Source organism: Aeromonas sp. 102P (assembly GCF_051920345.1).
GTDB classification, from domain to species: Bacteria; Pseudomonadota; Gammaproteobacteria; order Enterobacterales; family Aeromonadaceae; genus Aeromonas; species Aeromonas veronii.
The window spans coordinates 2413844-2471514 of the sequence record NZ_JBQBCZ010000001.1 but is presented as its reverse complement, the minus strand read 5'-3'; the positions used below and the strand labels follow the sequence as shown (position 1 = coordinate 2471514).

Genomic DNA, 57671 nt, shown 5'->3' with positions numbered 1-57671 from the left:
TCCGTCTGCAATGGCCAATGACAATATTCTTGCCCTGCAGCTGGGCAAGGCGTTCAGCAATGAAAAGCTCGACATCAAGATCGCCGATGCCAAGTTTCACCATATGTTCTGGCGCTGGGGAGACTCGGTCTGTCAATTTGGATTGGGAGCACGTGGCGGTACGCTCAAGGTAGAAGATGAAGAGACCGCCAGACTGGGGGGCGGCGCCCGTATCGAATGCCAATGGGGTAACTGGGTGACCTGGCTCCCCGGCGAAATGGTCTGGCTCGATCAGTACCAATTTGGCACTCGCGGCCACGGCTACAAGGATTACGGCGGCCCCTTCCAGTTCGCTCTGGGGATCGGCCTCGGCTACGCCATCACCAAGAATTGGCTGATCGGTTATCAGTATGAGCACATGTCCAACGCCCATATGTATGACAAGAATCCGGGGCTGGACAGCCATACCCTCCATATCGAGTACCGTTTTTGACTACAAACCCATTCCTTAGACTGCAGACTGCGCTGCTGGATACAAGCAGGTGTACATTGCTCAAAACGACATGCCCATAGCCTCGTTGACCAATTGTGATATACACAAAATAGGCGTCATAGCCGACTGGCCAGCAATGCAGCCACCGAGAAAAAAAGTATCGCCGTGCAGCTAGAAGAACTACCGGAGTGGCATCTGGATGCGAGAAGGGAGTGATCTGCTGAGACGACTATCTGGCTCGCAGGAGAGTGATTAACCGTAAGCGCATGCAACTGCGGCGGTTGTTCACAGCGAGCCAGAGCTCAGCAGGCCGCAACCCCTTGATGTCGGTGATGCGGATGTTGTGGGTATCAGCTTGGCCGAGTCAAAATACGTAACCTGATAAAGGAAGCCGGGCTGGCATCCAAACAACCGGGCGCACACCGCTATAGGTGTTGCACGGTCAAAACGACCAGACATTCCCAATCTGCTGGCCCGAAAAATTGATCTTCCGCAACCCAATCAAGAGTGATGTGGAGATACCACCGACGGCTGAGCAGGCGCTCGTTAGCATTACCTTGGCCGCAATGCTCGCCCTGCATAACCAGCGGGTCATGGGTTGAGCAGTGTCTGACAAACCTGATGCAGTACTGAGAACAAAAGTGCTCGATATGGACAATCTGGAGCGGGCTTTCCCCTCAGGTGTCGTTTCAATCTGCCTGGGTAACCGACACGACAACTGGGCCTTTCCGCAACGACGGTGGCACTATCGCATGACCCAGAACATGAGCCGTAGTAGTAACTGCTGGGATAACGGCTGATGGATTACTACAACTGGCAGCGTCCACATCGCCAGAATTATGGGATGCTGCCAGCAAAAGCCAAGGAACGGCCTAACCAAATGTACGTATTTAGTTGGACCAGTACGCTTTCCAGACCTTTCTCGCCCGCCATAACCAACAAAAAAGTGCGCTTCTTAACAAAATTTAATTACCAGTTAACCGATTAATAATTAACCCGTAAAAATGACATGTAAATCAGTGCGAAAGTGTCATAATGCGTAACATTATTGTTAAGTCGCTTGATTAATTTGGTTAGGAAAAACCTCTATGTTTGCTGATATTTCTGCTCAACATTGGGCTTTTGCCATTTATGTCATCGGTGCCATCACCATCTGTCTGGTAATGATAGGTCTCGCCGCCCTGCTGGGAGGTCGCGCCTACGGCCGCACCAAGAACAAGCCATTTGAATCCGGTGTCGACTCGGTCGGCAGTGCCCGCCTGCGTTTTTCCGCCAAGTTCTATCTGGTCGCCATGTTCTTCGTCATCTTCGACGTCGAGGCGCTCTACCTGTTTGCCTGGTCTGTCTCCGTGCGGGAGAGCGGCTGGGTCGGCTTTATTGAAGCCACCATTTTCATCGGACTGCTGCTTATCGGCCTGATCTACCTCTGGCGCATCGGCGCACTGGACTGGTCACCGCGCAAACCGCAGCTGAACAACAAAAACAGTGATTGAACCACAGACCCTTTCCTTGAGGTTGCACCATGAAGTACACCCTGACCCGGATTGACCCGGATGCACCCGTTGAGCGCTACCCCCAGGAGCAGCGCCAGACCGTCGATGACCCACTGGCGCAAGAAGCGACGCGCGGCATCATGATGGGCCGCCTCGAGGAGGTGCTGCAAGACACAGTCAACTGGGGCCGCAAAAACTCCCTCTGGCCTTACAACTTCGGCATCTCCTGCTGCTACGTGGAGATGTGTACCGCCTTCACCTCCCCCCACGATGTGGCCCGCTTCGGCGCCGAAGTTATCCGCGCTTCGCCCCGTCAGGCCGACTTCATGGTGATTGCAGGGACCCCCTTCATCAAGATGGCGCCAGTCATCCAGCGCCTGTATGAACAGCTGCTCGAACCCAAGTGGGTGATCTCCATGGGGGCCTGTGCCAACTCCGGCGGCATGTATGACATCTATTCAGTGGTGCAGGGGGTAGACAAGTTCCTGCCGGTCGACGTCTACATTCCGGGTTGCCCGCCCCGTCCCGAAGCCTTTTTGCAAGCCCTGATGCTGCTGCAGGACTCCATCGGCAAAGAGCGCCGTCCCCTCTCCTGGGTAGTGGGCGATCAGGGGATCTACCGTCCCCAGATGCAGGCCGAAAAAGAGCGCAAGCGCGGCGAACGGATCAATGTGACCAACCTGCGCACGCCGGATGAGATCTGACCATGAAACTGACTCGTGATTTTCCCAGCAATTACGCCATGGCCCAGTGGCAGCCCAGCGACCACAAGGATGCCAAAGTCATTGGCGAACTGTTTGCCCACTTCGGGGCCGAGCACTTCACCGTGCAGACCACGCGCACCGGCGTGCCGGTGGTCTGGCTCCCCCGCGAACTGCTGCAGGATGTGATGGGCTTTTTGCGCAAGGTGCCCTCCCCGTTTGTGATGCTGTTTGATCTCAGCGCCACCGATGAGCGGCTGCGCAGCCATCGCGAAGGTCTGCCCCAGAGCGATTTCACCGTCTTCTATCACCTCATCTCCATCGACCGTAACGCCGATGTGATGCTGAAAGTGGCGCTGGCCGAGAGTGACCTGCATCTGCCCACCATCACCAACCACTTCCCCAATGCCAATTGGTACGAGCGGGAAGTGTGGGATCTGATGGGCATCACCTTCGATGGCCACCCCCATCTGACCCGCATCATGATGCCCAAGAGCTGGCAGGGTCACCCGCTGCGCAAGGATTACCCGGCGCGCGCTACCGAATTCGATCCCTTCATGCTCGATGCCGCCAAACAGGACATGGAGCAGGAGAACCTGCTGTTCAAACCGGAAGAGTGGGGGCTGGCCCGCGGCAACGAGAATGAGGACTACATGTTCCTCAACCTCGGCCCCAACCACCCCTCTGCTCACGGCGCCTTCCGGTTGGTGTTGCAACTCGATGGCGAGGAGATCCGCAACTGCGTGCCCGACATCGGCTACCACCATCGTGGTGCCGAGAAGATGGGTGAGCGCCAGTCCTGGCACAGCTACATCCCCTATACCGACCGGGTCGAGTATCTGGGCGGGGTGATGAACAACCTCCCCTATGTGCTGGCGGTCGAGAAGCTGGCCGGCATCAAGGTGCCGCAGCGGGTCGACATGATCCGGGTGATGATGGCGGAGCTGTTCCGCATCCAGAGCCACCTCTTGTTCCTCGGAACCTATATCCAGGACGTGGGGGCCATGACCCCGGTCTTCTTCACCTTCACCGACCGGCAGAAGATCTACACCATCATCGAAGCGATCACCGGTGCCCGCATGCACCCGGCCTGGTTCCGTATCGGCGGTGTGGCCCACGACTTGCCGAAGGGATGGCAGCGGCTGGTGCAGGACAACCTGCTGAGCTGGCTGCCCAAGCGGCTGATGGATTACGAGAAAGCGGCGATGCGCAACAGCATTCTGCGCGGTCGCACCATAGGCGTCTCTGCCTACACCACCGAGCAGGCGTTGTCCTGGGGTACCACGGGGGCCGGATTGCGCGCCACCGGCCTCAACTTCGACGTGCGCAAGTGGCGTCCCTACTCCGGTTACGATCAGTTCGACTTTGAAGTGCCGGTCGGCAGCAATGGTGATGCCTACGACAGAGCCACCGTGCGGATCGAGGAGATCCGCCAGAGCATGTCGATCATCGAGCAGTGCATGAAGAACATGCCGGAGGGCCCCTTCAAGGCGGATCATCCGCTCACCACCCCGCCGCCCAAAGAGCGCACCTTGCAGCACATCGAGACCCTGATCAACCACTTCCTGCAAGTGTCTTGGGGCCCGGTGATGCCCGCTGCCGAGTCGTTCCAGATGATTGAGGCGACCAAGGGGGTCAACAGTTACTACCTGACCAGTGACGGCTCCACCATGAGTTACCGGACCCGGATCCGCACCCCGAGCTTTGCTCACCTGCAGCAGATCCCCTCGGTGATCAAGGGCAGCATGGTGTCGGACCTCATCGTCTATCTGGGCAGTATCGATTTTGTTATGTCGGATGTGGACCGTTAAGTGATCCGCCCTCCCGGCCATGGCCGGGAATCGGGAATAGGGATCGCCGGACGAGCAGTAAAAGGACAAGCCACCAAAGGTCAAGTCATGAGCCAGCAATGTCAGTGTCACAATAATCAGACCCCACAGGGGCAAGGGGCATGCAGCAGCAAACAGGACGACTTCGTTCTGAGCCAGGCTGAACGCGATGCCATCGAACACGAGAAACACCACTACGAAGATCCCCGCGCCGCCAGCATCGAAGCGCTCAAGATCGTGCAACAGGCCAGAGGCTGGGTTCCCGACGGCGCCATTCATGCCATCGCGGCCGAGCTCGGCATTCCCGCCAGCGACGTGGAGGGGGTCGCCACCTTCTACAGCCAGATCTTCCGCCAGCCGGTGGGGCGTCACATCATCCGCGTCTGCGACAGCATGGTCTGCTACATCAATGGCCATGAAGATCTGCTGGCCGGTCTCAAGGAGGTGATGAACCTCGGCCCCGGTCAAACTACCCCGGATGGCCGCTTCACCCTGCTGCCGGTCTGCTGCCTTGGCAACTGCGACAAGGGGCCAGCCATCATGATCGATGACGACACCTATGGCGGTCTCGATCCGGTGACCTTGCTGAAAACCCTGGAGGCTTACCCATGAGCCTGCCGCAGAACAAGATCCTCGCCTCTCTTGGCACCGCCAATCGCACCCCGCGAGCCCCCGAGACCCACCCGCTCACCTGGCGGCTGCGGGATGACGGCCAGCCGGTGTGGCTGGAGGAGTATCAGGCCAAACAGGGCTATGAAGCCGCCCGCAAGGCGCTCGGCCAGATGAGCCCGGACGAGATTGTCAGTACCGTCAAGGATGCCGGTCTCAAGGGGCGTGGCGGCGCGGGCTTCCCCACGGGTGTGAAGTGGGGGCTGATGCCCAAAGACGAGAGCATGAACATCCGCTACCTGCTCTGCAACGCCGACGAGATGGAGCCCAACACCTGGAAAGATCGCCTGCTGATGGAGCAACTGCCCCACCTGCTGATCGAGGGGATGATCATCAGTGCCCGGGCGCTCAAAGCCTATCGCGGCTATATCTTCCTGCGCGGCGAGTATGTGGATGCCGCCATCCACCTGCGCCGTGCGGTGGAAGAGGCCAAGGCCGCCGGTCTACTGGGCAAGAACATTCTGGGATCCGGTTTTGACTTCGAGCTGTTCGTCCACACCGGCGCCGGCCGCTACATCTGTGGTGAAGAGACGGCGTTGATCAATTCGCTGGAAGGGCGCCGTGCCAACCCGCGCGCCAAACCCCCCTTCCCCGCCGTCTCCGGCGTCTGGGGCAAACCCACCTGCGTCAACAACGTCGAAACCCTCTGCAACGTCCCCGCCATCATCGGCAACGGAGTCGCCTGGTATCACGGGCTGGCGCTGCCGGGCTCGGAAGATCACGGCACCAAGCTGATGGGTTTCTCCGGCAAGGTGAACAACCCCGGGGTCTGGGAGCTGCCCTTTGGCATCACCGCCCGCGAGCTGTTTGAAAATTACGCCGGCGGGATGAAGAGCGGCTATCGCCTGAAAGCGTGGCAACCGGGCGGCGCGGGAACCGGCTTCCTGCTGCCGGAGCACCTCGATGCCCAGATGTATACCGCCGGTATCGGCAAGGTCGGCACCCGGATGGGGACTGGCCTCGCCATGGCGGTGGATGACTCCATCAGCATGGTCTCCTTACTGCGCAACATGGAGGAGTTCTTCGCCCGCGAGTCGTGCGGCTGGTGCACGCCCTGCCGCGACGGCCTGCCCTGGAGCGTCAAGCTGCTGCGGGCACTGGAGCGTGGCGAAGGGCAATCCGGCGATCTGGCGACCCTAGAGCAGCTCTGTGGCTTCCTTGGCCCGGGCAAGACCTTCTGCGCCCACGCACCGGGCGCCGTCGAGCCGCTGGCCAGCGCCATCAAATATTTCCGATCCGAATTCGAGGCCGGGATCAAAGGCAGCGGCGACAACCGCAAGCCGGTCAAAGGGATCCAGCCCAATCTGCTGGGCGAGCGCTGGTAACGACACCACAGATTTCACAAAACAGGTTTCAGGGAAGTTGTATGGCAACCATTTATGTAGACGGCAAAGAGTATGAGGTAGACGGGGCAGATAACCTGCTGCAAGCCTGTCTGTCGCTGGGTCTGGACGTCCCCTATTTCTGCTGGCACCCGGCGCTGGGTAGCGTGGGAGCCTGCCGCCAGTGTGCGGTGAAACAGTATCAGAATGCCGATGACAAGCGCGGCCGGCTGGTCATGTCCTGCATGACCCCGGCCACCGATGGCAGCTACATCGCCATCGAGGATGAAGAGGCTAAAGAATTTCGCAAGAGCGTGGTGGAGTGGCTGATGACCAACCACCCCCACGACTGCCCGGTGTGTGAAGAGGGCGGCGCCTGCCACCTGCAGGACATGACGGTGATGACAGGCCACAACAGCCGTCGCTACCGTTTCACCAAACGCACCCACCAGAATCAGGAGCTGGGCCCCTTCATCGGTCACGAGATGAACCGCTGCATCGCCTGCTACCGCTGCGTCCGTTACTACAAGGATTATGCCGGTGGCGAGGATCTCGGGGTCTACGGTGCCCACGACAACGTCTATTTCGGGCGGGTCGAGGATGGCACCCTGGAGAGTGAATTTTCCGGCAACCTGGTGGAGGTCTGCCCCACCGGTGTCTTCACCGACAAGACCCACTCCGAACGTTACAACCGAAAGTGGGACATGCAATTTGCCCCCAGCATCTGCCAGCAATGCTCCGTGGGCTGCAACATCAGTCCGGGCGAGCGTTATGGCGAGCTGCGCCGCATCGAAAACCGCTTCCACGGCAGCGTCAACCACTACTTCCTCTGTGACCGTGGCCGCTTTGGCTATGGCTACGTCAATCTGGCCGACCGCCCGCGCCAACCGCTGCTCAAAGATGGCAACGACCAGCTGACCATCACGGTCGATGGCGCCCTCAACCGAGCCGCCGATGCCCTGCGCACGGCCCGCGGCCTCATCGGCATCGGCTCGCCCCGCGCCTCGCTGGAGAGCAACTTTGCCCTGCGCGAGCTGGTGGGTGAAGCCAACTTCTACGCAGGCGTCGAGCAGGCCGAGTGGGCCTGTCAGCTGAAGATGCTACAGATCCTGCAACAGGGCGGCGTGCCGACTCCGAGCCTGCGGGACATGGAAGAGGCCGACGCCATTCTGGTGCTCGGCGAAGATGTCACCATGAGCGCCGCCCGTATCGCGCTGGCGCTGCGTCAGTCGGTCAAGGGCAAGGCTCGCGAGCTGGCCCGCAAGATGAAGGTCGATCTGTGGCAAGTCGCCGCCGTTCAGACCCTGGGTCAGAACGAGCGCTACCCGCTGCTCATCACCAGTCTCGACACCACCCGTCTGGACGATGTAGCGGCCGACAAGCTGCACGCCCCCTATGCCGATCAGGCGCGCATTGGCTTTGCCATCGCCAACCTGCTCGACCCGAGTGCACCGGCCGTGGCCGACCTCTGCCCCGAACAGCAGGCACAAGCGGCTCGCTGGGCCGAGCTGCTCGGCAACGCCAGGAAGCCGCTCATCATTGCAGGCTCCACTGCCCGCGATGTGGCGCTGCTTGAGGCGGCAAGCAACATTGCCCGCGCCCTGAAAGGCCGAGGACTGGAAGCCAGCATCGCGCTGGTTGGCCAGGAGGCCAACTCGCTGGGTCTGGCCATGCAGGGCGCTCAAACCTTGTCAGACAAGTCGCTCGAAGCCGCCCTTGCGCGTATCGAGTCAGAAGAGGGGTTGGCGCTGGTCACCCTGGAGAACGATCTCTACCGCCGCGCGCCGCGCAACCGGGTGGATGCTGCGCTGGCACGGCTGCAATACCTGCTGGTCATCGACCATCAGGCGACCCCGACCGCCAACAAGGCTGATCTGATCCTGCCGGCCGCCAGCTTTGCCGAAGCCGATGGCACCCTGGTGAACATGGAAGGTCGCGCCCAGCGCTTCTTCCAGGTCTATGCCCCAGCCTTCTACAACGCCGATATTCAGGTGCGTGAAGGGTGGCGCTGGCTGGCGGCGCTGCAAGGGGCGATCGAACGCAAGCCGCTGCGCTGGCAGAACTTCGACCAGGTCAACCATGACTGCGCCACCAGCAATCCGCTGCTGGCCACCATGCTGGAAGCTGCCCCCAACGCAGGCTTGCGGATCCGCGGCATGCGTCTGGCTCGTGAACCGCACCGCTACAGTGGCCGCACCTCCATGCTGGCCAACCAGAATGTCAGCGAGCCACGGGTGGCTCAGGATCCGGACTCCCCCTTCAACTTCTCCATGGAAGGGTATGCCGGAGCCCGTCAGCCGCTGCCGCAAGTACCGTTCGCCTGGGCACCGGGCTGGAACTCTCCTTCCGCCTGGAACAAGTTCCAGGATGAAGTGGGTGGCAAACTGCGCGCCGGTGATCCGGGTCGCCGTCTGCTGGAAGCAAGCGAAGATACCCTTGGCTGGTTTACTACCATCCCCTCCCCCTTCAAGGCAGAGGATGCGCTGCAAGTGGTCAACTATGTCCAGTTGTTTGGTGGCGAGGAGCTCTCCGCCCGCAGCCCGGTCATCCAGACCCGGATGAACGAGCCCGAGCTGGTGCTGAATCCGGCCGATGCGCAGCGTCTGGCCCTGCATGCAGGCAATCAAGTTTCCTTCTCCTGGGGTGGCAGCCACTGGCAACTGCGTCTGCGTCTGAGCGAGCAGCTGGCGGCCGGTCTGGTGGGTCTGCCCCTTGGCGTCAACGGCCTGCCAACTGCGCTGCAGCAGGCATATATCAATAACCTGCAGGAGGTCATCGCATGAGCGACTCGCTGATCGATCTGTTGCTGGAGGTCGGCAAGGCACTGCTCGTGCTGGTGGGGATCGTGGGGGCTGGCGCCTTCATGAGCTTCATCGAGCGTCGCCTGCTGGCCCTGTGGCAGGATCGCTATGGCCCCAACCGGGTGGGGCCGTTTGGTCTGCTCCAGCTGGCCGCCGACATGATCAAGATGTTCTTCAAGGAGGACTGGATCCCGCCGTTCGCTGATCGGCGGATCTTTATCCTGGCCCCCATCATCGCCTTCACCGCCTTTATTCTGGCGTTTGCGGTGGTGCCCATCACCCCCACCTGGGGCGTGGCGGATCTCAATGTGGGGCTGCTCTACATCCTGGCCATCGCAGGGCTGGCTGTCTATGCGGTGCTGTTCGCCGGCTGGTCGAGCAACAACAAATACTCATTGCTCGGCAGCTTGCGCGCCTCGGCCCAGACTCTCTCCTACGAGGTGTTTCTCGGGCTATCCCTGATGGGGATTGTGATCCAGACCGGCAGTTTCAACCTGCGGGATATCGTCGAGGCACAGGCAGACTTGTGGAACGTGGTGCCCCAGATCCTGGGCTTTGTCACCTTCCTGTTTGCCGGTGTCGCCGTCACCCACCGTCACCCGTTCGATCAGCCAGAAGCCGAGCAGGAGCTCGCCGATGGCTATCACATCGAGTATGCGGGGATGAAGTGGGGTCTCTTCTTCGTGGGCGAATATATCGGCATCGTGCTGATCTCCTCGCTCATCGTGACCCTCTTCTTCGGTGGCTGGCACGGCCCCTGGCTGCCCCCCTTCATCTGGTTTGCCCTGAAGACCGCCTGTTTCATGGTGTTCTTCATCCTGCTGCGGGCCTCCCTGCCTCGCCCGCGCTTTGACCAGGTGATGTCGTTTGGCTGGAAAGTCTGCTTGCCGCTGACCCTGATCAATATGCTGGTCACCGCGGCAGTTGTACTGATAAGTACGCAGTGAGGCACTCAATATGAAAATTTTTAGCATTATTCAGGGTGTCGGCACCCAGTTACGCAGTCTGGCCATGGTCTTCTCCCATGCCTGGCGGCCCCGTGAAACCCTCAACTATCCGGAGCAGGCAGTCTATGCGGCCCCCCGCTACCGCGGTCGCATCGTGCTGACCCGCGACCCCGACGGGGACGAGCGCTGCGTGGCCTGCAACCTCTGCGCAGTTGCCTGCCCGGTCGGCTGCATCTCGCTGCAAAAATCCGAGCGGGAAGATGGTCGCTGGTATCCGGAGTTCTTTCGCATCAACTTCTCTCGCTGCATCTTCTGCGGCCTGTGTGAAGAGGCTTGCCCCACCACCGCCATCCAGCTGACACCGGATTTCGAGATGGGTGAGTATCGCCGCCAGGATCTGGTGTACGAGAAGGAAGATCTGCTGATCAGCGGGCCCGGCAAATACCCGGACTACAACTTCTACCGCATGAGCGGGATGGCCATCGACGGCAAGCCGAAAGGGGATGCCGAAAACGAAGCCAAGCCCATCGATGTCAAGAGCCTGCTGCCCTGAGGAGTCAATCATGGAACTGGCATTTTATGCCTCGGCCCTGGTGGCCATTTACAGCACGCTGCGGGTGATCAGCACCAGCAATCCCATGCATGCGCTGCTCAATCTCATCATCTCCCTCATCGCCGTGGCCATGATCTTCTTCTGCCTGGGTGCCGCCTTTGCGGGCGCCCTGCAGGTGATCGTCTACGCTGGCGCCATCATGGTGCTGTTCGTGTTCGTGGTGATGATGCTGAACCTGGGGAGTGCCCAGGCGCAGGAGAAAAAGTGGCTCACCCCCATGACCTGGGGGGGCCCTGCCCTGCTCTCGCTGATCCTGCTGGGCTTTCTGGCCCACGGCATTCTCGGAGTGACCGGGGGCCTGATCGGGGTGACCGAAGTGACCGCCAAGCAGGTAGGTGTCGAACTCTTTGGCCCCTATGTGCTGGCGGTGGAGCTCGCCTCCATCCTGCTGCTGGCGGGTCTGGTAACCGCCTATCACCTGGGTCGGGAAGAGAAGAGCGGTGAAGTGCTCTCCGTCCCGCGCTCTGCTTCCCGCTCTGCACAAGAAGGAGGTCAGCAATGAATGGAATCCCTATGGAGCACGGCCTCCTGCTGGCCGCGGTGCTCTTCTGCATCGGCTTGTGCGGTCTGCTGATCCGCCGCAACCTGCTCTACATCCTGATGAGTATCGAGATCATGATGAATGCCTCGGCACTGGCGTTTGTGGTGGCGGGTAGCCGCTGGGCCCAAGCCGATGGCCAGATCATGTATATCCTGGTGATTTCTCTGGCGGCAGCGGAGGCCAGTATCGGCCTTGCCCTGTTACTGCTGCTCTATCGTCGTTACCACACTCTAAACGTGGACACTGTGAGCGAGATGCGCGGATGAGCCTCTTATATCTGACTTTTCTATTTCCGCTGCTGGGATGGCTGGTGCTGGCCTTCTCCCTCGGCCGGTTTGGTGAGCGTACCTCTGCAATGATCGGGGTGGGCTCCATTGGCCTGTCGGCCCTCACTACCCTGTGGGTGGGCATCGACTTTCTGGGCAACCCGCCCGAGGGGGGCGTCTATGTCCAGCGCCTGTGGCAATGGATGGCGGTGGGCAACTTTACCCCGAGCTTCTCGCTGGCACTGGATGGCCTGTCGCTGACCATGCTGGGGGTGGTGACTGGGGTCGGTTTCTTTATCCACCTGTTCGCCTCCTGGTATATGCGCGGGGAAGAGGGTTACTCCCGCTTCTTCACCTACACCAACCTCTTTATCGCCAGCATGCTGTTTCTGGTGCTGGCCGATGACCTGCTGTTTGTCTACCTCGGCTGGGAAGGGGTGGGGCTGTGCAGCTATCTGCTGATCGGCTTCTACTACAAGGATCGCAAGAACGGAGCGGCCGCCCTCAAGGCATTTGTCGTGACCCGGGTGGGTGATGTCTTCCTCGCCATCGGCCTGTTTATCCTCTATCGGGAACTGGGCACCCTCAATATCCACGAGCTGCTGGTTCGTGCCCCGACCCTGTTTGCCGAGGGCTCCCCTGCCCTGTCGCTGGCCTGCCTGATGCTCTTGGGCGGCGCGGTCGGCAAATCGGCACAACTGCCGCTGCAAACCTGGCTGGCGGATGCGATGGCAGGCCCGACCCCGGTCTCTGCGCTGATCCACGCCGCCACCATGGTGACCGCCGGTGTCTACCTGATTGCCCGTACCCACGGCCTGTTCCTGCTGGCGCCAGAGATCCTCCATCTGGTCGGGCTGGTTGGCGCCATCACCCTAGTGCTGGCAGGCTTTGCCGCGCTGGTTCAGACCGATATCAAGCGGATCCTTGCCTACTCCACCATGAGCCAGATTGGCTACATGTTTCTGGCACTGGGTGTCGGCGCTTGGGAAGGGGCCATCTTCCACCTGATGACCCACGCCTTCTTCAAGGCGCTGCTGTTCCTCTCCGCCGGTGCCGTTATCGTTGCCTGCCACCATGAGCAGAACATCTTCAAGATGGGTGGCCTGCGCAAGAGTTTGCCGCTGGTCTATGCCTGCTTCCTGGTGGGGGGCTCGGCGCTGGCGGCGTTGCCGCTGGTCACTTCCGGTTTCTACAGTAAGGACGCCATCCTGTGGCAAGTAGAGGCCTCTGGCCAAAGCGCGCTGCTGTGGGCAGGTCTGGTAGGGGCATTCCTCACCTCGCTCTATACCTTCCGGCTGATCTTTATCGCCTTCCATGGCAAAGAGCAGACCAAAGCCCACGCCGGCCACGGTCTGGCTCACCACCTGCCGCTGCTGGTGCTGCTGGTGCTTTCTACCGGCATCGGCGCGCTGATCACCCCGCCACTGGCAGGTGTACTACCCGCAGGCCCGGGGGACCATATCGAAGAGGGTCGCCATGCACTGGAGGTAGCCTCTGGCATCATCGCCATCGCAGGCATTGCGCTGGCCGCGTTTCTGTTCCTTGGTGAGCGCCGTCTGGCCACCTCCATTGCCAACAGCGCGCCGGGCCGCCTGCTCAGCACCCTCTGGTTCAACGCCTGGGGCTTTGACTGGCTCTACGACCAGCTGTGGGTCAAACCCTATCTGCTGGCGACCCGTCTGGTCGGGCAGGATCCGCTGGACTGGATGATGGGCCTGCCCGCCTGGCTTGCCCTGCGTGGCAACCAGCTGCTGGCCTGGACCGTGACCGGCAAGTTGCGCTGGTATGCCGCCTCCATGGGGATCGGTGCCGTGCTGGTGCTGGCGCTGTTGCTGCTGGGATAACGCGATGAACAACCGGACAATCATACAGCCAGGCTGTTTGCTCTCCCTGATGGAACAGGGAGCGCAATCTCATATGAACTTGAACGAGAGCTGATACCGTGACCTTACTCTGGATCTTGCTAATTCCTTTTATCGGCGGCTTGCTCTGCTGGCAGATGGAGCGTCTCGGCGGGCAGTTTGTCCGCTGGGTAGCCCTGCTCTCCATGAGCGCCAGCCTGCTGCTCTCCTGTGCCATCTGGCTAAGTGGAGACTTCTCCCTTGCCACCACGGGTCTCGACAGCGCGGGCGTCTCTGGTGCTGCCTCCGCCTGGGCCGCCGAGTGGCGCCTGCAGTGGATCCCCCGCTTCGGCATCTCTTTGCATCTGGCGGTGGATGGCCTGTCGCTCTTGATGGTGATCCTCACCTGCTTTATCGGGGTACTGGCCATTCTCTGTTCGTGGAAAGAGATCGTGCAGCGCATCGGCTTCTTCCACCTCAACCTGCTCTGGATCCTGGGCGGCGTGCTCGGGGTCTTTATGGCGCTGGACCTGTTCCTCTTCTTCTTCTTCTGGGAGATGATGCTGGTCCCCATGTACTTCCTGATTGCGCTCTGGGGCCATTCGGTCACTGACGGCAAATCACGGATCAACGCAGCAACCAAGTTCTTTATCTACACCCAGGTTTCGGGCCTTATCATGCTGGTGGCCATCATCGGGCTGGTGCTGACCCACCAGCATGCCACCGGAGTCTTCACCTTCAACTATCTGGAGCTGCTCAATACCCCGATGAGCAAGGGCGTTCAGTGGCTGCTGATGCTGGGCTTCTTTATCGCCTTCGCGGTCAAGATGCCGCTGGTACCGCTGCACGGCTGGCTGCCGGATGCCCACAGTCAGGCGCCGACCGCAGGCTCGGTGGATTTGGCCGGTATTTTGCTCAAAACCGCCGCCTATGGTCTGCTGCGCTTTGCCTTGCCGCTCTTCCCCGAGGCGTCCGCCGAATTTGCTCCCTACGCCATGGTGCTGGGTCTTGTCGGCATCGTGTATGGCGCCATCGTGGCCTTTGCCCAGACCGACATCAAACGGCTGGTAGCCTACACCAGCATCTCCCACATGGGCTTTGTGATGATCGCTATCTACTCGGGGAGCGAGCTGGCCCTGCAGGGCGCCGTGGTGCAGATGATCGCCCACGGTCTCTCCGCAGCCGGCCTCTTTATCCTCTGCGGTCAGCTCTACGAGCGGTTACACACCCGGGATTTGCGCCAGATGGGCGGCCTGTGGGGACGCCTGCGCTATCTGCCCGGCGTGATGCTCTTCTTCTCGGTGGCGTCGCTTGGCATGCCGGGCACCGGCAACTTTGTCGGCGAGTTCCTGATCCTGGTCGGCAGCTTCCAGGTTGCCCCTGTCATCACTGCAGTCGCCACCTTCGGTCTGGTACTGGCCTCTGTCTACTCCCTCATCATGTTGCAGCGCGCCTGCTTTGGCCCCGCCAAGGATGAGAGCATGCTCAAGGGACTGGATCGCCGCGAGCTGACCATGATGATGGTGATCGCGGGCCTGCTGGTTCTGCTTGGCCTCTATCCCCAACCCGTGATTGACACCGCCAGCAGCAGCCTTATCAACGTGCTGCACTGGTATCTGCTGCCGACTGCTGGAGCCCTGCAATGACTTTCTCCGCTTCCCAACTGCTGGCACTGCTTCCCCTGCTGTTGACCACCGGGGCCATGGCGGCCCTGATGCTGGCCATCGCGTGGCGCCGCTGTGTCACTACCGCCTTTACCGTGACCATTGTTGGCCTCAACCTTGCTCTGTTCTCGCTGCCCATCGTGATGGCGCAAGGGGATCAGGGGGTCACCCCGCTGCTGCAAGTGGACAGTTACGCCGTCTTCTACATGGGGCTGGTACTGATCGGCGCCCTGGCCACCTGTACCTTCGGCCAGTCGTGGCTGAAAGCCTATCCGGACAACCGGGAGGAGTTCTTCCTGCTGCTGCTGATCGCCACCGCCGGTGGTCTGGTGCTGGCCTGCTCCCGTCACCTCGCCTCTCTCTTTATCGGGATCGAGATGTTGACCCTGCCGATGTTCGGTCTGGTGGGTTACGCCTACCGCGAGCGCCACTCTCTGGAAGCCGCGGTGAAATACATGGTGCTCTCTGCCGCCGCTACCGCCTTCCTGCTGTTTGGCATGGCGCTGCTCTATGCACAGGCAGGCAGCTTGAGCTTTGCAGCCCTGGGGCAGTCCCTGGCCGAGAGCCCGGCTCACCATCCGCTGCTGATGGGCGGTTTGGGGTTAATGCTGGTCGGCTTTGCCTTTAAACTCTCCTTGGCCCCCTTCCACCTCTGGACCCCGGATGTCTACGAAGGTGCCCCGGCACCGGTCGCCACCTTCCTCGCCACCGTCAGTAAGGTGGCGGTCTTTGCCGTGCTGCTGCGTTTCTATCTGGCGGTACCGGCGGCGAGCGATCCCATGATCCACCGGCTGCTGGCAGCCATGGCGATCATCTCCATCCTGGTCGGCAACCTGCTGGCCCTGGTGCAGACCAACGTCAAACGGATGCTGGGTTACTCTTCCATCTCCCACTTCGGTTACCTGCTGGCGGTGATCGTGGCGAGCCGATTCGGCCAGATGCCGGTGGAAGCAGCCGGGGTCTACCTGCTGATGTATCTGTTCACCAGCCTGGGTGCCTTTGGGGTGGTGAGCATGATGTCGAGCCCCTATCGCGGCAAGGATGCCGACTCCCTGCACAGCTATCGCGGTCTGTTCTGGAAGCGCCCCTATCTGACTGCCGTACTGACGGTGATGATGTTGTCACTCGCGGGCATCCCGATGACCCTCGGCTTTATCGGCAAGTTCTACCTCATCGGCGTCACCGTCGAGGCGCAGCTCTGGTGGCTCTCCGGTGCCATCGTGCTAGGCAGCGCACTGGGTCTCTACTACTACCTCAAGGTGATGGTGACCCTCTATCTGCGCGAACCGGGTATGCAGCAGCGCGATGCCAGCGCCGACTGGGCACTCTCCTCCGGTGGTGTGGTAGTGCTGCTCTCTGCAGCGCTGGTGGTGTTGCTGGGGCTCTATCCCCAGCCGGTCATCAGCCTGGTACAAGGGTTCCAGCACGTGGTATTGCAGTAACCTTTACCGTCACTACCCCTCATTACCCGCAAAACCGGCAGCCTTGGCTGCCGGTTTTCTATTTCCGGTCCGACAGCATCGCGCACTCCGCGAGCAAGCAAATGACAGATCAGTCAGCGAGGGTGATACCCATCATGGTTTTTGCCATACAACCAGAACCGGGCGAGATCCTCATACCCTCTTGAATTCCTTATTGATATATTGGTTATATTCTGGAATGGAGTTCAGATTGATGAAGCAACACTACGTTTGCCAATTTAACCCGACAGAACTGGCTGCCACGCTGGCACCCTTGCAAGGAGGCAAGCTGACCATACTGCTGGCCGAACAGGATTGCGCGCAGGTTCCCCTGTTGCAGCAGTTGTGTCGCGACTTCAACATCGCCCTGGATGGCGCCATTTTCCCCCAGCTGATCGGTGCGCAAGGATTGTTGCCGCAAGGGGCCTGGCTACTGCCCAGAGCCAACCCCTATCACGCCACACTGCTGCCCCTGACACCGCAGGCCAGCGCAGTATCCCTTGCCAACCGGATTGCGGAACAGGTGGAGAACATGCTGGCCACCTGGCCAACCCCTTCGCCGCCACCAACCCTGTTTCTGACCTTCGACAACCTCATTCCCAATATCGCCTCCATTCTGGATGCGCTTTATCTGCAACTGGCCAATCGCGTCAACTATGCCGGCGCCAACGCAGGCAGCGGCAGCTTCACCCCCCTTGCCTGCCTGTTCGACAATCAACGGCAACTTGCCTACGGGGTCACCTGCACGCTGCTGCCCAGCAACAGCTTTCCCTTTCTGGAACATGGTTACCAACTCTCGGCCCAACCGATGCTGGCCACCAGCAGTGAAGCGAACAAGATTGCCTACATCGACTGGCAACCGGCCTTTCAAAAATATCAGGGGCTGATCAGCCAGCAATTCCAGCACACTATGGTGCGCGAGGAGCTCTACCGTTTCGTGGTGCACATGCCACTGGGCCTGCTGCGGGCCAACGGGGATGTGATTGTCAGGATCCCCGTCGAGGCAAACGATGACGGCGCCCTGCTCTGCGCCGGCGAGGTCGCAGAGCACAGCATCCTCACCCTGCTGAAGGCGCCGGAGAGTGCCACCGAACATGCCTGCTCACTGGCCAGGCGCCTCAACCAGCAACAAACCCTCACCCGGGCACACTTGCTGGAGGTCTACTACTGCGCGGGACGCCAGCTGCACTTCGACCAGCAGACGGTGACCGAGCTGCACACCCTGCTGACCCACTCGGGGGCCGGCGATCTGGCAGGAGCCCTCTCCCTTGGCGAAATTGGCAGCGTGCGCCACGGGGATTACCCCCAATTTCATAACGGCGCCATTCTCTGTAACGGGGCATTGATATGAACAACGACCACGCCATGGCCATCGTCTGCGATCTGGCGCTCTGCATCGGGCGTGAAGTGACGCTGGATGCGCTGCTCACCAAGGTACTGCAACGTTTTATGCATCACTGCGCCACGCCGGTTGGCGCGGTATTGCAGCAGCAACAGGAGGGATACAAGCTGCTCAAGGTGATCGGCGACGAGCAGCTGCGCCAGCACACCGGCACCACCCTGCCACTGCCTGGGTGGGTCAGCGAGGAGGAGCACTGCCTGCTGCAACAGACGCTTCCCCTGCCGGGCAGCCGCCCCTACCACTTTGCCTATCGGCTCAAGGTTGAAGGGGGGTATCTCATCTTGCTGCTCGCCCCCCAGCCACATCAGCAGATCGTACCGGTCTGCCATCTGTTCAGCCCGGTGCTCGGCAACCTGGCCCGCGCCATTTCCCTCTGCAAGGACAGCGAGCTGCTCGCCCTGCGTCAGCAGGCCGAACTGAAGGATCTGAAACACTTCAACGAATCCCTGCTCAAGGCCATCCCGATCCCGGTGTTCTACAAAGATATCGAAGGGCGATTTCTGGGCTGCAACCAGGCCTTCAATCAGGTGATCGGCATCGGCAAGGAGGCGCTGCTGGGTCGACGGGTCGAGGAGCTGCTGCCAGTCGGGCTTGCCGAGGCCTACAGCATGCGGGAAGCCGAGTTGCTGCGAAGTCGCCAGCCCCAGTGCATCGAACAGCAGTTGCATGACCGCAATGGCATGCGCTATCAGGTCATCTGTTTCAAGGATCTCTTCTATGACCATCAGGGGATGGTTGCCGGCATCATCGGCACCCTGGTCGACATCACTCGCCTCAAGGAGAGCGAGCGCCACCAGCGTGACCTGCTGTTCCAGACCATCAGTGCCCTCGCCAGCGCCATCAGCCACAAGGATCGCAACAGTGCGGGCCATGAGCTGAGGGTGCGCGATTTGGCACTGGCCATCGGGCAGGCCATGCAACTGCGGCAAGAGCGGCTGGATGCGCTGGGACTAGCGGCCATGGTGCACAATATCGGCCTGCTGCAGATCCCCACCGAGATCATCACCCGCCCACGTGAATTGCGGCCGGTGGAGTTCGAACTGATCAAGCAGCACCCCCAGGCCGGCCACGATATTCTCAAACAGATCGACTTCCCCTGGCCCATCGCCACCATAGTGCTGCAGCACCACGAAAACCTCGATGGCAGCGGCTATCCGCAGGGGCTGGCGGGCAACGCCATTACCCTGGAGGCACGCATTATCCGGGTGGCCGACTCGCTGATCGCCATGACCTCCCATCGCCCGTTCCGCCGGGCCATGCCCCTGAGTGACGCCTTTGCCGAACTGACCCGCTATGCCGGGATCCATTACGATGAAAAAGTGGTCAACAGCTGTATCGTGCTCTGGCAGACCGGCTACCACTTCGGTCCTCCCATCAGTCAACTTGCAGACAAGGCGGGATAAGATGTCCGAACTCCTCACCTCCTGTGCACTCCCCCACCCACTGACCGATGCGCTCCCCTCCTCGGCGCTGTTGCTGACCCAAGTGATGGATCAGCTTCCCTATCGGGTGCTGCTCAAAGACACCCGCTTCAGCTACATCGCGGGCAACCGCCTGCTGGCGGCGGATCTCGCCCTCTCACCAGAGGCACTGGTGGGCAAGAATGACTGCGACTTCTTTCCCCCCGAACTGGTACAGCGCTATCGGGAGGATGACGCCCGAGTCATGCGCGAAGGGATACACCAGCACATCGAAGAGCCCTATCTGAAGGGGGGAGAAGCCCGCTGGCTCAGCACCACCAAGTTTCCCCTGCGTGATGAGGCGGGGGTCATCGTTGGGGTCGGCGTCTTCTTCGAAGACATTACCGAGCAGAAGTGGCAGCAGGAGAAACTGCAACAGTACACCTGGACCCAGCAAGCGATCAGCCGCGCCCACCACGCCCTGCTCAAACCGGGCGATGAGCCACAACTGCTGCAGGATATCTGCGATGCCATCGCCGTCGATGACCGTTTTCCGCTGGTGGCAGTGCTGCAAAGCCAGCCCGAACTCGCCCAACCGCCGAGGATCGTGGCGCAGGCAGGCAGTGCCGATGCCTCGGAACAAACGCTGTGGTTGAACGATGAGGCCCTCACCCAGGCCATCCTCCACCAGCGGCGCCTCAATCAGGTGATCTTCCACGAGCGGCCCCATACCGGCCGCCACCCGTTGCGATCCCGCCTGCTGATCCCCTTGCCACTGCAGGAGGATCTGGCCGGTGCGCTGATCATTCACAGCGACCAGCCACGGTTGTTCAGCCAGGAGGAGGAGCAGCTCTTCATCCAGCTGACCGACTACCTCACCTATGGCCTGCAGGCGCGCCATACCCAGCAGGCTTATCTGCGCTCGCAACAGGAGAAGATCTTCCATGCCCGCCAGCTGGAGCTGGCACTGGAAGATGCGCTGGGTGCCATCGCCGCCGTGCTGGAGCAGCGCGATCCCTATACCGCTGGCCATCAGAAACATGTGGCCAAGCTGGCCAAAGCCATCGGCCGAGAGCTCAGGCTGGAAGAGAAGCGGCTGCGGGGGATCTATCTGGGCGCCATGGTGCACGATATCGGCAAGATCCAGGTACCGGCCGAAATTCTCACCAAACCGGAGCGCCTCACGCCGCTGGAGTTCGAGCTGGTCAAGGAACACCCCGCCATCGGCTATCTGGTGCTCAAGGATATCGACTTCCCCTGGCCCATCGCCCGAATGATCCACCAGCACCACGAGTATCTCGATGGCTCCGGCTATCCGCTGGGACTCAAGGGGGATGAGATCCTGCTGGAGGCCCGCATCCTCACCGTCGCCGATATCGTCGAATCCATGTCCTCGGATCGCCCCTATCGCGCCGCCCTCGGCATTCCCCAGGCCAGGGAGCAAATCATCCAGATGCGCGGCCATCAGCTCGATGCGGATGTGGTGGATGCCTGTCTGCGGATCCTCGACCGGGGAGACTTTATCCCCCAACCGCTCGGCAAGCCGTAACGACACGGATAAAAAAACCGGCCAATTGGCCGGTTTCTGTTTTTATGCGCTGGCGCTGTCTCTATTAACCCAGACGAACCCGGGCGTTGCGGAACATCCGCATCCAGGCGCCGTCCTCGCCCCAGTTGTCGGGGTGCCAGGAGTTGGCCACGGTGCGGAACACCCGCTCCGGGTGCGGCATCATGATGGTGGCGCGCCCATCGGTGGTGGTCACGGCGGTGATACCGTTCGGTGAGCCATTCGGGTTGGCCGGGTACTGCTCGGTCACGCTGCCACGGTTGTCGACAAAACGCAGCCCTACCAGACCGCTCTGCTGCAGCGCGCTCAAGTGAGCGGCATCGCGCACCTCGACACGCCCTTCCCCGTGGGAGACGGCAATGGGCATCACGGAGCCGGCCATGCCAGCGAAGAAGGCCGACGGGGAGTCTTGCACCTCTACCAGACTGAAGCGGGCCTCGAAGCGCTCGGAGCGGTTGCGTACAAAGCGCGGCCAGAGATCGGCACCCGGGATGAGTTCTCGCAGGTTGGACATCATCTGGCAACCGTTGCAGACCCCCAGAGAGAGAGTATCGCCGCGCTCGAAGAAGCGCTGGAACTGCTCGCGGGCGTTGTCATTGAACAGGATGGACTTGGCCCAGCCTTCACCGGCCCCCAGCACGTCACCGTAGGAGAAACCGCCACAGGCCACCAGGGTCTGGAACTCTTCCAGCTTGATGCGACCGGAGAGAATGTCGCTCATATGGACATCGACCGCCGCGAAACCGGCACGATCGAACGCCGCCGCCATCTCCACATGGGAGTTGACCCCCTGCTCGCGCAGCACCGCCAGACGGGGGGAGACCCCGCGGGCAATGTAAGGGGCTGCCACATCCTCGGACGGGTTGTAAGTCAGCTTGGCATGCAGACCCGGATCTGTGGCGTCCTGACGGGCCGCGTGCTCACTGTCGGCACACTCGGGATTGTCGCGCAGGCGCTGCATCTGCCAACTGGTCTCGCCCCAGATGGTGCGAAGGGCTGTGCGGCTGGCACGATAGACCTCCTGACCGCCCCGTTGCAAGGTGATGAGATCCCCTTCGCGCACGGTACCGAGCACATGGGAGCAGGCCGCCAGACCGTGACCGGCCAGCAGGGTCATCACCGCCTCTTTGTCTTCACGACGCACCTGAATGACGGCGCCCAGCTCCTCGTTGAACAGCGCCGGCAGCAGCTCGCCGCCGATGCGATCGAGCTGGATGTCGAGGCCGCAGTGGCCGGCAAACGCCATCTCGGTCAGTGTGACGAACAGACCACCGTCGGAGCGGTCGTGGTAGGCGATCAGTTTGCGATCAGCCACCAGCGCCTGAATGGCGTTGAAGAAGCCCTTGAGCTGGACCGGATTGTCGAGATCCGGCGCCTTGTCACCCAGCTGGCGATAGACCTGCGCCAGCGCAGAGGCGCCGAGGCGCTGCTTGCCGTTGCCAAGGTCGATGAGGATAAGGTCGGTTTCACCGAGATCGGTACGCAGTTGTGGCGTGACTGTGTTGCGCACATCCTCGACCCGGGCAAAGGCGGAGATGAGCAGGGAGAGCGGCGAGGTGACGCTGTGCTCCTTGCCATCCTGCTGCCAGCGGGTCTTCATGGACATGGAGTCCTTGCCCACCGGAATGGTGATGCCCAAGGCCGGGCAGAGCTCCTCACCTACCGCTTTGACCGCCTCATAGAGACCGGCATCTTCCCCCGGGTGACCGGCAGCGGCCATCCAGTTGGCGGAGAGCTTGACCCGCTTGAGGGAACCGATGTGGGCCGGTGCCAGGTTGGTGAGCGCTTCCGCTACCGCCATGCGAGCGGAGGCAGCGTGGGAGAGCAGCGCCACCGGGGTACGCTCGCCCATGGACATGGCTTCGCCGTGATAGCTGTCGTAGGTGGCAGCAGTGACGGCGCAATCGGCCACCGGGATCTGCCAGGGGCCAACCATCTGGTCGCGATTGACCAAGCCAGTCACGCTGCGATCGCCGATGGTGATCAGGAAGGACTTCTCCGCCACGGTCGGCAGGCGCAGTACCCGCTCGGCCGCGTCACTCAAAGTGATGCCATCGAGCTGGAGCGCTTTGCCTTGTGCAGGCAGGGTCACCACGTCGCGGTGCATCTTGGGCGCCTTGCCGAGCAGCACGTCCAGCGGCAGATCGATGGGCTGGTTGTCAAAGTGGCTGTCAGAGAGGGTCAGATGCTTCTCTTCGGTCGCGGTACCGATCACGGCATAGGGTGCGCGCTCACGCTCGCACAGCGCCTTGAACAACGGCAGCTTGTCCTGCGCTACCGCCAGCACGTAACGCTCCTGGGATTCGTTGCACCAGATCTCCAGCGGGCTCATGCCCGGCTCGTCGCTCTGGATGGCGCGAAGATCGAAACGACCGCCACGCTCACCGTCGTTGACCAGCTCCGGCATGGCGTTGGAGAGACCACCCGCCCCCACATCGTGGATAAAGACGATAGGGTTGTCGTCACCCAGCTGCCAGCAGCGATCGATCACCTCCTGGCAACGGCGCTCCATCTCGGGGTTGTCACGCTGCACCGAGGCAAAGTCGAGATCTTCGGCCGACTGGCCGGAGGCCATGGAGGATGCGGCACCGCCGCCCAGACCGATGTTCATCGCCGGGCCGCCCAGCACGATGAGCGCCGCACCGACCGGGATATCCCCTTTCTGGACATGTTCGGTGCGAATGTTGCCGATGCCGCCTGCCAGCATGATGGGTTTGTGGTAGCCACGCACCTCGACGCCGTTGTGGCTCGGCACCTCCTCTTCGAAGGTACGGAAGTAGCCGAGAATGGCCGGACGGCCGAACTCGTTGTTAAACGCGGCGCCGCCGAGCGGCCCCTCTTGCATGATGTCAAAGGCGCTGACAATGCGGCTCGGCTTGCCGAAATCCTGCTCCCAGGGCTGCTCGAAGCCGGGAATGCGCAGGTTGGAAACGGAGAAACCGACCAGACCCGCCTTGGGCTTGGCACCGCGACCGGTTGCTCCCTCGTCGCGAATTTCGCCGCCGGAGCCGGTGGCTGCGCCCGGGAACGGGGAGATGGCGGTCGGGTGGTTGTGGGTCTCCACCTTCATCAGGATGTCGACCTGTTCCTGGTGATACTGGTATTCGCCGTTGGCCGGGCTCGGGAAGAAGCGGCCACCCTGGCTCCCTTCCATCACGGCGGCGTTGTCTTTATAGGCAGAGAGGACATGATCCGGCGTCTGCTCGAAGGTGTTCTTGATCATCTTGAACAGCGACTTGGGCTGCTGTTCGCCATCGATGGTCCAGTCGGCATTGAAGATCTTGTGACGGCAGTGCTCGGAGTTCGCCTGGGCGAACATATAGAGCTCGATGTCGTTGGGGTTGCGACCCAACTTGGTGAAGTTCTCCACCAGATAGTCGATTTCGTCGTCGGCCAGCGCCAGACCCAGCGCCACGTTGGCTTCGGCCAGGGCTGCGCGACCACCGCCCAGCACATCCACCTGGGTGAAGGGGCGCGGCTCGTGGTGAGCAAACAGGGCGGCAGCTTCGCTCATCTCGGCAAACACCACTTCCATCATCCGATCATGGAGCACGGCGGCAATGGCGCTGCGCTGGGCGGCACTCAGCTCACCCTGCCCCTTGATGGTCAGGTAATAGGCAATACCACGCTCCAGCCGCTTGACCTGTTTCAGGCCGCAGTTGTGGGCGATGTCGGTTGCTTTGGAAGACCAGGGGGAGATAGTGCCGGGGCGGGGGGTAACAAGAAACAGCTGACCGCTGGGGGTGTGTTCGGGGATGGTCGGGCCGTAGCGCAAGAGCTGGCCCAAGGTCGCTCGCTCGGGGGGAGAGAGGGGGCTTGTCAGCTCGGCAAAGTGCACATACTCGGCATAGACATCCTCTATCTCTACTCCGCTCTCTACTCCACTCTCGTTTCTCATCTGTGCGAAGCGTTGCAGCAGTTTTTGGACACGAAAATCAGACAGTGCTGGGGCACCACGCAAGATATCCATATGACCTTTCTCACCAAGTTTTAAAGTGGGGGGGAATTGAGACGCGCGTATTATAGGGATCTGGCTCACAGCGGACAAACGTTTTTCTCACTTCGTGCAGTGTGACTCTGCGCACACTCTCTGGTATAAAGGTGCCTCTTTTTTGACAAATGCCGATTTTTTCAACAAAGGTACTCACCTACTTGCGCTGCATTTTTCGACTGTTTATCGGGCTGTTGTTGACGCTGACACTGGTTGGCTGCGACTTCTATAGCCCCTCCAGCCAGCTGGAGCAGATCCGCCAGCGAGGCGAGATCCGGGTTGGCACCATCTATGGTCCCACCTCCTATTACCAGCGTGACGACCTCGCCCAGGGGTTCGATTACGAGCTGGCGCAAAATTATGCCGACTGGTTGGGGGTGAAACTCACCATCATCCCGGTCGACACCACTGACCAACTGGTCACCCTGCTGAAAAAGGGCAAACTCGATCTGGCGGCTGCCGCCATCATGGTCACCCCCGAACGGCGCGAGCTGTTTCGCTTCGGCCCGGGCTTCTATCAGGTCTCTCCCAAACTGGTCTACCGCAACGGCAAACCCAAGCCGGCCTCATTGAACGATATCAAGGGCAAGCTGGTGGTGGCCGCCGGCTCCACCGGTGAAGATCTGCTCAAAGAGATGAGCAAAGAGAATCCGAAACTAGCCTGGAGCACCAGCGACAACGCCGATGTGGAGGAGCTGCTCAAGCAGGTGGTGGATGGCAAGATTGACTACACGGTGGTGCAGGATACCGTGCTGGCCCGTACCCAGCGCTACTACCCGGAGCTCACCGAGGGGCTGACCCTGGCCCAGAAGCAGACCGTTGCCTGGGCCATGAGCAAGCTGCCCGATGACAGCCTCTATGCCAGCGTGATCGACTTCTTCGGTCAGCGCTTTATGGATGGTGCCATCGCCAAGCTGGACGAGAAGTACTTCGGCCACGTGCAGAACTTCGACTTTGTCGATACCCGCACCTTCCTCAAGCGCGCCAAGAGCCTGCTGCCCAAGTACCAGCCGCTGTTCCAGACTCACGCCAAGAATATCGACTGGCGTCTGCTCGCCGCCATCAGCTATCAGGAGTCCCACTGGGACCCGCAGGCCCGCTCCTACACCGGCGTGCGCGGCATGATGATGCTGACCGAGCCCACTGCCAAGGCGATGGGAGTCAACGACCGGCTTCATCCGGAAGAGAGCATCAAAGGTGGCTCCCTCTATCTGCAACAGATGATGGAGAAGGTGCCGGATTCGGTGCCCGATGACGAGAAGGTGTGGTTTGCCCTCACCGCCTACAACATCGGTTACGGCCACATGATGGATGCCCGCCGCCTGACCAAAGAGCTCGGCAAGAATCCCGACGCCTGGAGCGACGTGAAAGAGGTGCTGCCGCTGCTGCAGCAAGCGCGCTGGCACCGCAAGGTACGTTACGGCTATGCCCGTGGCAGTGAGGCGCGCAACTATGTCAACAACGTGCGCCAGTATTACCAGAGTCTGCTCTGGCTCGACAACGAGCAACAGAAGGCACATCAGCGGGAGAGTCTCGACAACGACAACGACAGCGAGCCCGAGCTGGCCGAGCGCCCCACCGCCATCGCCGAAGTGGTCAATCAGATCACCATGCGCTAACCAGCCATTATTCGGCTGTTTTCACACAAACTTCTCTGTTACCATCGATTCACATCGGAGCCTATCCGAAATCGCATTGTTTTCATTATGTTGAGAGATTAAATAACAGCAATTTCGGATGGGCTCCATCAATGACCCAAGGCCGGGATGGCCACCTGAGTTGGGAGGAGACCAAGATGCAAAAACGTAGAAAAATCAGTCTGGTCAGAAAAGCGAAGTGCAGCTGGAGCCCCAGACGCAAACTCAAGCTTAATGACATCAAGCGCAACCTGTGGCGCAGAAATCGATCCTATACCCTGCTTATTGCAGAGCACACAGCATAAACCCGGCATTCGCCGGGTTTTTTATCTTCTTTCTCACCTGAATACTGTCTTACACCAGCGCCGCCTTGAACTGTACCGACCGCTTGGAGATCAGCGAGTTGCAGTGGTTGCAGAAGTAATCCACCGCGCCGCACGCCTTGAGACGCTCCAGCTCCTGCTGGCAGGTGGGGCAGATGGCCGTGACGCGAACAGGGGCCTGGCACTGGCCACAGGTTTGCTCCTTGCTGCGGGTATCCAGTTCAGCCTGGCATGATGGACAAAGCAGGGCTTCCATAATCAACTCCTCGAAAAGTGGATCTGCCATGGTCTTGTTCCATGGCAGATCCCCCTCACCTTATTCCTCACCTTAACATGGCGAGGATAACAAAGCGGCTGCCGGTGAGGGCAGCCGCAAGGACTTATTTCTTCTTCATTTTCAGCAGGCGTTTGCGCTGACGTTCCTGACTCAGGGTCATGGTGTTCTTCTTCCCTTCAAACGGGTTGACCGACTCCTGGAACTCGACCCGGATCGGCGAGCCCATGATCTTGAGGGACTTGCGGAAGTAGTTAATCAGATACCGCTTGTAGGAGTCCGGCAAGTCGTTCAGCTGGTTGCCGTGGATCACGATGCGCGGCGGGTTGTAGCCACCGGCGTGAGCATATTTGAGCTTGACGCGGCGACCATTGACCATCGGCGGCTGGTGATCTTCCTGCGCCATCTGCATGATGCGGGTCAGCATGGCCGTGCTGGTACGACGGGTGGCGGACTGGTAAGCCTCCTGAATGGATTCAAACAGATGGCCGACGCCACTGCCGTGCAGGGCGGAGATGAAGTGGACGCGAGCGAAGTCGATGAAGCCCAAGCGACGATCCAGCTCGTTCTTCACATCCTCTTTCACCTTCTGATCCAGACCATCCCACTTGTTCACCACCAGCACCACGGAGCGACCGGCGTGGAGCACATAGCCAAGGATGCTCAAGTCCTGATCGGTGATGGTCTCCTGGGCGTCGATCACCAGCAGGCAAACGTTGGCATCTTCGATAGCTTTCAGGGTCTTGATAACGGAGAACTTCTCCACCGTCTCGTGCACCTTGCCACGACGACGCACACCGGCGGTGTCGATAACCACATACTTCTGCTCGTCACGCTCCATCGGAATGTAAACGGAGTCACGGGTGGTGCCGGGCATGTCATAGACGATGACCCGATCTTCACCCAGCATGCGGTTGGTCAGGGTAGATTTACCGACGTTGGGACGGCCAACGATGGCGAACTTGATAGGCAGGTCGGCGAACGGGGTCTCCTTGGTGTCCTCTTTGGTATCGAGTTCACCGGCAGCCACCATGCGCAGCAGGGCTTCTTCGTCGAAGTCCTCCTCTTCCTCATCCTGCGCATCTTCATCGGTAGCGGAGTCGACCAAGGTCTCCAGATGGGGAGCTAGGGCCAGTTCCAGCAGGCTCAGCACGCCACGACCGTGGGCGGCCGCGATCTGGTAGACCTCGCCCAGCGCCAGACCGTAGAACTCGGAGACCGCGGAATCACCGTCGATACCGTCGGTCTTGTTGGCCACCAGAAATACCTTCTTGTGGGCCTTGCGCAGGTGCTCGGCAATGGCTTGATCCGCCGCGGTCAAGCCTGCACGGGCATCCACCATGAACAGCACGACGTCCGCTTCTTCGATGGCCAGCAGGGATTGCTCGGCCATCTTCAGCTCGATCCCCTCTTCGGTGCCATCGATACCGCCGGTATCGACCACGATAAATTCCAGCTCGCCCAACTTCGCCTGACCGTATTTACGGTCCCGGGTCAGACCGGGAAAATCGGCAACCAGGGCATCCCGAGTACGGGTCAAGCGGTTAAACAGGGTGGATTTGCCCACGTTGGGGCGGCCCACCAGGGCTACTACAGGAGTCATAAAAGCCTCATTCTCAAGACGACAAAGGCTCCGGGTCCGAAGACCAGGAGCCGGATATTCACATTATCGGACGATCAAGGACGCTTGAGGGCGTACAACTTGCCGTCACGGCTCTGCACATACAGGGTCTCGCCATCCACCAGCGGGGCGGCATAGAGACCACTGCTATCGAGCTGCTGCATCGCCTTGATGGTACCGTCGGTACGATCAAGCCAATACAGGTATCCTTCCACATCACCCACCACCACGTAGTCACCGAAGATGACTGGTGCAGTGACAGTACGATTTTCCAGCTGGGTGTTGGACCACAGCTCCAGACCGTTGCGACGGTCGATGGCAAACAGATGGCTGCGGCTGTCGGTCAGCACGATGGCATTGCCGGTCATCGCCAGATCGCGATAGCCGGAATACTTGCGCTTCCACACTTCATCGCCGGTCATCAGTTTGCGCGCCATCAACTGACCGTTGTAGGCGATGGCGTAGAGCTCATCACCGGCAATCAGCGGGCTGGCATCGACATCAACCATGCGGTCCAACTCGGTGGCACCGCGCGGATCAGCCACCTTGGACTGGCGCACCGGCTGGCCATTGCTCAGCAGAGCGATGCCCACCTTGCCATCGGCACGACCGTAAATCACGGCGCCGTTGGTGATCACCGGTGCACCGGCACTGCGCAGGGTCAGCGGCGGCTGCTCTTCGGAGAGCGACCACTGCATCTTGCCTTCATCCGTGTCGAGGGCGATCAGGCGACCGGAGGTGGTCAACACCACCACGCGGCCATCTTCCACCGCGGGGCTTGCCACCACTTCGCCGGGCACATTGGTCTGCCACAGCACTTCGCCATTCTCTTCGTTCAGGGCGTAGACCACCCCGTTCTCGGAGCCGAGGAACAGCTTGCCGTAACGGGAAACCAGGCCACCGGAGAGACGAGCGCTACGCTTGTCGGCGTTGACCGGCAGGTCGGCCAGATCGACGGTCCAGAGGCGATCGCCACTGGCACGGTCAAAGGCGCTGACATCGCCGTCGCGGGCCGCCGCATAGATACGATCCTCTTCCACCACCGGCTTGAGCTGGGAGTAGAAGTCACCGATGCCATCACCCACAGTAGATGACCATGCGGTGTCGGCAGTGAAGGCAGATTCAACCTTGGGCAGCGGCGCCATCGGGTTGAGATCCTCTTCGGAACTGAACAGGGAGCAACCCTGCAGAGCGAAGGAGACCGCAGCCCCCAGCGCCACCATCTTGAATAGATTACGCATCCGGTGCCTCACCAGTCGCAACGGCCGGCAGGGCCAGATCGTCCATTTTCAGCTTGAGCTCGGCGCTACCCTGCAGGCCGCCGGCATCCGCCGCCGCCTGATAGGCATCACGAGCCTCTTCGGTCTTGCCCTGCTTTTGCAGCACATCACCACGGGCTTCGGCTACCTGCGCCTTGAAGGCCTCATTCTGGATGGTTGCCAGCTTGGCCAGCGCTTCATCTGCCTTGCCCTGATCATTCAGCACACGGGCCAGACGCAGCGCCGCGATGGGACGAATGCTCTCGTCACCCGTGGTCGCCACCAGCTCCAGCTGCTCGGCAGCCAGATCCAGCTTGCCCGCCTTGACGGCAGCGGCAGCCAGTTGCAACGCAGCCAGTTCACCGTAGGAGTCACCCTTGTTGGCGGTAACAAACTGCTGTGCCTGCTCGAAACCGGCGGCATCGCCCTTGGCCAGCTGCTCAATCACCTGGTTGTAAGAGTGGGAGGAGGCCTCCATGGTCTCTTGCTGGTGCTGGTTGTAATAGCGCCAGCCGAACAGACCGACCAGACCGATCACGGTCCCGGCAATCACCGAGGTTCCGTTCTCTTTCCACCACTCCTTGATAACCTCAACCTGTTGTTCTTCGGTGGTATAGACTTCCACAGCTTACTCTCCTTTGGCTGCCAGCAGGGCAATGGCGGCGTCAACCTTGACGGTCTGTTGCTCGGCCTGACCACGCAGATATTTGATAGTGATCTCCCCGTTTTGCACCTCGGTCTCACCAAGGATCAGGGCGATTGCCGCGCCGCTCTTGTCGGCACGTTTGAGTTGTTTCTTGAAGTTGCCACCACCGCAGTGGCTCATCAGGCGCAGGTCCGGCAGGGCATCGCGCAGACGCTCGGCCAGCTGGAAGCCAGCCTGTTCGGTCCCCTCGCCCACCATCGCCAGATAGACATCCACCGCCGGGCGGATATCGGCGTTGAGCTCGAGAGTTTCCAGCATCAGCACCAGACGCTCCATGCCCATGGCAAAGCCCACGGCCGGGGTCGGTTGACCGCCCAGCTGCTCTACCAGACCATCGTAGCGGCCACCGGCACAGACGGTGCCCTGGGCACCCAGACTGCTGGTGACCCACTCGAACACGGTCAGGTTGTAGTAGTCAAGACCACGCACCAGACGCTCGTTCACTTCGTATTTGATACCGGCAGACTCGAGCAGGCGCTTGAGGCCCTCGAAGTGGGCCAGGCTCTCTTCGCCCAGATGGTCGAACAGACGCGGGGCACCGACCAAAATGGCCTGCACCTTTTCATCCTTGGAGTCGAGCACCCGCAGCGGGTTGCTGTACATGCGGCGCTGGCTCTCTTCGTCCAGCTGATCCTTGTACTGCTCCAGATAGGCCACCAGCGCATCGCGGTAAGCGGCACGCTCGGCGCTCTGACCCAAGGTGTTGAGCTGCAGGGTGACATGCTCGCTGATGCCAAACAGACGCCACAGACGGTGGGTCAGCATGATCAGCTCAGCGTCAATGTCTGGCCCGTTGATGCCAAACAGCTCGACACCGAACTGGTGGAACTGGCGATAACGGCCCTTCTGGGGACGCTCGTGACGGAACATGGGGCCCATGTACCACATCCGGCGTTCCTGGTTGTAGAGCAGACCGTGTTCGATACCGGCACGGACGCAGCTGGCTGTCCCTTCCGGACGCAGGCTCAGGCTGTCGCCGTTACGATCTTCAAAGGTGTACATCTCTTTTTCGACCACGTCGGTCACTTCACCGATGGCGCGCTTGAACAGATGAGTCTGCTCGACAATCGGCATGCGCACTTCGCTGTAGCCATAGCTGGCAACGACCTGGCGCAGGATCTGTTCAACCTTCTGCCATACCGGGCTCTGCTCCGGCAGGCAATCATTCATACCGCGAATAGCTTGGATCTGTTTTGCCACGTTGATACTCGAGAAAAAGAGGTAAAATTTGGCCGCATTATAGGGATTTTCCCCCCAAGGTAAAATCAGGGAATCCGGATGCGGGATTTAAAATCAGTCACCTGGAAAAAGGGCCACCCAATGTGGCCCTGTTTCGCTCACTCCTTGTCCATCGGGATCCGGTTGGCGGGATCCAGCATGGCGGCACGGGCGCGAATGCGGCGCTCCAAAGTTGGAATGAGATCCTTGTTGTCGAGCCGATCGACCCGCTGGCCCCCCTCATAGAAGGCACTCTTGTTGGCGGCACCCGCCAGACCAAGGTCGGAGACCAACGCTTCACCCGGCCCATTCACCACACAACCGATGATGGAAACATCCATCGGGGTGATGATGTCTTCGAGCCGCTCTTCCAGCGCATTGACGGTGGCGATCACATCGAACTCCTGCCGTGAGCAGGATGGGCAAGCGATAAAGTTGATGCCACGGGAGCGAATACGCAGGGATTTGAGGATATCGAAACCGACCTTCACCTCCTCCACAGGATCCGCCGCCAGCGAGATACGCAGGGTATCGCCGATGCCGTCGGTAAGCAGCATGCCCAGACCGATGGCAGACTTCACCGCACCGGCACGGAAACCGCCCGCTTCGGTGATGCCAAGGTGCAGCGGCTGTTCAATCTGCTTGGCCAGCAGGCGATAGGCACCGACTGCCAGGAACACATCGGAGGCCTTGACGCTCACCTTGAAATCCTGGAAATCGAGGCGATCGAGGTAGTCCACGTGACGCATGGCGGACTCCACCAGCGCCTCCGGGGTCGGCTCGCCGTACTTCTCCTGGATATCTTTCTCCAGCGACCCGCCATTGACCCCGATACGGATCGGGATATTGAGGTCGCGTGCACAATCGACCACCGAGCGCACCCGCTGCTCGTTACCGATGTTGCCCGGGTTGATACGCAGGCAGTCGGCACCGTACTCGGCCACTTTCAGGGCGATGCGATAGTCGAAGTGGATATCGGCAACGATGGGGATGCGGGTTTGCTGTTTGATGAGCCGGAAGGCTTCCGCCGCTTCCATGGTGGGCACGGAGACACGGACGATATCGGCACCGACCCGCTCGATCCGCTGGATCTGCTCGATGGTGGCGGCGACATCTGTGGTCTTGGTGTTGGTCATGGTCTGCACGGTAATGGGGGCATCGCCCCCAACCGGTACATTACCAACCATGATCTGTCTGGATTTACGACGAATGATGGGAGATTCGTGAGAAGACATGGGAAACAGATTACTCCTGCGGCAGTGAGAAGCGGGCTGTACGACCGTTGTTGTAACGGCTCATATCAAACGACTGACCCTTGTAGTCAAGCTTGACGGCCATGGGCGCGCCAATGATGAACTTCAGGGGCTCGGCGCCTTCCAGCACCAGCTCGTCGTTGGCCTTCTTCAGACCACTGAACAGGGTCTTGCCGTTGGCATCCTTCACATCCAGCCAGCAATCGGCGGTGAAGCTCATCTTCAGTTGTGGCGCAGTCGCCGGATCAACGACAGCCTCTTCAGATTCAGTGCCATTGGCACCGGATACTGCAGCATCGGTCGCAGTGCCAACAGCCGCACTGACATCGGTCGGGGCAACAGCCGCAGAAGCAGGCGCCAGGGTAGCCGTCGCATCGGAGACCACTGCAGGGGCAGCCACGTCCGTGGCGGCCGGGGCGATGGCAGCGCCTTCCACCGGAGCGGTGTTGATCGCATCGGGCGGCGTGATGGCAGGTTCAGCCGGAGTCGAACCGGTTGCACTCATCTCGGTGGCTGCCAGCGCTTCATCACCGGCGGAGCGACGGGAAGTACTCTGCCACCACCAGGCGACCGAGAGCGCAATCAACACCAGGATCACCAGCCAGGTCACCACCTTGAGCCGACTGTCGTTGGCTTGCTGGCGGGAGCGACGGGAGAAGCTCTGCATGTCGATATTGTCGGGAGGAGTCAGACCCAGCTTGTCGTAAGCAGCCAGAATGGTCTCGTCGGGGATCCCGACCAGCTTGGCATAGGTACGCAGATAGCCCCGAATAAAGGTATGGGAGGTGTGCTTGTCGTAGGTATCCGATTCGATAGCGGCGATCAGGGTCAGACGAAGGTGAATGCGGGACGCAACCTGTTCTCGTGTCCAGCCAAGCTGTTCACGGGCGTTGCGCAGCAATTGGCCTGGGCCTACTGCCTGGGAGTCGTCTTGGAAATCGTGTTGCTGTTCAATAGTCATTGGCTAAATAACGCTTGGCTTGTTGCGAAGTGGGATATTGCCTTACCAGCTCAGTCCCGAATTGGTGAAGTAATGCCGGCTTGTCCATCGCCTGTGCCAGCCGAAGTCTCAACCAGAGACTCTCCTCGTTCTCGTCTGACACATCGGCAAAACGGGCGAGGTAGGACTGCACATCAGGCAGCTTGCCATCTTTCATGGAAAGCTCGGCCAAGTCCAGCAATAACCCTGGATTGCGGGGATTATACCCCAAGGCCAGGCGATAGTACTCGCCTGCTTTATCATTTCTGCGATTTTGCAGCGCACAAAGTGCCGCATTTTCATAGGTATCGGCAATTTTTACATAGCCTGGCTGAATAACAGCCTGGTTGAACGCCTGATCTGCCTCGGCATACCTGCCGCGATCACAGAGGAAGGCACCATAGTTGTTCATTGCGTCAGCATTGGACGGATCCATGGCAAGGGCGTTCTTGTAATGGGTCTCGGCTGCCTTGAAATCTCCTACCTTCTGGTAAAAGTAGGCAAAACCGATCTGGATCTGGGGGTTGGAGGGGTCATACTGGAGGGCGCGGTCAAGATTGAACTTGGCCTGCTCGGCATTGCCCTGACGCAGGTACTGGATACCCAGGTCGAGGCGGGTTTGGGCAGCCGCCTTGAGGTCAGGACCCACTTCACGCTGGGTCGAGTTCTGGCCAGCGTAAGTGGTCTCGGTCACACAGCCTGGCAGCGCGCAGAGCGCTGCCACTACGATCAATGTACGTGTATCCATTCCCTGTCTATACAATGGCTTAGCATTTAAACCATTTTGACGGAAATCCCATCCTGTTGCATCCGATTTTTGATAGTTCGCTTGGTACGGTCAATCACGTCACCCACCAGCTGACCACAGGCGGCATCAATGTCATCACCACGGGTCTTGCGGACAATCACGGTGAAACCGTACTCCATCAACACCTTGGAGAAGCGATCGATACGGCTGTTGCTCGGCTTGCCGTAAGGGTTGCCCGGGAAGGGGTTGAACGGGATCAGGTTGATCTTGCTCGGAGTGTCCTTGAGCACCTTGGCCAGCTCGTGAGCATGCTGCATATCGTCATTGATATGATCGAGCAGCACATACTCGACGGTCACCCGGCCACCGTTGGCATTGGATTTGGCCAGATAACGACGGACACCGGCGAGGAACTCCTCGATGTTGTACTTGTCGTTGATCGGCATGATCTCTGAACGCAGCTTGTCGTTCGGGGCGTGCAGGGAGATAGCCAGCGCCACGTCGATCTGGTCGCCCAGCTTGTCCAGCGCAGGTACCACGCCAGAGGTGGAGATGGTCACCCGGCGTTTGGAGATGCCAAAGCCGTAGTCATCCATCATCAGACGCATGGCGGGCACCACGTTGGCGAGGTTGAGCAGCGGCTCGCCCATCCCCATCATCACCACGTTGGTGATGGGACGCTTGCCACCGACCACGCGGGCCGCACGCCACACCTGACCGATGATCTCGGAGACTTTCAGGTTGCGGTTGAAGCCTTGTTGGGCGGTAGAGCAGAACTTGCACTCCAGCGCACAGCCAACTTGAGAGGAGACGCAGAGGGTCGCGCGGTCATCTTCCGGGATGTAGACGGTCTCTACCTCCTGATCACCCACCTGCAGGGCCCACTTGATGGTGCCATCGGCAGAGCGCTGCTCGCGGCTGATCTCGGGCGCCTTGATCTCGGCGATCGCCTTGAGGCGCTCTTTAAGCACCTTGTTGACGTTGGTCATCTGATCGAAATCATCACACCCAAAGTGATAGATCCACTTCATGACCTGATCTGCCCGGAATGGCTTCTCGCCCAGTTCGACGAAAAAGGCACGCATGGCATCCCGATCAAGATCCAGCAGGTTGATTTTTGTTTCGCTCATCAATGGCCTCAGTTCAAACACTTCATCAATTATTGGCTGACGACGTCAGGGGGCGGCATTGTACAAATAATGGGTCTGGCTTTCCACCTGGAGAATAGAGGGATATTGCGTAAACGGCGAAAACAACAAAGGGAGCCGAGGCTCCCTTGGGTCATCATCCACAAAAATCAGCCGCGCGGGCAGATCTCGTTGTCAGAGAAGAAGTAGGCAATTTCGCGGGCAGCGGATGCCGGTGCATCGGAGCCATGCACTGCGTTGCGATCGATGCTCTCGGCATAACAGGCACGCAAGGTACCAGCCAGCGCCTCTTTCGGGTTGGTAGCACCCATGATCTCGCGATTGCGACGGATGGCGTCTTCCCCTTCCAGCACCTGCACCATGACAGGGCCAGAGGTCATGAAGCTGACCAGATTGTCATAAAAAGGCTTGCCCTGATGCTCGGCATAGAAACCGGCAGCCTGTTCACTGCTCATGTGCAGCATTTTGGATGCCACCACTTTCAAGCCTGCGCTTTCGAAACGGCTATAGATGGCACCGATCAGGTTCTTGCTGACAGCATCCGGTTTAACGATAGAGAAGGTACGTTCGATGGCCATTGATATCTTTCCTTAACTACAGAGTTTTATTGTTAGAATCCATGTTCGCTGGCGATTATACGTAAACAAAAACCGGAAAAACACACAAACAAGCAACTTTTTATTAAACATCACTCCCTTGCAATCAACATCCACACTCATCTTGACCGAGCAGAGCCGGAAAATATGTGCGCTTGCGCACGATAGTTACCTTAAGCCGCCAAAACCCCATCTTTTGTTCACAATTCGAACAGCATGAAAAAGGCACCCGAAGGTGCCTTGTCTCGCCTATTTGGCTTCCGCCAGCAAGGCCCGCGCTATGGTGCGCATCCCCAGGGTATTGGCTCCCGGCGCCCAGAGAGCATCGCCGTTGTCACTGAAGCAGGCGGCCAGATCGATATGCAGCCAGCCCATCCCTTCGTTGGCAACGAAACGGGAGAGGAAACCCGCCGCGTTGGAGGCGCCACCCGGCCCGCCCCCCTTCACCGGACGGCTGTTGGCCGTGTCGGCGTAATGGGAGGGGCACTGCTGGCGGTGCCAGGGCTCCAGCGGCAGCGGCCAGGCTGGCTCATGCTCGGCATCGGCATAGGTCATGGCCCGGCTTACCAGCCCTTTATCGAGGCCAAACAGGGCATTGTAGCGCCCACCCAGCGCCATCACGGCTGCGCCAGTAAGGGTTGCGGCATCGATGATCAGCGGTGCGCCGGACTCGCTCGCCAGTTGCAAGCCATCGGCCAGCACCAGCCGCCCTTCGGCATCGGTATTCACAATCTCGACCGTGGTACCGTTCTTGTAGGTGAGGATGTCGCCCAGCTTGTAGGCGTGGCCGGAGACCAGGTTCTCGGCGCAGCAGAGGATCAGCTTCACCCGCTTGTCGAGCCCGCGCAGCATAGCCAGCGCCAGCGCACCGGTGACAATCGCCGCGCCACCCATGTCGCATTTCATGGTGAGCATCCCCTCGGAGCTCTTCATGGAGTAGCCGCCGGAGTCAAAGGTGATCCCCTTGCCCACCAGCGCTGCCGCTACCGGCGCCTTGGGGTCACGCCCCGGGTTGAAGTCGAGCTCCAGCAATACCGGTTCGCGCGCACTGCCGCGGCCCACCTGATAGAGGCCGACCCAGCCCGCCTGTTGCAGCGCTTCGCCTTTCAAAATGCGATGACTCACCTTGTCCGGCGCCAGCTCGGTAATAAAGGAGGCCGCTTCCACCGCCAGCTCCAGCGGGCCCAACTGCTCCGGGGTGGCATTGGTCATCTCGCGCACCCAGCGGCCGCAGAGCCAACGCGCTTCCAGCTCCTCTCTATCCTCTTCCGAGGACATGGCCCACTGCAGTTGCACCTCCGCCTTGGGGCTTTGCAGCCCTTGGGCAAAAGCCCACTGCTGTTCACGCTCCCAGTGACCAGCCAGGGTCACTTTCTGGATCCCTTGCTGGCAGAGGCGACGGGCCGCCTGCTGGATATCGAGCAGTGGATTGGCCGTCACCAGATGGATCACCATGCCGTCGGCACGGTGAGAGAGCAGCGCCCCCTCCCCCCACTCGGCCGGTGCAAATTCACGACTTAACCAGACATTCATGCGGTCACCTCCTGCAGCCAGCGTGCGATGGTGCGCAGACCGTGCCCCTTGGCGCCGGTCGCCCAGAGATCGTTGCCCGATTTCTGATAGGAGGCCGCCAGATCCAGGTGCACCCAGCCCTTGCCCTCATCGCGCACGAAGCGGGAGAGAAACGCAGCAGCCGTGGTGGCACCGGCTGTGCCCTCTGCCGAGGCGACGTTGCCCAGATCGGCAAAGGCCGAGGTGAGCTGGCTGGCATGCCAGGGCTCCAGCGGGAGCGCCCACGCCTGCTCGTTTTCCACCTTGGCGGCGGCCAGCGCACGCTGCTGTTCGGTCTCATCGAGGGCAAACACCGCATTATAATCGCGCCCCAGCGCCATCTTGGCGGCGCCGGTCAGGGTGGCTGCGTCAAGGATATAAGCCGCACCGCTGTCGGAGGCCGCCATCAGGCCATCGGCCAGCACCAGACGACCTTCCGCATCGGTGTTCTGGATCTCGACCGAAACCCCATTCTTGTAAGTGAGGATGTCGCCCAGCTTGAAGGCGTGGCCGGAGACCAGGTTCTCGGCGCAGCAGAGAATGAGCTTCACCCGCTGGTTCAGACCGCGGCTGATAGCCAGCGCCAGCGCGCCGGTCACCATGGCGGCACCGCCCATATCGGACTTCATCGGCAGCATGTTGTCAGAGGACTTCATGGAGTAGCCACCGGAATCGAAAGTGATCCCCTTGCCCACCAGCGCCGCCACCACGGGCGCATTGCGATCACCGGTCGGGTTGTAGTCTAGCTCCAGCAGCACAGGCTCGCGCTCGCTGCCACGGCCAACCGACCAGATCCCGATATGGCCGGACTCGCGCAGCGCTTCACCGGCGGTGATGCGGGCAGTAACCTGATCCCCGGCCAGACCACGAATGAGCAACAGGGCCGATTCCGCCAAACTCATGGGGTAGATCTCTTCCGGACAGCCATTGGTGATGTCACGTACCCAGCGAGCCGCCTTGAGCAGCGCATCCAGTTCACGGGCTTCCGCGTCGCTCTGCTGGCCAAAATCCAGTTCACGCGCTCCCTTGGCGGCGTAGAACCCCTGGGCGAACGCGTAGCGACGCTCCAGATCCCAGCCTTCACCGACCAGCGTCACCCGCTTGATCCCGCTCGATTCGAGGCGACGGGCGGCGCGCTGAACGGTGCGCAGAACATCCTTCTGCTGACCGGCGGCACCAAGATGGATCAGTGCCTCGTCGCCATTGAAACTGAGCTGGGCGCCCTCGCCCCAATAGGCGGCCGCAGCCTGGGTGGATAACGCTACCTTCATCATGTCAGCCATCGTGTTTGCTTCCTTTTTACTGGCACTATGTATAAGCACTCTTTATGGGAAAGAGCTTATTGGCAAAGAGAGAATAACGAATACAAAAAAGGCCGTGCCCCCGAGGGTCACGGCCTTCCACCATATCACTGAAGCACCACAGGATGCTGCACGTGCAATTCACTCATGTGTAATTAATGGCGTTCAGAGGCAAGGTTCAGGGTGTACTTGGGCAGTTCCACCACCAGATCCTCGTCCGCCAGTTTTGCCTGGCAGCTGAGGCGCGATTCCGGCTCCAGCCCCCACGCCTTGTCCAGCATGTCGTCTTCCAGCTCGTCACTTGGCTCGAGCGAGTCAAAGCCCTCGCGCACCACGCAGTGGCAGGTAGTGCAGGCACAGGATTTCTCGCAGGCATGCTCGATTTCGATACCGTTGCGCAGCGCCACATCCAGAATGGTCTCGCCGCTTTGCCCCTCGAGGGCGGCGCCATCCGGACAGAGTACGGGATGAGGAAGAATGATCAGTTTTGGCATATTACACCTTGTTGACGTTTTGTCCGGTCAGCACCTTGCGGATGGAGGCGTCCATCCGGCGGGCTGCAAACTCGCCACTGACAGCATCGGCTGCCTCAATGGCTTCTTTGATTTGATGGGTTGCGCCGCTGTTGCGCATGGTCAGCAGATGGGCGATGGCGGCATCAATCTCGGCACGCTCGGCAGCATTGAGCAGGGCATCGCCATCGGCGGCCAGCGCCGCATTGAGACTCTCGACCACCCGGTCGGCTTCAACCTGCTGCTCGGCCAGCATGCGGGCATCCATATCCTGCTGGGCGTTCTCGATGGAGGCACTCAGCATGTTGAGGATATCCTGCTCCGCCAGCCCGTAAGAGGGCTTGACCTGGATCTCGGCCTGCACGCCGGAGGATTTCTCCATAGCGCTGACCGAGAGCAGCCCATCCGCATCCACCTGGAAGGTGACGCGAATATGGGCGGCGCCGGCTGCCATCGGCGGAATGCCGGTCAGGGTAAAGCGGGCCAGGGAGCGGCAATCGGCCACCAACTCGCGTTCACCCTGTACCACGTGAATGGCCATGGCGGTCTGACCATCCTTGAAGGTGGTGAACTCCTGGGCGCGGGCAACCGGGATGGTAGTATTACGGGGGATCACCTTCTCGGCGAGGCCACCCATGGTCTCCAGACCCAGCGACAAGGGGATCACGTCCAGCAGCAGCATCTCGGCATCAGGTTTGTTGCCCACCAGAATATCGGCCTGGATGGCGGCGCCAATGGCGACAACCTTGTCCGGATCGATGCTGGTCAGCGGCGTACGCTGGAAGAACTCGCCCACCAGTTCACGCACCAGCGGCACCCGGGTGGAGCCACCGACCATCACCACTTCCAGCACTTCCACCTGCTCGAGACCGGCATCGCGCAGGGCGCGGCGACAAGCCAGCAAGGTCCGTTTCACCAGCGGGGTGATGAGTTCATCAAACTGGCTACGGCTCACTGAACCCTGCCAGCCAGCAAAGGTGCACGCCACCTGCTCGGCATCGGTCAGGCCGTGTTTGACGGCAGCGGCCACATCCAGCAGCTCGCGCTGCAGATGGGCATCCAGCTCACCGGAGAGGCCCGCATGCTCCTTGATCCAGTCCGCCAGCAGGTGATCAAAATCATCACCGCCGAGGGCGGAATCGCCGCCGGTCGCCATCACTTCGAACACACCGCGGTGCAGACGCAGGATAGAGATATCGAAGGTGCCGCCCCCCAGATCGTAAACCGCGATCACCCCTTCCTGACCGGAGTCAAGGCCATAGGCAATCGCGGCCGCGGTCGGCTCGTTGAGCAGCCGCAGCACGTGCAGACCGGCCAGACGGGCCGCATCCTTGGTGCCCTGACGCTGGGCATCATCGAAATAGGCGGGCACGGTAATGACCACGCCATCGAGATCGCCCCCGAGTGTCTGGGCGCCACGCTCGGCCAGCTTTTTGAGAATTTCGGCCGATACCTGCACCGGATTGACCAGCCCCTGACGGGTTTGCAGTTGCGGCATGCCATTGTCGGCGGCAACAAATTGGTAAGGCTGCTGGCGGGTATCGATATCGGCCAGCGCCTTGCCCATCATCCGTTTGACCGAGACGATGGTGTTGTGAGGATCGAGCGCCGCTTCGCGCTTGGCATCAATCCCGACTCGAATGGCGTCGCTTTGATAGTGCACCACCGACGGGAGCAGGTCGCGCCCTTGCTCATCGCAAAGGGTATCGGCGTGACCGCTGCGAACCGCAGCGACGAGAGAGTTGGTGGTGCCGAGATCGATGCCGACGGCACGTTTGTGCTGATGAGGAACAGCGCTCTGGCCGGGTTCGGCGATTTGCAGTAATGCCATGGGTAATGAAACTTCCAGCGTTAAAGGATCAAGACTCGAGAAGCGAGTCTTCGAATCGTTCCAGCTCTTCGAGGAGCTTGTCGACAAACTTGAGTTTGCGAACGCAATCAGCGGCAACGAGCTCTCTGCCGGCGGCAAGAGACTCGGTCAGCTGCTGCATCAACATCTGGTGATCATGCCTGATCTCGCTGCGAAAATCCTTGATGGCGCGCTCAGGGTCGGCGTCATCTTTCAGATCGGCCAGACGCTCGCGCCACTCCAGCTGCTGCATCAGAAACGCGGTATCTTGCAGAGTCTGCTGTTCACCACGGATATCGGTGCCACGCAGGGAGAGCAGATATTCGGCACGGCGCAGCGGCGCCTTGAGGGTGGTGAATGCTTCGTTGATCTGGGCGGCACGTTGCACCGCAGCCAGCTGCTCCCGTTCGGGGGCGGTGGCAAAACGATCAGGATGGAATTGGGTTTGCAGCTGGCGGTAGGTATCAGCCAACTGACGGGTATCGAGCTCGAAGCCTTCAACCAGCCCAAACAGCTCGAAATGATTCATGCAAACCTCTTGGAAACGTTCGCCACAACCTCACTCGCCCCTGGCAAATGAGATATGGTTGAACGGGTCATCGGCGACCCGCTCAACCACAGACGAAGGATCATTGACGTCAAACATCTCAGACACTGAAGCTTTCGCCGCAACCACACTCGCCTTTGGCGTTGGGATTGTTGAACTGGAAGCCCTCGTTGAGGCCCTCCTTGACGAAATCCAGCTCGGTGCCATCCAGATGGATCAGACTCTTGGCATCGACAATAATCTTGACGCCCTGCTGCTCGAACACCTGATCCTCATCGGTCAGTTCATCAACGAACTCAAGCACGTAGGCAAGACCGGAGCAGCCAGTGGTTTTGACGCCGAGGCGCAGGCCAATGCCCTTGCCCCGGTTAGCCAGAAAAGAGGAAACCCGTGCCGCGGCGGCATCTGTCATGGTAATAGCCATACTGCTCTCCGGCGCTTAGAGACCTTTCTTCTGCTTGTAATCGGCGATGGCGGCCTTGATGGCGTCCTCAGCCAGAATGGAGCAGTGGATCTTCACCGGTGGCAGGGCCAACTCTTCAGCGATATCGGTGTTCTTGATGCCAGCCGCTTCGTCCAGGGTCTTGCCCTTGACCCATTCGGTCACCAGGGAGCTGGAGGCGATGGCGGAACCGCAGCCGTAGGTCTTGAACTTGGCATCTTCGATGATGCCTTCATCGCTGATTTTCAATTGCAGCTTCATCACGTCGCCACAGGCGGGCGCACCGACCATGCCGGTTGCAACGCTGGGATCATTCTTGTCGAAACCACCGACGTTGCGAGGATTCTCGTAGTGGTCGATTACTTTTTCACTGTAAGCCATATCTCACTCCTGCTAATTCTGTTGCTCACTGACCAGATAGATCAGTGATGAGCCCATTCGACCGTGTTCAGATCGACGCCGTCTTTGTACATCTCCCACAGAGGGGACATCTCGCGCAGACGACCGATGGAGTCACGAATAAGCTTGACCGCGTAGTCAATCTCTTCCTCGGTGGTGAAGCGACCCATGCTGAAACGGATGGAGCTGTGTGCCAGCTCGTCGTTCAGACCCAGTGCGCGCAGCACATAGGAAGGTTCCAGGCTGGCGGAGGTACAGGCCGAACCGGAAGAGACCGCCAAATCTTTCAGCGCCATGATGAGGGATTCCCCTTCCACATAGGCAAAGCTGACGTTGAGGTTGCCCGGAACACGCTGATCCAGGTCGCCATTGATGTAGACGGCTTCAATATCCTTGATGCCATTCCACAGACGCTGGCGCAGAGCCAAGATGCGCTCGCCTTCACTCACCATCTCTTCTTTCGCGATGCGGAAAGCTTCGCCCATCCCGACGATCTGGTGGGTCGGCAGAGTACCGGAACGCATGCCGCGCTCGTGGCCGCCACCGTGCATCTGGGCTTCCAGACGAACGCGGGGTTTGCGGCGAACAAACAGTGCACCGATCCCTTTTGGACCATACACCTTGTGCGCTGAAACGGAGAGCAGGTCCACTTTCAGTGCTTCCACATCTACCGGGATCTTGCCCACACTCTGAACGGCATCCACGTGCAGCAGGATCTTGCGGGAACGGCACAACTCGCCGATGGCGGCAATGTTCTGAACCACGCCGATTTCGTTGTTCACATGCATGATGCTGACCAGGATGGTGTCATCACGCATGGCATTCTCAATCATCTCGATAGTGAACAGGCCGTTGGGCATCGGCTCGAGATAGGTCACCTCGAACCCTTCACGCTCCAGCTGGCGACAGGTATCGAGCACCGCCTTGTGTTCGGTCTTGGAGGTGATGATGTGCTTGCCCTTGCTGGCATAGAAGTGGGCAACACCCTTGATGGCCAGGTTATTGGATTCGGTCGCACCGGAAGTGAAGACGATCTCGCGGGGATCGGCACCGATCAGATCTGCCACTTGATTACGGGCCAGATCCACCGCCTCTTCGGCTTGCCAGCCAAAGCGGTGAGAACGGGAAGCCGGATTGCCGAACAGGCCATCCATGGTGAGACACTGCATCATTTTTTCTGCGACACGCGGGTCCACCGGACAGGTTGCCGAATAATCAAGGTAAATAGGCAGTTTCATGTTTTTCTCCGTCACAGTCCGGGTCATACAGAGTCCCGCTGTGGAAAGCACGTTTATAGTTGGACTTTCAAGCTCACATCGCCGTGTTCTGCCCGATCAACCAGGGACAACACGGTCTTCATTTGTTCATCTTGCTTGCCGGCAATGCGGCGCACATCGGCCTGGCGCACCAGCTCGGCCAGGGTGATATCCCCGAGGAAACTGGAGATCCGCTCACTCAGATCACGCCACAGGGAGTGAGTCAGGCACTGGGTACCGCCGTGGCAACCGCCCTTGCCGAGGCACTTGGTGGCATCGACCGACTCATCGACCGCGGTGATCACCTGACCAACCGAAATGTCGCCTGGGGCCAACCCGAGGCGATAACCACCGCCCGGGCCACGCACGCTGCTCACCAGACCATGTTTGCGCAGGCGGGCAAAGAGCTGCTCGAGATAGGACAACGAGATGCCCTGGCGCTCGGAAATATCGGCAAGGGGGACGGGCCCCTGCTCTGCATGCAGCGCCACGTCGAGCATGGCGGTTACAGCGTAACGTCCTTTTGAAGTCAGTCTCATGTGCCTTACCGTCTTGCGAAGCAATTTAATGGGGCACATGGTCACATACCCGACCAAATCAGTCAAGTATATGGTTGAGTAAATCAGTCGGATTAATCCGGTACGCGCGCTTTCTGTACCGAGGTCAGAATCCCACGCAGAATGTTGAGCTCTGCCGCTTCCGGCCGAGCCCGATTGAACAGGCGACGCAGCTTGCTCATCACATGACCCGGATGGTCATCGGCAATAAAACCGGTCTTCATCAGGGTTTGTTCCAGGTGCTGATAAAACCCTTCCAGCTGGGCGGCACTCGGATAGGCCATCTCATCTTCAGGCTCGGCGGCCTGCCCCTGCAGCCAGCGCATCCGCACTTCGTAACAGAGGGTCTGCACCGCCATGGCCAGATTGAGAGAGCTGTAATCAGGATTGGCCGGAATGGCCACGTGGTAGTGGCACTTTTGCAATTCGTCGTTGGTGAGACCGGTGCGTTCACGACCAAACACCAACGCAACCGGGTGCTGCATCCCCTCAACCACCGACTTTTCGCCGGCCTCACGGGGATCGAGCATGGGCCAGCTCAGGGTTCGCGAACGGGCGCTGGTGCCAATCACCAGACCACAATCGGCGATCGCGTCGTCCAGTGTCGGGACGATACGGGCATTGGCAAGCACATCGCTGGCACCAGCCGCCAGGGCGAAGGCATTGTCATCCGGCAAGGCTTGCGGATCAACCAATACCAGCTGGGTCAACCCCATGGTCTTCATGGCACGCGCCGCAGATCCCATGTTGCCGGTATGAGAGGTGTTTACCAAAACGATACGAATCTGATCCAACATGCCCAGTCAATCTTCAGTCAAAAATGGCGCGCAATTGTAACATAAGAGAACACGATGTTGGCACCGTAAAAGCCGAGCCATTTCAGAACAAAACCACCCGTTTGTATAACAAACCAGCATGAGGGAAGTGAGAGGGGGGGACTAAACTTGATGGATATCCGATAAACGGCACAGGAGACACAACGCCATGCTTCCTCCCTTTATCTATGAGAGATTGCCCAGCCTCTACCTGCTGGCAGCCATTGCCATTATTACGTTGAGTGAACAGCCCCTGCTCTGGTTTGCTGGCGCCTTGCTGTTTATCGCCGGAGCGGTGACCTGGATGATGCGCTCCAGCTACCGACGTACCGATCTGATTATCTTTCCGAGCAAACGCTGGCTACAGCCGGAGTGGCTGTATGAAGCGCAACCCTTTATCTGGCTGGCTGCGGGACTGGCCATGTCACAGCTGCCCGCCCCTGCGGCACTCATCGCCTTGGTGCCCTGTCTGTGGGCCTGTCGTTGCCTCTGGGCACGGCACCATTATCGTCGCCATGCCCATGGGGTGATTGTCCACTTAAGACGGGATCCCGCCCGGCGCCGTCTGCACCGGAGCCTGCGCTGACTCGGTGCGGGCGCGTTCGATAAACGTCGCCAGATCCATCAGGGGATACTTCATCAGGCTTGGCAAACCATCGAGATCCAGACTGTCCATCAGGTTTTTCACCTCAAGGCCCAGTTCGGTATCCCCTTCTATCTTCAGCTTGCGCTGGAAAAAGAGCGAATCCGGATCCTCTTTGCGACCAGCGATGAGGATCAGGTCGTTGGCGGTACCGCTGAAGCAGACATCGGCCTTGTCACACTCGCGAGCCACCACCAGCTGGCCATTCTGCTCACTGATAAACCAGCACAGCTCCAGATCAGAGACTTCGACTTTCAGCCACTTGTCTGCCAGAAACTCGAAATCGCCATCTTCGATAGCCTCTTTGAAAACCCGGGCCAGCAAACTCTCCATCAGCTGCTTTTGCAGATTGAAGGGAACCAGCTTGAGGGGATGGCGCAAGAAGCGCGGAGCCTGTTCGACCAGGCGGCGTTGCAGTTGTTGAAACACGATAGACTCCCTTTTTTGCGCATTCAAACACAGGGAGAGTGTCAAGATCCTGTTGGAAATCAAACTTGTGCAGGGTTACCTCAAGAAGGGTAAAGCCACACAAAGCTGCCTCAGGTCAAAAAGCGGGAGTGCATGGCTGCATACAATCAGGGCTCGTTTGCCCTTCATATGCACTCTCGGAGCGTACCAATGGAATTACTCTGTCCGGCAGGCAGTTTGCCGGCACTGAAAACCGCCGTGGATAACGGGGCCGATGCCGTTTATATCGGTTTCAAGGATGACACCAATGCCCGCCACTTTGCCGGTCTCAACTTTACCGACAGCAAACTGGAGAAAGCGGTGGATTATGTGCATCAACATGGTCGCAAGCTGCATATTGCCATCAATACCTTTGCCCATCCCGGGGCCGATACTCGATGGAAACAGGCGGTTGATCGCGGGGTGGCCCTCGGCGCCGATGCGTTAATCATCGCCGATCTCGCCGTGCTGGAATATGCCAGCCGCCACTACCCCGAGATGGAACTCCATGTCTCGGTGCAGGCCAGCGCCACCAATGCCGCCGCCATTCGCTTCTATCAGCAGCAATTCAATGTCACACGGGTGGTGCTGCCCCGGGTGCTCTCCATGCATCAGGTCAAGCAACTGGCCCGCGAGACCGATGTTGGCCTTGAGGTATTCGCCTTTGGCAGCCTCTGCATCATGGCCGAGGGGCGCTGCTATCTCTCCTCCTACATGACTGGCGAGAGCCCCAACACCGTCGGTGCCTGCTCACCGGCCAAGTTCGTCCGTTGGGAAGAGACCGCGAACGGCCTTGAGTCGCGGCTCAACGAGGTGCTGATCGACCGCTATGGCCCGGGCGAAAATGCTGGCTATCCGACCCTGTGCAAAGGGCGTTTCGACGTGGATGGCCAGACCTACCACGCGCTGGAAGAGCCGACCAGTCTCAACACTCTGGGTCTCCTGCCCGAGCTGTTCAAGACCGGGATCCAGTCGGTCAAGATTGAAGGGCGCCAGCGCAGCCCCGCCTATGTGGAGCAGGTGACCCGGGTGTGGCGTGCAGCCATCGATGCCTATCAGGCCAATCCCGAGGCCTATCAGGTCAAAGCTGAGTGGGATGCCCAGCTCGCCCGCGTCTCCGAAGGTAGCCAGACTACCCTCGGCGCCTACCATCGTCAGTGGCAATAAGGAGTCCACCCATGCAATTTTCTCTCGGGCCTCTGCTCTTCTACTGGCCCAAAGCCGATACCGAAGCCTTTTATCATGCCGCTGCCGACAGTCAGGCCGACATCATCTATCTGGGCGAGACGGTGTGCAGCAAGCGGCGCGAACTCAAAGTCGATGACTGGATTGCGCTGGCCCGTCAGGTCGCCAACTCCGGCAAGCAGGTGGTGCTCTCGACCCTCGCCCTTATCTCCGCGCCTTCCGAGCTCAAGGAGGTGAAGCGGCTGGTCGACAATGGCGATCTAATGGTCGAAGCCAACGATCTCGGTACGGTGCAACTCGCCTGGGAGGCAGGGATCCCCTTCGTCTGTGGCCCCGCCATCAACGCCTATAACGCCGATGTACTGCGCATGCTGCTCAAACAGGGGATGAAACGCTGGGTCATGCCGGTGGAGCTCTCCCGTGACTGGCTGATCCAGCTCAATCAGGATCTGGGCCCCCTGCGCGACCAATTTGAGGTGGAGGTGTTTGCCTACGGTCATCTGCCGCTCGCCTACTCGGCGCGCTGCTTCACCGCCCGATCCCTCGACAAGCCCAAGGACAACTGCGAGCTCGCCTGCATCAACTACCCCACCGGACGACTGGCCAACAGCCGCGAGGGGCAGCGGGTGTTCAATCTCAACGGGATCCAGACCCAGTCCGGTTACTGCTACAACCTGGGTAACGAGCTGGCTGGTATGGAAGGTCTGGTGGATGTGGTCAGACTTTCACCGCAAGGGATGGAGACGCTGGAGATGCTGGCCCGCTTCAAAGCCAACCGGCAGGGCCAGGCTCCCCTCCCCTTGCAGCAAGGAAGCGACTGTAACGGCTACTGGCGCCAGATCCCCGGCATGAGCCTGGTGGAGTAAACCCGCCATTCGCCCAACAAAAAGGCCTCATCGCGAGGCCTTTTTTACCACTATCTGGCAGTAGATCAGGAGGGCTGATCACCCTTGTTACGAGCGCTCTGGGCACCTGGCGGCAAGGGCTTGCGCGCCATCAACTCCAGCTCCAGCAGCGCATAGCGGTGCTCGATGAAGTCATAGACGTTGTTAGATAAGGCCAGCTTGAAGTAGCTGATGGCTTCCTTGCGGTTGCCTTTGCCCAGCTCGAACTTGCCCAGATAGAAGTAGGTTTCACACAGACGCTCGGCAAGCTCCCGGTTATCCTTCACCCCTTTCACCACGTTGCCCATCAGCTGGGAAGCGTTGATCTCGCCGGTATAGAGGCGTACCAGATCCCAGTTCCAGGCATCGTCATCGTATTTGTTGAGACGCTCGCGCATCCGGCTCATGGCGGCCGACGGGTCGAGTTTCTGCTCGGCCAGATAGAGCCAGATCACCCGATAGGGGTCTTCCGGCTGCGCCTCGTAGAAACGCTTCATATCGGCCGCGGCCAGTTCGGGACGGTTGCCGTAATAGAGGGCGATGCCACGGTTGAGATAGGCATAGTCATAGTCCGGCGCCAGTTCGAGGGCAGAATCGAACGCATCATAGGCTTCGTCGTAATTCTGCTGCTGTACCAGATAGACGCCGATGAAGTTGTAGGCTTCGGCGAAATCCGGTTTCTCCCGCAGGGCACGGTTGAAATCGAGCCGCGCGAGGGAACGCAGACCAACCCGATCAAACACCACAGCACGCTCATAGAACAACTCTGCCCGTTGCTCGGTGGTCAGTTCCATTTCACTGAGCATCTGCCCGAGTCGGGCGAGCGCCAGCTCACTCTGGTAGGAGACCTGCAGGGGGGTCGCCAACACCAGTGAAGCAGGCTGCGGCTTGGGAACCTTGGGGGTGTTAACCTGACTGCTACTGCTGCAACCCCACATGGGAAGCAACAACAGGATACCGAGGAGGTATCCAATCCCTTTCCTGACGTTCAATGAACACTCCGACGCTTACGCTTGACCCCGCATATGGTAAAGGTCAACTGCCGCTTTGTCATGTAGCTGTGCCCCTCTACCTCAAATAAATCAGGATTCGACAGGGTATCCGGCATCGCACCAACCGCGAAAGCCGCCGTCGACGCTGATCACCTTGCGATAACCCATCTGTTGCAGGTTGTCCGCCGCCAGAATGGAGCGAAAACCACCGCCACAATAGAGGTAGAGCTCGGTCTCGAGATCCGGGAACTGGGTCTCGATATCCCGCTCAATCACGCCACGACCCAAATATCGGGCTCCGGGCAGATGGCCCCTGGCCCACTCGCTCTCTTCCCGCACGTCGATCAGGTGAAACGTGCGCCCTTCATCCAGCCAGCGCTTGATCTGGTGAACATCGGTTTCGGTGATGCGGGAGCGGATCCCGTCAACCAGCGCTAAAAAACGGGGATTGTGATGCATGACAAACTCCTGTTGTTTAAATCATGTGCGTCAGCAAACGACACGCAGAGATAAGAAAAGAGCGCCATGAGGCGCTCTTCACTGTTACGGCAGGATTTCCTGTTGGTCCGCACCCTCTTTCTCTACCTGGGTTGGCAGCATGTGCTCGCGCTTGACGCCGAGGAACATGGCAAACGCACTCGCCACATAGATGGAGGAGTAGGTACCGAACGCCACACCGATCACCATGGCCACGGCAAAACCGTGGATCAGCGCACCGCCCTTGAGCAGCAGCGCCAGCACCACGATAAAGGTAAGGCCGGAGGTGATGATGGTACGACTCAGGGTCTCGGTCATGGAGAGATCCAGAATGTACTCGGTATCCCCTTTACGCACCTTGCGGAAGTTCTCCCGCAAGCGGTCGAACACCACGATAGTATCGTTAAGGGAGTAACCCACCAAGGTCATCAGCGCCGCCAGTACGGTCAGGTCGAACTCGTACTGGAAGTAGGCAAAGACACCCAGCGTGATCACCACGTCGTGCACCAGAGAGAGAATGCCCCCCAGCGCCAGACGCCATTCGAAACGCACTGCCACGTAGGCCAGGATACAGAGGATGGAGGCCAGCATCGCCAGCGCACCGTCTGTCGCCAGTTCATCCCCAACGGAAGGGCCGACGAACTCGACGCGTTTGAGCACAGCGCCCTCGTCGAGCTGCTTGGCCGCCGCCAGCACTTCGTTACCCTGTTGTTCTACCTTGACCCCATCTTTCGGGGTCAGGCGGAACAGTACGTCACGGCTGGAGCCAAAGTGTTGCAGGGTTGCCCCTTCAATCTTCTGCTCTTCCAGAGCGTCGTGGATCTTGTCCAGGCTCACCGACTGCTGGAACCCCACCTCGATGGTGGTACCACCGGTAAAGTCCAGACCCCAGTTCAGCCCCCGATCAAACAGGAAGAACAGGGCTACCACCATCAGCACGGAAGAGAAAACCACACCCGGCTTGGCATAGCGCATAAACGGGATCGGTTTTTCAAAATGTAGAATCTGAAACATCTCTCTATCCTCAGATGGGCAGCTTGTCGATACGCCGTCCACCCCAAGCCAGGTTGATAATGGCACGGGAAACTGTGATGGCAGTAAACATGGAGGCGGTCAGACCAATGCCCAGCGTCAGGGCAAAGCCCTTGATGGCGCCGGTGCCGATACCGAACAGGATCACGCAGGTGATCAGTGAGGTCACGTTGGAGTCGGCGATGGTGGAGAATGCCCGATCAAAGCCCAGATGGATGGCTTGCTGAACACCTCGACCGTTGCGGATCTCTTCACGAATACGCTCGTAGATCAGTACGTTGGCATCCACCGCCATACCCAGCGTCAGGACGATACCGGCGATCCCCGGCAGGGTCATGGTGGCACCAGGGATCATCGACATGATGCCGACAATCAACACCAGGTTCATACAGAGCGCCAGGTTGGCAACCCAGCCGAACGCGCGGTAGTAGATCCCCATGAACAGCACGATCACCAGCATGGCCCAGCCGATGGCTTCCATACCGCTGTCGATGTTCTGTTGACCTAGGCTCGGGCCAATGGTGCGCTCTTCCACGATCTGGATCGGGGCGATCAGGGCACCGGCACGCAGCAGCAGCGCCAGGTTGTGGGCTTCGTTGGCGTTGTCGATACCTGTGATACGGAACTGGCTGCCAAGACGCGACTGGATGGTGGCGATGTTGATCACCTCCTCCTGCTTGCGGAACTTGCGCTTGCCATCCGGACCCGGTTGACCGACCGGCTTGTACTCGATGAAGACGGTCGCCATCCCTTTACCGACGTTATCCTTGGTAAAGTTGGCCATCTTGTTGCCACCCTGGCCATCCAGCTTGATGTTGACCTGGGGACGGCTGTACTCGTCGAAACCGGACTGGGCACCCACGATGTGGTCACCGGTCAGGATCACCCGCTTTTGCAGCACCACGGGACGACCATTGCGATCGTTGTAGACCTTGGAGCTGGGCGGGACACGGCCATCGGCCGCAGCCTGGATGTCGGCAGTCTCATCGACCATGTGGAATTCCAGGGTCGCGGTTGCACCCAGGATCTCCTTGGCGCGGGCGGTATCCTGAATACCGGGCAGTTCAACGACAATGCGCTCGGCGCCTTGCTGTTGTACCAGCGGCTCGGCCACGCCCAGTTCGTTGACCCGGTTACGGATGATGGTGATGTTCTGCTCGAGGGCGTACTTCTTCACTTCCTTGATCTTGGCTTCGCTCAGACCAGCCAGCAGGATGAACTCATCCCCTTTCTGCTCGGTAGTGAAAGTCAAATCAGGGTTCTGACGACGCAGATGAGAAACGGCGCGTTCCTGATCGGCTTCGTCACGGAAGATCACCTGCACCTGATCTCCGACCCGGCGTACGCCGGAGTAACGGATCTTCTGGGTGCGCAGCTCGGAGCGGAAATCCTGCACCATCTGCTCTTGCTGCTTGGTCAGTGCTTCGGCCATGTCCACTTCCATCAGGAAGTGCACACCACCGCGCAGATCAAGACCCAGCTTCAGAGGCGCCGCACCGATGGCTTCGAGCCAGGCGGGAGTGGAAGGTGCCAGGTTGAGTGCGGTAATGAAGTTGTCGCCCAGCTTGTTGGCAACGATATCGCGCGCCTTCAGCTGGTCTTCGGTGTTCTTGAAACGGATCAGGATAAAACCGTGCTCAAATGCAGCATGTTTGACCGGGATCTTGGCCGCTTCAAGGGTCTCTTTCACCAGATCAAGAGTATCTAGCTTGACTTCGGCACCACGGCTTGCAGAAACCTGCAAAGCCGGATCTTCGCCGTAAAGATTGGGGGCTGCATATAGAAAACCGATGGCGATCACCAGGATCACCATCAGGTATTTCCACAGCGGATAGCGATTCAACACGCTGTGCTCCTTGGGAGATTAAAGGGACTGGATAGAACCCTTGGGCAGAACGGCAGAGACGAAGTCCTTTTTGATGGTGACTTGAGTCTGGTCGTTCAGGGCGATCACCAGGTAATCGCTGTCTGCAGCCACTTTGGCAATTTTGCCAACCAAGCCACCAGAAGTGAGCACTTCATCACCCTTGGACAAGGAGCTCATCAGATTGCGGTGATCCTTGGCACGCTTGGCCTGGGGACGATAGATCATGAAGTAGAAGATCAGGCCGAATACGGCCAGCATGATGATCATTTCCATACCACCACCCTGTGCACCCGGTGCTGCGCCTTCTGCATACGCCTTGGAGATAATGCTCATTTAACAACCTCTTATTGATGTAGATTTAAAAAAACAAAATTATATGTTGTTGTTATTTAACGTCATTTTCAGCTAACGGAGGCACAGGCTTCCCTTGCCGACGGTAAAACTCTGTTACAAAGTCGTCTAATTTACCCTGCTCGATCGCGTCCCGCAAACCCTGCATCACACGCTGGTAGTAACGCAGGTTATGAATCGTATTCAGACGGGCACCGAGGATCTCGTTGCACTTGTCCAGATGGTGCAGGTAGCTACGGCTGTAGTTCTTGCAGGTGTAGCAATCACACTCGGCATCCAGGGTGCTGGTGTCGTTGCGGTGCTGGGCATTGCGGATCTTCACTACGCCATCGGTGGTGAACAGGTGGCCGTTGCGGGCGTTGCGGGTCGGCATGACGCAGTCGAACATGTCGATACCACGGCGCACCCCTTCCACCAGATCTTCCGGCTTGCCGACACCCATCAGGTAGCGCGGCTTGTCAGCCGGAATTTTCGGGCATACGTGCTCGAGGATGCGGTGCATGTCCTCTTTGGGTTCGCCCACGGCCAGACCACCGACCGCATAACCGTCGAAACCGATCTCCAGCAGCCCCTTGAGGGAGACATCCCGCAAATCTTCGTAGACCGAGCCCTGAATGATGCCGAACAGGGCGTTCTTGTTGCCCAGCGCATCAAACTTGTCGCGGGAGCGCTTGCCCCAGCGCAGGGACATCTCCATGGACTTGCGCGCTTCTTCATAAGTGGCCGGGTACGGGGTGCACTCGTCGAAGATCATCACGATGTCGGAGCCCAGATCGTACTGGATCTCCATGGACTTCTCGGGGTCGAGGAAGATCTTCTCGCCATTGATGGGGTGACGGAAGTGGACGCCCGCTTCGGTGATCTTGCGAATATGGCCCAGGCTGAACACCTGGAAACCACCGGAGTCGGTCAGGATCGGGCCCTGCCAGTTCATGAAATCGTGCAGATCGCCGTGGGCACGCATCACTTCCTGACCCGGGCGCAGCCAGAGGTGGAAGGTGTTACCCAGCAGGATCTGGGCGCCGGTTTCACGCACTTCTTCCGGGGTCATCCCCTTGACGGTGCCGTAAGTCCCGACCGGCATAAAGGCCGGTGTTTGTACCACACCACGTTCGAAGACCAGTTGACCGCGACGGGCACGGCCGTCGGTGGTTTTCAGTTCAAATTTCATTGCTACCTCGGCTGCGTCAGATAAACAGTCTGACAATAGGAGGGCCGCTCACGGCCCGGTAAATAAGCTGAAGCTTATGCTTCAACCTGGCGACGGGTGACGAACATGGCGTCCCCGTAGCTGAAGAAACGGTACTGCCCGGCCACGGCTGCCTGATAGGCCGCCATCACGTTGTCATAACCGGCAAAGGCGCTGACCAGCATGATCAGGGTCGACTCCGGCAGATGGAAGTTGGTGACCATGGCATCGACAATCTGGAACTGGTAACCAGGGAAGATGAAGATATCGGTGTCACTAAAGAAGGGCGCCAGCGGTTTGCCCTGCGCCAGGGTGACCTTGGCCGCGCTCTCCAGCGAACGGACCGACGTGGTCCCCACCGCGATCACCCGGCCACCACGGGCACGGGTGGCCGCGATGGCATCCACCACCTCTTGCGGCACTTCCGCATACTCGGAGTGCATGTGGTGATCTTCAATCTTCTCAACCCGCACCGGCTGGAAGGTCCCCGCCCCTACATGCAGGGTCACGAAGGCCGTTTCAACCCCTTTGGCCCGAATTTTCTCAAGCAGCGGCTCATCAAAGTGCAGGCCGGCGGTCGGAGCCGCGACGGCGCCCGGCTTTTGATTGTAAACGGTCTGGTAGCGCTCCTTGTCGGCATCCTCGTCGGGACGGTCGATATAGGGGGGCAGCGGCATGTGGCCGATGGCCTCCAAAATCTCCAGCACCGGACGCGGGTCGAGGAAGTGGATCTCGAACAGAGCGTCGTGGCGGGCGCGCATCTCTGCCTCCACACCACCATCCATGATCATCCGGGTGCCGGGCTTGGGCGCCTTGGAGGCACGGACATGGGCCAGCACGCTGTGCTCGTCCAGAATGCGCTCGACCAGTACCTCCAGCTTGCCGCCGCTGGCCTTCTGGCCAAACATGCGCGCCGGAATGACACGGGTGTTGTTGAATACCAGCAGGTCACCCGGATTGAGCTGATCCAGCACATCCACAAATTGACCGTGGCGCAGGGCGCCAGTTTGACCATCGAGCTGCAACAGGCGGCTGGCGGTACGCTCTGCCATCGGATAGCGGGCAATCAGCTCGTCTGGCAGATCAAAATGAAAATCGGATACTTGCATCTTTCACCTCGGGGGGAATCGGCGGCTAGTCTAGTTATCCCCATCTTCCAAGGCAACCCAAAAGACCAAAAACCCAAGAGAGACAAGGGGTAGCGAGCAATATTGAGACACACCTCCGGTTAATGATTCTTTAATGTTCTGTATTGACCCTGATCATGTTTTGCCAATGGGCGCTGGGCTAGGGTGAAAGCAGATACACAAGGAGGCCCACCATGATGACCCTATCCGAAATCATGACCGAACATCCCTTCACTCTGGGTCCGTCAAACAGTGTCAAACAGGCGATGGACCTGATGCAGCAGGAGCGGATCCGCCACATTCCCATCGTCGACGAGCAGCATCACCTGCTGGGGTTGGTGACCCTCACCGATATCCTGGCCACCCGGGAATCCAAGCTGCTGCTCATTAGCCCGGAGCGGGAAGCCGAATTTACCGACAGCGTGCAACTCGACGAGATCATGACACGGCAAGTGGCGAGCGTAGATCCTCACGCCGGTATCAAGGAGGCAGCACTCTACCTGCAGCGGCACAGATATGGCTGCCTGCCGGTACTCAAAGGACGCAAGCTGATCGGCATTGTCACCGAGTCGGACTTTATTGCCGTGGCCATCAACCTGCTGGAATTGATGGAAGAGCAGGAACCACCTACCGACTTTTGACAGATCAACCTGTAATTAAATTACAATAAAAGCGTTTTCAGCCGTCAAAACAGGCTGAAATGATGAAACACTTTCATTTTGATTGAAAAATTACACCAAATACTTGCCTTGTGATCTGCGTCACACTATCATCCCTCTCATGCAATAGTTGCCGAGGGGGAGACGAGGGATTGTGCACCCATTATCTTCCTCTCATATGTCTGCAAGTTTGCACACCCCGTAGTTAGTCTTTGCTGTAAAGCATTTGTTTATATAGCCATTCCTTGTTTGATGACCCGGCCCTGTCGTTGCGATAGCGCCGGGATTTTTTTATCCGCGTTTTCTGCTCTCCCCCTTGTCAGCACATCTCCATCGCTGCGAGCAGCGGCCTCAACCTTCTGCGCCACCCGTTTGCACCACCGTTTATCTCATCGCGTCATCGTGGATCTGCACACCCCTTCTTATGCCTTGAAAAGGCGATGTAGCGCACAGATATTGAACCACGACAAGGAGTTATCTCAGTAGGCCAGAGATATTCATGTTAGGTACAGCCATAGTGAGCTATCTAATAAGTAGATTTAAGCGATTCAAAATTGCGGCTTTTATCGATTAGCGGAAGCCCCTATGATGAATCCATCGAAAGTTAAGCGCCTCGTCTGGCAAGACTCTTCAACACCAGACCGGCATATGTACATCACCAAGGAGCAATTACATGTCTACCTACATCAACACTGAAATCAAGCCGTTCAATGCTACCGCCTACCACAATGGCAAATTCGTTCAGGTGTCTGACGCTGACCTGAAAGGCAAGTGGTCCGTGGTCTTCTTCTACCCGGCTGACTTCACCTTCGTTTGCCCGACCGAGCTGGGCGACCTGGCTGACAACT

The 57671-nt window shown here is 59.5% G+C and carries 52 protein-coding genes and 1 pseudogene (2 of these 53 running past the window's edge); 24 read left to right on the top strand and 29 right to left on the bottom strand.

Going from position 1 to position 57671, the window contains the following annotated elements; translation table 11 throughout:
* The 18 genes and pseudogenes from ACTG1K_RS11725 to ACTG1K_RS11640 all read left to right on the top strand — a co-directional run.
* Nucleotides 1–472, top strand: the 3' portion of a protein-coding gene (locus ACTG1K_RS11725) for an acyloxyacyl hydrolase (RefSeq protein ID WP_047438955.1). Its footprint begins 53 nt before the window's first position; only the last 472 of its 525 coding nucleotides appear in the window; its start codon lies off the left edge, out of view; it ends in the stop codon at nt 470–472.
* Nucleotides 473–699: 227 nt separating this feature from the next.
* Nucleotides 700–1367, top strand: a pseudogene (locus tag ACTG1K_RS11720) (IS3 family transposase); the annotation flags it as partial.
* Between the two features lie 193 nt (nt 1368–1560).
* Nucleotides 1561–1965, top strand: a complete 405-nt coding sequence (locus ACTG1K_RS11715) for an NADH-quinone oxidoreductase subunit A (protein ID WP_005344919.1) — start codon at nt 1561–1563, stop codon at nt 1963–1965.
* Between the two features lie 29 nt (nt 1966–1994).
* Complete coding sequence (locus ACTG1K_RS11710) at nt 1995–2669, top strand: NuoB/complex I 20 kDa subunit family protein (RefSeq protein ID WP_005344917.1); 675 nt, start codon at nt 1995–1997, stop codon at nt 2667–2669.
* Between the two features lie 2 nt (nt 2670–2671).
* Nucleotides 2672–4477, top strand: a complete 1806-nt coding sequence (nuoC, locus tag ACTG1K_RS11705) for an NADH-quinone oxidoreductase subunit C/D (RefSeq protein ID WP_064341151.1) — start codon at nt 2672–2674, stop codon at nt 4475–4477.
* 87 nt (nt 4478–4564) lie between these two features.
* Nucleotides 4565–5107, top strand: a complete 543-nt coding sequence (gene nuoE, locus ACTG1K_RS11700; RefSeq protein WP_005337236.1) for an NADH-quinone oxidoreductase subunit NuoE — start codon at nt 4565–4567, stop codon at nt 5105–5107.
* A complete protein-coding gene (nuoF, locus tag ACTG1K_RS11695) occupies nt 5104–6489 on the top strand; it encodes an NADH-quinone oxidoreductase subunit NuoF (RefSeq protein ID WP_139463864.1) in 1386 nt (461 codons plus the stop codon). The genes nuoE and nuoF overlap by 4 nt, the downstream gene beginning before the upstream one ends.
* A 41-nt stretch (nt 6490–6530) precedes the next feature.
* On the top strand, nt 6531–9269 hold the full coding sequence (gene nuoG / locus ACTG1K_RS11690; RefSeq protein WP_440005428.1) for an NADH-quinone oxidoreductase subunit NuoG: 2739 nt from the start codon (nt 6531–6533) through the stop codon (nt 9267–9269).
* Nucleotides 9266–10234, top strand: a complete 969-nt coding sequence (nuoH, locus tag ACTG1K_RS11685) for an NADH-quinone oxidoreductase subunit NuoH (RefSeq protein WP_338711457.1) — start codon at nt 9266–9268, stop codon at nt 10232–10234. Before nuoG ends, nuoH begins: the two co-directional genes overlap by 4 nt.
* Before the next feature lie 10 nt (nt 10235–10244).
* On the top strand, nt 10245–10787 hold the full coding sequence (gene nuoI, locus ACTG1K_RS11680; RefSeq protein ID WP_167572562.1) for an NADH-quinone oxidoreductase subunit NuoI: 543 nt from the start codon (nt 10245–10247) through the stop codon (nt 10785–10787).
* A gap of 10 nt (nt 10788–10797) precedes the next feature.
* Nucleotides 10798–11349, top strand: a complete 552-nt coding sequence (nuoJ, locus tag ACTG1K_RS11675) for an NADH-quinone oxidoreductase subunit J (RefSeq protein WP_005337246.1) — start codon at nt 10798–10800, stop codon at nt 11347–11349.
* Nucleotides 11346–11654, top strand: coding sequence for an NADH-quinone oxidoreductase subunit NuoK (gene nuoK, locus ACTG1K_RS11670; RefSeq protein ID WP_005337247.1), 309 nt, complete (start codon nt 11346–11348; stop codon nt 11652–11654). The genes nuoJ and nuoK overlap by 4 nt, the downstream gene beginning before the upstream one ends.
* Nucleotides 11651–13498 (top strand): NADH-quinone oxidoreductase subunit L, encoded by a 1848-nt coding sequence (gene nuoL / locus ACTG1K_RS11665; RefSeq protein WP_440005426.1) that lies wholly within the window; start codon nt 11651–11653, stop codon nt 13496–13498. Before nuoK ends, nuoL begins: the two co-directional genes overlap by 4 nt.
* Nucleotides 13499–13596: 98 nt before the next feature.
* On the top strand, nt 13597–15141 hold the full coding sequence (gene nuoM / locus ACTG1K_RS11660; protein ID WP_421278149.1) for an NADH-quinone oxidoreductase subunit M: 1545 nt from the start codon (nt 13597–13599) through the stop codon (nt 15139–15141).
* Entirely contained in the window at nt 15138–16601 is a 1464-nt protein-coding gene (gene nuoN, locus ACTG1K_RS11655) for an NADH-quinone oxidoreductase subunit NuoN (protein WP_440005423.1), read from the top strand. The genes nuoM and nuoN overlap by 4 nt, the downstream gene beginning before the upstream one ends.
* 232 nt (nt 16602–16833) lie before the next feature.
* Complete coding sequence (locus ACTG1K_RS11650) at nt 16834–17970, top strand: FIST signal transduction protein (RefSeq protein ID WP_440005421.1); 1137 nt, start codon at nt 16834–16836, stop codon at nt 17968–17970.
* Nucleotides 17967–19424 carry an HD-GYP domain-containing protein gene (locus ACTG1K_RS11645; RefSeq protein ID WP_167572558.1) on the top strand — a complete coding sequence of 486 codons (1458 nt, stop codon included), beginning with the start codon at nt 17967–17969 and terminating at the stop codon, nt 19422–19424. The genes ACTG1K_RS11650 and ACTG1K_RS11645 overlap by 4 nt, the downstream gene beginning before the upstream one ends.
* Before the next feature lies 1 nt (nt 19425).
* Nucleotides 19426–20970, top strand: a complete 1545-nt coding sequence (locus tag ACTG1K_RS11640) for an HD domain-containing phosphohydrolase (protein ID WP_440005419.1) — start codon at nt 19426–19428, stop codon at nt 20968–20970.
* 64 nt (nt 20971–21034) lie between these two features.
* Here the strand turns inward: ACTG1K_RS11640 and purL are convergent, their stop codons facing one another.
* The gene (gene purL, locus ACTG1K_RS11635; protein WP_440005417.1) at nt 21035–24958 is read right to left on the bottom strand and encodes a phosphoribosylformylglycinamidine synthase; all 3924 of its coding nucleotides are present in this window, start codon (nt 24956–24958) and stop codon (nt 21035–21037) included.
* Nucleotides 24959–25107: 149 nt separating this feature from the next.
* On the opposite strand from purL, the gene mltF reads away from it, so the two are divergent.
* Nucleotides 25108–26598 carry a membrane-bound lytic murein transglycosylase MltF gene (gene mltF, locus ACTG1K_RS11630; RefSeq protein WP_374836952.1) on the top strand — a complete coding sequence of 497 codons (1491 nt, stop codon included), beginning with the start codon at nt 25108–25110 and terminating at the stop codon, nt 26596–26598.
* 372 nt (nt 26599–26970) lie between these two features.
* Here mltF and ACTG1K_RS11625 read toward each other — a convergent pair whose 3' ends face one another.
* The 20 genes from ACTG1K_RS11625 to trmJ form a co-directional block, all read right to left on the bottom strand.
* A complete protein-coding gene (locus ACTG1K_RS11625) occupies nt 26971–27195 on the bottom strand; it encodes a zinc ribbon domain-containing protein (RefSeq protein WP_005333789.1) in 225 nt (74 codons plus the stop codon).
* 124 nt (nt 27196–27319) lie between these two features.
* Entirely contained in the window at nt 27320–28816 is a 1497-nt protein-coding gene (der, locus tag ACTG1K_RS11620; protein WP_005333794.1) for a ribosome biogenesis GTPase Der, read from the bottom strand.
* Between the two features lie 74 nt (nt 28817–28890).
* On the bottom strand, nt 28891–30075 hold the full coding sequence (gene bamB, locus ACTG1K_RS11615) for an outer membrane protein assembly factor BamB (RefSeq protein WP_005333796.1): 1185 nt from the start codon (nt 30073–30075) through the stop codon (nt 28891–28893).
* On the bottom strand, nt 30068–30718 hold the full coding sequence (locus tag ACTG1K_RS11610) for a YfgM family protein (protein WP_021229680.1): 651 nt from the start codon (nt 30716–30718) through the stop codon (nt 30068–30070). Before ACTG1K_RS11610 ends, bamB begins: the two co-directional genes overlap by 8 nt.
* Nucleotides 30719–30721: 3 nt before the next feature.
* A complete protein-coding gene (hisS, locus tag ACTG1K_RS11605; RefSeq protein ID WP_033136069.1) occupies nt 30722–31999 on the bottom strand; it encodes a histidine--tRNA ligase in 1278 nt (425 codons plus the stop codon).
* A gap of 137 nt (nt 32000–32136) precedes the next feature.
* Complete coding sequence (gene ispG / locus ACTG1K_RS11600) at nt 32137–33252, bottom strand: flavodoxin-dependent (E)-4-hydroxy-3-methylbut-2-enyl-diphosphate synthase (protein WP_005333801.1); 1116 nt, start codon at nt 33250–33252, stop codon at nt 32137–32139.
* A 10-nt stretch (nt 33253–33262) separates the two neighbouring features.
* Entirely contained in the window at nt 33263–34231 is a 969-nt protein-coding gene (rodZ, locus tag ACTG1K_RS11595; RefSeq protein WP_139428522.1) for a cytoskeleton protein RodZ, read from the bottom strand.
* Nucleotides 34221–35012: a PilW family type IVa pilus biogenesis/stability lipoprotein TapF gene (gene tapF / locus ACTG1K_RS11590; RefSeq protein WP_085943024.1), complete on the bottom strand. Its 792-nt coding sequence runs from the start codon at nt 35010–35012 to the stop codon at nt 34221–34223. Before tapF ends, rodZ begins: the two co-directional genes overlap by 11 nt.
* A gap of 11 nt (nt 35013–35023) precedes the next feature.
* Nucleotides 35024–36127, bottom strand: coding sequence for a bifunctional tRNA (adenosine(37)-C2)-methyltransferase TrmG/ribosomal RNA large subunit methyltransferase RlmN (locus ACTG1K_RS11585; RefSeq protein WP_005344856.1), 1104 nt, complete (start codon nt 36125–36127; stop codon nt 35024–35026).
* A gap of 167 nt (nt 36128–36294) precedes the next feature.
* Nucleotides 36295–36723 carry a nucleoside-diphosphate kinase gene (ndk, locus tag ACTG1K_RS11580; protein WP_005333805.1) on the bottom strand — a complete coding sequence of 143 codons (429 nt, stop codon included), beginning with the start codon at nt 36721–36723 and terminating at the stop codon, nt 36295–36297.
* Between the two features lie 267 nt (nt 36724–36990).
* Nucleotides 36991–38274: an aminopeptidase PepB gene (gene pepB, locus ACTG1K_RS11575; protein ID WP_425855199.1), complete on the bottom strand. Its 1284-nt coding sequence runs from the start codon at nt 38272–38274 to the stop codon at nt 36991–36993.
* The gene (gene pepB, locus ACTG1K_RS11570; protein WP_139428517.1) at nt 38271–39575 is read right to left on the bottom strand and encodes an aminopeptidase PepB; all 1305 of its coding nucleotides are present in this window, start codon (nt 39573–39575) and stop codon (nt 38271–38273) included. Before pepB (ACTG1K_RS11570) ends, pepB (ACTG1K_RS11575) begins: the two co-directional genes overlap by 4 nt.
* 173 nt (nt 39576–39748) lie before the next feature.
* Nucleotides 39749–40087: an ISC system 2Fe-2S type ferredoxin gene (fdx, locus tag ACTG1K_RS11565; protein ID WP_005333808.1), complete on the bottom strand. Its 339-nt coding sequence runs from the start codon at nt 40085–40087 to the stop codon at nt 39749–39751.
* 1 nt (nt 40088) lies between these two features.
* Nucleotides 40089–41936 (bottom strand): Fe-S protein assembly chaperone HscA, encoded by a 1848-nt coding sequence (gene hscA, locus ACTG1K_RS11560; RefSeq protein ID WP_440005413.1) that lies wholly within the window; start codon nt 41934–41936, stop codon nt 40089–40091.
* A 28-nt stretch (nt 41937–41964) separates the two neighbouring features.
* Nucleotides 41965–42483, bottom strand: coding sequence for a co-chaperone HscB (gene hscB, locus ACTG1K_RS11555; protein ID WP_425855196.1), 519 nt, complete (start codon nt 42481–42483; stop codon nt 41965–41967).
* Nucleotides 42484–42601: 118 nt separating this feature from the next.
* Nucleotides 42602–42925 carry an iron-sulfur cluster assembly protein IscA gene (iscA, locus tag ACTG1K_RS11550; protein WP_005333812.1) on the bottom strand — a complete coding sequence of 108 codons (324 nt, stop codon included), beginning with the start codon at nt 42923–42925 and terminating at the stop codon, nt 42602–42604.
* A gap of 15 nt (nt 42926–42940) precedes the next feature.
* On the bottom strand, nt 42941–43324 hold the full coding sequence (gene iscU, locus ACTG1K_RS11545) for a Fe-S cluster assembly scaffold IscU (protein WP_005333813.1): 384 nt from the start codon (nt 43322–43324) through the stop codon (nt 42941–42943).
* A gap of 41 nt (nt 43325–43365) precedes the next feature.
* Nucleotides 43366–44580, bottom strand: a complete 1215-nt coding sequence (locus ACTG1K_RS11540) for an IscS subfamily cysteine desulfurase (RefSeq protein ID WP_021229687.1) — start codon at nt 44578–44580, stop codon at nt 43366–43368.
* Between the two features lie 53 nt (nt 44581–44633).
* A complete protein-coding gene (iscR, locus tag ACTG1K_RS11535) occupies nt 44634–45137 on the bottom strand; it encodes a Fe-S cluster assembly transcriptional regulator IscR (protein WP_425855193.1) in 504 nt (167 codons plus the stop codon).
* Between the two features lie 92 nt (nt 45138–45229).
* Nucleotides 45230–45952, bottom strand: coding sequence for a tRNA (cytosine(32)/uridine(32)-2'-O)-methyltransferase TrmJ (gene trmJ, locus ACTG1K_RS11530; RefSeq protein WP_005359790.1), 723 nt, complete (start codon nt 45950–45952; stop codon nt 45230–45232).
* 187 nt (nt 45953–46139) lie between these two features.
* Here trmJ and ACTG1K_RS11525 point away from each other — a divergent pair, with 187 nt between their 5' ends.
* A complete protein-coding gene (locus ACTG1K_RS11525; protein ID WP_005351023.1) occupies nt 46140–46556 on the top strand; it encodes a hypothetical protein in 417 nt (138 codons plus the stop codon).
* Here the strand turns inward: ACTG1K_RS11525 and ubiT are convergent.
* Complete coding sequence (ubiT, locus tag ACTG1K_RS11520) at nt 46509–47042, bottom strand: ubiquinone anaerobic biosynthesis accessory factor UbiT (protein WP_005344837.1); 534 nt, start codon at nt 47040–47042, stop codon at nt 46509–46511. The two genes, ACTG1K_RS11525 and ubiT, sit on opposite strands and share 48 nt — an antisense overlap.
* A 189-nt stretch (nt 47043–47231) precedes the next feature.
* Here ubiT and ubiU point away from each other — a divergent pair, with 189 nt between their 5' ends.
* A complete protein-coding gene (gene ubiU, locus ACTG1K_RS11515) occupies nt 47232–48227 on the top strand; it encodes a ubiquinone anaerobic biosynthesis protein UbiU (RefSeq protein WP_042056156.1) in 996 nt (331 codons plus the stop codon).
* 11 nt (nt 48228–48238) lie between these two features.
* On the top strand, nt 48239–49111 hold the full coding sequence (locus ACTG1K_RS11510) for a U32 family peptidase (RefSeq protein WP_108540323.1): 873 nt from the start codon (nt 48239–48241) through the stop codon (nt 49109–49111).
* 65 nt (nt 49112–49176) lie between these two features.
* On the opposite strand, the gene nlpI is transcribed toward ACTG1K_RS11510, so the two are convergent.
* The 7 genes from nlpI to queA form a co-directional block, all read right to left on the bottom strand.
* On the bottom strand, nt 49177–50121 hold the full coding sequence (gene nlpI, locus ACTG1K_RS11505) for a lipoprotein NlpI (RefSeq protein ID WP_005351017.1): 945 nt from the start codon (nt 50119–50121) through the stop codon (nt 49177–49179).
* Between the two features lie 90 nt (nt 50122–50211).
* Entirely contained in the window at nt 50212–50580 is a 369-nt protein-coding gene (locus tag ACTG1K_RS11500; RefSeq protein ID WP_005337319.1) for a rhodanese-like domain-containing protein, read from the bottom strand.
* Nucleotides 50581–50664: 84 nt separating this feature from the next.
* Entirely contained in the window at nt 50665–51612 is a 948-nt protein-coding gene (gene secF / locus ACTG1K_RS11495) for a protein translocase subunit SecF (RefSeq protein WP_150389301.1), read from the bottom strand.
* Nucleotides 51613–51622: 10 nt separating this feature from the next.
* Entirely contained in the window at nt 51623–53476 is a 1854-nt protein-coding gene (gene secD / locus ACTG1K_RS11490) for a protein translocase subunit SecD (RefSeq protein ID WP_151286777.1), read from the bottom strand.
* An 18-nt stretch (nt 53477–53494) separates the two neighbouring features.
* On the bottom strand, nt 53495–53830 hold the full coding sequence (gene yajC / locus ACTG1K_RS11485) for a preprotein translocase subunit YajC (RefSeq protein ID WP_005337327.1): 336 nt from the start codon (nt 53828–53830) through the stop codon (nt 53495–53497).
* A gap of 52 nt (nt 53831–53882) precedes the next feature.
* Nucleotides 53883–55019, bottom strand: coding sequence for a tRNA guanosine(34) transglycosylase Tgt (gene tgt / locus ACTG1K_RS11480; protein WP_005337329.1), 1137 nt, complete (start codon nt 55017–55019; stop codon nt 53883–53885).
* A 74-nt stretch (nt 55020–55093) separates the two neighbouring features.
* A complete protein-coding gene (queA, locus tag ACTG1K_RS11475) occupies nt 55094–56146 on the bottom strand; it encodes a tRNA preQ1(34) S-adenosylmethionine ribosyltransferase-isomerase QueA (protein ID WP_005344678.1) in 1053 nt (350 codons plus the stop codon).
* Between the two features lie 212 nt (nt 56147–56358).
* Here queA and ACTG1K_RS11470 point away from each other — a divergent pair, with 212 nt between their 5' ends.
* Complete coding sequence (locus ACTG1K_RS11470) at nt 56359–56805, top strand: CBS domain-containing protein (protein WP_013723842.1); 447 nt, start codon at nt 56359–56361, stop codon at nt 56803–56805.
* 691 nt (nt 56806–57496) lie between these two features.
* A protein-coding gene (gene ahpC, locus ACTG1K_RS11465; RefSeq protein ID WP_005337335.1) for an alkyl hydroperoxide reductase subunit C crosses the window boundary here: on the top strand, nt 57497–57671 show its 5' end (the start). Its footprint extends 392 nt past the window's final position; only the first 175 of its 567 coding nucleotides appear in the window; it begins with the start codon at nt 57497–57499; its stop codon lies off the right edge, out of view.

Coding starts and splice junctions, on each gene's coding strand:
- nuoH (WP_338711457.1), top strand. CDS start 9,266: ATGAGCGACTCGCTGATCGATCTGTTGCTGGAGGTCGGCAAGGCACTG.
- iscR (WP_425855193.1), bottom strand. CDS start 45,137: ATGAGACTGACTTCAAAAGGACGTTACGCTGTAACCGCCATGCTCGAC.
- bamB (WP_005333796.1), bottom strand. CDS start 30,075: ATGCGTAATCTATTCAAGATGGTGGCGCTGGGGGCTGCGGTCTCCTTC.
- hscB (WP_425855196.1), bottom strand. CDS start 42,483: ATGAATCATTTCGAGCTGTTTGGGCTGGTTGAAGGCTTCGAGCTCGAT.
- ubiU (WP_042056156.1), top strand. CDS start 47,232: ATGGAATTACTCTGTCCGGCAGGCAGTTTGCCGGCACTGAAAACCGCC.
- der (WP_005333794.1), bottom strand. CDS start 28,816: ATGACTCCTGTAGTAGCCCTGGTGGGCCGCCCCAACGTGGGCAAATCC.
- pepB (WP_139428517.1), bottom strand. CDS start 39,575: ATGGCTGACATGATGAAGGTAGCGTTATCCACCCAGGCTGCGGCCGCC.
- hscA (WP_440005413.1), bottom strand. CDS start 41,936: ATGGCATTACTGCAAATCGCCGAACCCGGCCAGAGCGCTGTTCCTCAT.
- rodZ (WP_139428522.1), bottom strand. CDS start 34,231: ATGACTATTGAACAGCAACACGATTTCCAAGACGACTCCCAGGCAGTA.
- nuoN (WP_440005423.1), top strand. CDS start 15,138: ATGACTTTCTCCGCTTCCCAACTGCTGGCACTGCTTCCCCTGCTGTTG.
- ACTG1K_RS11510 (WP_108540323.1), top strand. CDS start 48,239: ATGCAATTTTCTCTCGGGCCTCTGCTCTTCTACTGGCCCAAAGCCGAT.
- ACTG1K_RS11625 (WP_005333789.1), bottom strand. CDS start 27,195: ATGGAAGCCCTGCTTTGTCCATCATGCCAGGCTGAACTGGATACCCGC.
- nuoG (WP_440005428.1), top strand. CDS start 6,531: ATGGCAACCATTTATGTAGACGGCAAAGAGTATGAGGTAGACGGGGCA.
- nuoE (WP_005337236.1), top strand. CDS start 4,565: ATGAGCCAGCAATGTCAGTGTCACAATAATCAGACCCCACAGGGGCAA.
- pepB (WP_425855199.1), bottom strand. CDS start 38,274: ATGAATGTCTGGTTAAGTCGTGAATTTGCACCGGCCGAGTGGGGGGAG.
- nuoF (WP_139463864.1), top strand. CDS start 5,104: ATGAGCCTGCCGCAGAACAAGATCCTCGCCTCTCTTGGCACCGCCAAT.
- yajC (WP_005337327.1), bottom strand. CDS start 53,830: ATGAGCATTATCTCCAAGGCGTATGCAGAAGGCGCAGCACCGGGTGCA.
- ACTG1K_RS11710 (WP_005344917.1), top strand. CDS start 1,995: ATGAAGTACACCCTGACCCGGATTGACCCGGATGCACCCGTTGAGCGC.
- ACTG1K_RS11470 (WP_013723842.1), top strand. CDS start 56,359: ATGATGACCCTATCCGAAATCATGACCGAACATCCCTTCACTCTGGGT.
- purL (WP_440005417.1), bottom strand. CDS start 24,958: ATGGATATCTTGCGTGGTGCCCCAGCACTGTCTGATTTTCGTGTCCAA.
- ispG (WP_005333801.1), bottom strand. CDS start 33,252: ATGTCTTCTCACGAATCTCCCATCATTCGTCGTAAATCCAGACAGATC.
- ACTG1K_RS11585 (WP_005344856.1), bottom strand. CDS start 36,127: ATGAGCGAAACAAAAATCAACCTGCTGGATCTTGATCGGGATGCCATG.
- ACTG1K_RS11640 (WP_440005419.1), top strand. CDS start 19,426: ATGTCCGAACTCCTCACCTCCTGTGCACTCCCCCACCCACTGACCGAT.
- nuoI (WP_167572562.1), top strand. CDS start 10,245: ATGAAAATTTTTAGCATTATTCAGGGTGTCGGCACCCAGTTACGCAGT.
- ACTG1K_RS11525 (WP_005351023.1), top strand. CDS start 46,140: ATGCTTCCTCCCTTTATCTATGAGAGATTGCCCAGCCTCTACCTGCTG.
- fdx (WP_005333808.1), bottom strand. CDS start 40,087: ATGCCAAAACTGATCATTCTTCCTCATCCCGTACTCTGTCCGGATGGC.
- ACTG1K_RS11540 (WP_021229687.1), bottom strand. CDS start 44,580: ATGAAACTGCCTATTTACCTTGATTATTCGGCAACCTGTCCGGTGGAC.
- ACTG1K_RS11650 (WP_440005421.1), top strand. CDS start 16,834: ATGAAGCAACACTACGTTTGCCAATTTAACCCGACAGAACTGGCTGCC.
- trmJ (WP_005359790.1), bottom strand. CDS start 45,952: ATGTTGGATCAGATTCGTATCGTTTTGGTAAACACCTCTCATACCGGC.
- ndk (WP_005333805.1), bottom strand. CDS start 36,723: ATGGCCATCGAACGTACCTTCTCTATCGTTAAACCGGATGCTGTCAGC.
- ACTG1K_RS11645 (WP_167572558.1), top strand. CDS start 17,967: ATGAACAACGACCACGCCATGGCCATCGTCTGCGATCTGGCGCTCTGC.
- iscU (WP_005333813.1), bottom strand. CDS start 43,324: ATGGCTTACAGTGAAAAAGTAATCGACCACTACGAGAATCCTCGCAAC.
- secF (WP_150389301.1), bottom strand. CDS start 51,612: ATGTTTCAGATTCTACATTTTGAAAAACCGATCCCGTTTATGCGCTAT.
- nuoL (WP_440005426.1), top strand. CDS start 11,651: ATGAGCCTCTTATATCTGACTTTTCTATTTCCGCTGCTGGGATGGCTG.
- nuoK (WP_005337247.1), top strand. CDS start 11,346: ATGAATGGAATCCCTATGGAGCACGGCCTCCTGCTGGCCGCGGTGCTC.
- queA (WP_005344678.1), bottom strand. CDS start 56,146: ATGCAAGTATCCGATTTTCATTTTGATCTGCCAGACGAGCTGATTGCC.
- tgt (WP_005337329.1), bottom strand. CDS start 55,019: ATGAAATTTGAACTGAAAACCACCGACGGCCGTGCCCGTCGCGGTCAA.
- nuoJ (WP_005337246.1), top strand. CDS start 10,798: ATGGAACTGGCATTTTATGCCTCGGCCCTGGTGGCCATTTACAGCACG.
- ACTG1K_RS11500 (WP_005337319.1), bottom strand. CDS start 50,580: ATGCATCACAATCCCCGTTTTTTAGCGCTGGTTGACGGGATCCGCTCC.
- iscA (WP_005333812.1), bottom strand. CDS start 42,925: ATGGCTATTACCATGACAGATGCCGCCGCGGCACGGGTTTCCTCTTTT.
- nuoC (WP_064341151.1), top strand. CDS start 2,672: ATGAAACTGACTCGTGATTTTCCCAGCAATTACGCCATGGCCCAGTGG.
- ACTG1K_RS11715 (WP_005344919.1), top strand. CDS start 1,561: ATGTTTGCTGATATTTCTGCTCAACATTGGGCTTTTGCCATTTATGTC.
- mltF (WP_374836952.1), top strand. CDS start 25,108: ATGCCGATTTTTTCAACAAAGGTACTCACCTACTTGCGCTGCATTTTT.